At 60.2% G+C, this 56993-nt stretch carries 53 protein-coding genes and 1 pseudogene (1 of these 54 running past the window's edge); 40 read left to right on the top strand and 14 right to left on the bottom strand.

Annotated elements, in window-relative coordinates; genetic code table 11:
• The 6 genes from AC1DV6_RS17870 to AC1DV6_RS17845 form a co-directional block, all read right to left on the bottom strand.
• On the bottom strand, nt 1–193 hold the 5' portion of the coding sequence (locus AC1DV6_RS17870; RefSeq protein ID WP_477979852.1) for a response regulator transcription factor. Its footprint begins 449 nt before the window's first position; 193 of the gene's 642 nt are visible here — the first part of the coding sequence; it begins with the start codon at nt 191–193; its stop codon lies beyond the left edge, outside the window.
• Nucleotides 190–1602, bottom strand: coding sequence for an HlyD family type I secretion periplasmic adaptor subunit (locus tag AC1DV6_RS17865; protein ID WP_477979850.1), 1413 nt, complete (start codon nt 1600–1602; stop codon nt 190–192). Before AC1DV6_RS17865 ends, AC1DV6_RS17870 begins: the two co-directional genes overlap by 4 nt.
• Nucleotides 1602–3776, bottom strand: a complete 2175-nt coding sequence (locus AC1DV6_RS17860; protein WP_477979848.1) for a type I secretion system permease/ATPase — start codon at nt 3774–3776, stop codon at nt 1602–1604. The genes AC1DV6_RS17865 and AC1DV6_RS17860 overlap by 1 nt, the downstream gene beginning before the upstream one ends.
• Nucleotides 3777–3779: 3 nt before the next feature.
• Nucleotides 3780–4103 carry a hypothetical protein gene (locus AC1DV6_RS17855; protein WP_477979846.1) on the bottom strand — a complete coding sequence of 108 codons (324 nt, stop codon included), beginning with the start codon at nt 4101–4103 and terminating at the stop codon, nt 3780–3782.
• Nucleotides 4104–4120: 17 nt separating this feature from the next.
• A complete protein-coding gene (gene mnmA / locus AC1DV6_RS17850; RefSeq protein ID WP_477979844.1) occupies nt 4121–5248 on the bottom strand; it encodes a tRNA 2-thiouridine(34) synthase MnmA in 1128 nt (375 codons plus the stop codon).
• 107 nt (nt 5249–5355) lie between these two features.
• The gene (locus AC1DV6_RS17845) at nt 5356–6369 is read right to left on the bottom strand and encodes a hypothetical protein (protein WP_477979842.1); all 1014 of its coding nucleotides are present in this window, start codon (nt 6367–6369) and stop codon (nt 5356–5358) included.
• Nucleotides 6370–6558: 189 nt separating this feature from the next.
• On the opposite strand from AC1DV6_RS17845, the gene AC1DV6_RS17840 reads away from it, so the two are divergent.
• From AC1DV6_RS17840 to AC1DV6_RS17820, 5 genes are all read left to right on the top strand, one after another.
• On the top strand, nt 6559–7686 hold the full coding sequence (locus AC1DV6_RS17840; RefSeq protein WP_477979841.1) for a Re/Si-specific NAD(P)(+) transhydrogenase subunit alpha: 1128 nt from the start codon (nt 6559–6561) through the stop codon (nt 7684–7686).
• Nucleotides 7687–7713: 27 nt separating this feature from the next.
• Complete coding sequence (locus AC1DV6_RS17835; RefSeq protein WP_477979840.1) at nt 7714–8034, top strand: NAD(P) transhydrogenase subunit alpha part 2; 321 nt, start codon at nt 7714–7716, stop codon at nt 8032–8034.
• Nucleotides 8031–9467 (top strand): NAD(P)(+) transhydrogenase (Re/Si-specific) subunit beta, encoded by a 1437-nt coding sequence (locus AC1DV6_RS17830; RefSeq protein WP_477979839.1) that lies wholly within the window; start codon nt 8031–8033, stop codon nt 9465–9467. The genes AC1DV6_RS17835 and AC1DV6_RS17830 overlap by 4 nt, the downstream gene beginning before the upstream one ends.
• A gap of 102 nt (nt 9468–9569) precedes the next feature.
• A complete protein-coding gene (locus tag AC1DV6_RS17825; RefSeq protein WP_477979838.1) occupies nt 9570–11243 on the top strand; it encodes a long-chain-fatty-acid--CoA ligase in 1674 nt (557 codons plus the stop codon).
• Between the two features lie 164 nt (nt 11244–11407).
• The gene (locus AC1DV6_RS17820) at nt 11408–12151 is read left to right on the top strand and encodes a 5'-methylthioadenosine/adenosylhomocysteine nucleosidase (RefSeq protein ID WP_477979837.1); all 744 of its coding nucleotides are present in this window, start codon (nt 11408–11410) and stop codon (nt 12149–12151) included.
• A 50-nt stretch (nt 12152–12201) separates the two neighbouring features.
• Here AC1DV6_RS17820 and corA read toward each other — a convergent pair whose 3' ends face one another.
• On the bottom strand, nt 12202–13191 hold the full coding sequence (corA, locus tag AC1DV6_RS17815) for a magnesium/cobalt transporter CorA (RefSeq protein WP_477979836.1): 990 nt from the start codon (nt 13189–13191) through the stop codon (nt 12202–12204).
• A 387-nt stretch (nt 13192–13578) separates the two neighbouring features.
• On the opposite strand from corA, the gene hpf reads away from it, so the two are divergent.
• The 3 genes from hpf (at nt 13579) to hprK (ending at nt 15437) form a co-directional block, all read left to right on the top strand.
• Complete coding sequence (gene hpf, locus AC1DV6_RS17810; RefSeq protein ID WP_477979834.1) at nt 13579–13908, top strand: ribosome hibernation-promoting factor, HPF/YfiA family; 330 nt, start codon at nt 13579–13581, stop codon at nt 13906–13908.
• An 88-nt stretch (nt 13909–13996) separates the two neighbouring features.
• A complete protein-coding gene (locus AC1DV6_RS17805) occupies nt 13997–14464 on the top strand; it encodes a PTS sugar transporter subunit IIA (RefSeq protein WP_477979832.1) in 468 nt (155 codons plus the stop codon).
• Nucleotides 14465–14486: 22 nt separating this feature from the next.
• Nucleotides 14487–15437: an HPr(Ser) kinase/phosphatase gene (gene hprK / locus AC1DV6_RS17800; RefSeq protein ID WP_477979830.1), complete on the top strand. Its 951-nt coding sequence runs from the start codon at nt 14487–14489 to the stop codon at nt 15435–15437.
• 3 nt (nt 15438–15440) lie between these two features.
• On the opposite strand, the gene fur is transcribed toward hprK, so the two are convergent.
• The gene (fur, locus tag AC1DV6_RS17795; RefSeq protein ID WP_477979828.1) at nt 15441–15878 is read right to left on the bottom strand and encodes a ferric iron uptake transcriptional regulator; all 438 of its coding nucleotides are present in this window, start codon (nt 15876–15878) and stop codon (nt 15441–15443) included.
• 84 nt (nt 15879–15962) lie between these two features.
• On the opposite strand from fur, the gene AC1DV6_RS17790 reads away from it, so the two are divergent.
• The 7 genes from AC1DV6_RS17790 to AC1DV6_RS17760 all read left to right on the top strand — a co-directional run bounded on the left by AC1DV6_RS17790 (nt 15963) and on the right by AC1DV6_RS17760 (nt 22306).
• Nucleotides 15963–16523, top strand: coding sequence for an outer membrane protein assembly factor BamE (locus AC1DV6_RS17790; protein ID WP_477979826.1), 561 nt, complete (start codon nt 15963–15965; stop codon nt 16521–16523).
• 11 nt (nt 16524–16534) lie between these two features.
• A complete protein-coding gene (dapB, locus tag AC1DV6_RS17785) occupies nt 16535–17356 on the top strand; it encodes a 4-hydroxy-tetrahydrodipicolinate reductase (RefSeq protein ID WP_477979824.1) in 822 nt (273 codons plus the stop codon).
• Complete coding sequence (locus AC1DV6_RS17780) at nt 17353–17994, top strand: MotA/TolQ/ExbB proton channel family protein (protein WP_477979822.1); 642 nt, start codon at nt 17353–17355, stop codon at nt 17992–17994. The genes dapB and AC1DV6_RS17780 overlap by 4 nt, the downstream gene beginning before the upstream one ends.
• Nucleotides 17995–18013: 19 nt before the next feature.
• A complete protein-coding gene (locus tag AC1DV6_RS17775; protein ID WP_477979820.1) occupies nt 18014–18451 on the top strand; it encodes an ExbD/TolR family protein in 438 nt (145 codons plus the stop codon).
• Nucleotides 18452–18514: 63 nt separating this feature from the next.
• Nucleotides 18515–21208: a leucine--tRNA ligase gene (gene leuS, locus AC1DV6_RS17770; RefSeq protein WP_477979818.1), complete on the top strand. Its 2694-nt coding sequence runs from the start codon at nt 18515–18517 to the stop codon at nt 21206–21208.
• A 4-nt stretch (nt 21209–21212) separates the two neighbouring features.
• A complete protein-coding gene (locus AC1DV6_RS17765) occupies nt 21213–21728 on the top strand; it encodes an LPS-assembly lipoprotein LptE (RefSeq protein WP_477979816.1) in 516 nt (171 codons plus the stop codon).
• A 98-nt stretch (nt 21729–21826) separates the two neighbouring features.
• Entirely contained in the window at nt 21827–22306 is a 480-nt protein-coding gene (locus AC1DV6_RS17760) for an Lrp/AsnC family transcriptional regulator (RefSeq protein WP_477979814.1), read from the top strand.
• Here the strand turns inward: AC1DV6_RS17760 and AC1DV6_RS17755 are convergent.
• Together AC1DV6_RS17755 and AC1DV6_RS17750 are read right to left on the bottom strand one after the other, a co-directional pair.
• A complete protein-coding gene (locus AC1DV6_RS17755; protein WP_477979812.1) occupies nt 22290–23300 on the bottom strand; it encodes a MurR/RpiR family transcriptional regulator in 1011 nt (336 codons plus the stop codon). The genes AC1DV6_RS17760 and AC1DV6_RS17755 overlap by 17 nt on opposite strands.
• Before the next feature lie 2 nt (nt 23301–23302).
• On the bottom strand, nt 23303–25249 hold the full coding sequence (locus AC1DV6_RS17750) for a cyanophycinase (protein ID WP_477979810.1): 1947 nt from the start codon (nt 25247–25249) through the stop codon (nt 23303–23305).
• Nucleotides 25250–25411: 162 nt separating this feature from the next.
• On the opposite strand from AC1DV6_RS17750, the gene AC1DV6_RS17745 reads away from it, so the two are divergent.
• From AC1DV6_RS17745 to holA, 9 genes are all read left to right on the top strand, one after another.
• Nucleotides 25412–26230, top strand: coding sequence for a transporter substrate-binding domain-containing protein (locus AC1DV6_RS17745; RefSeq protein ID WP_477979808.1), 819 nt, complete (start codon nt 25412–25414; stop codon nt 26228–26230).
• A 58-nt stretch (nt 26231–26288) separates the two neighbouring features.
• The gene (locus tag AC1DV6_RS17740) at nt 26289–29036 is read left to right on the top strand and encodes a TonB-dependent receptor (RefSeq protein WP_477979807.1); all 2748 of its coding nucleotides are present in this window, start codon (nt 26289–26291) and stop codon (nt 29034–29036) included.
• A gap of 107 nt (nt 29037–29143) precedes the next feature.
• Nucleotides 29144–29830 (top strand): ABC transporter permease, encoded by a 687-nt coding sequence (locus AC1DV6_RS17735; protein ID WP_477979806.1) that lies wholly within the window; start codon nt 29144–29146, stop codon nt 29828–29830.
• Nucleotides 29830–30537, top strand: a complete 708-nt coding sequence (locus AC1DV6_RS17730) for an ABC transporter permease (RefSeq protein ID WP_477979804.1) — start codon at nt 29830–29832, stop codon at nt 30535–30537. Before AC1DV6_RS17735 ends, AC1DV6_RS17730 begins: the two co-directional genes overlap by 1 nt.
• A 9-nt stretch (nt 30538–30546) precedes the next feature.
• Nucleotides 30547–31662 carry a succinylglutamate desuccinylase/aspartoacylase family protein gene (locus AC1DV6_RS17725; protein ID WP_477979802.1) on the top strand — a complete coding sequence of 372 codons (1116 nt, stop codon included), beginning with the start codon at nt 30547–30549 and terminating at the stop codon, nt 31660–31662.
• A complete protein-coding gene (locus tag AC1DV6_RS17720; protein WP_477979800.1) occupies nt 31659–32441 on the top strand; it encodes an ABC transporter ATP-binding protein in 783 nt (260 codons plus the stop codon). The genes AC1DV6_RS17725 and AC1DV6_RS17720 overlap by 4 nt, the downstream gene beginning before the upstream one ends.
• 363 nt (nt 32442–32804) lie before the next feature.
• Nucleotides 32805–33860: an ornithine cyclodeaminase gene (locus AC1DV6_RS17715; protein WP_477979798.1), complete on the top strand. Its 1056-nt coding sequence runs from the start codon at nt 32805–32807 to the stop codon at nt 33858–33860.
• On the top strand, nt 33857–34765 hold the full coding sequence (locus AC1DV6_RS17710) for an arginase (protein ID WP_477979796.1): 909 nt from the start codon (nt 33857–33859) through the stop codon (nt 34763–34765). Before AC1DV6_RS17715 ends, AC1DV6_RS17710 begins: the two co-directional genes overlap by 4 nt.
• A gap of 15 nt (nt 34766–34780) precedes the next feature.
• On the top strand, nt 34781–35854 hold the full coding sequence (gene holA / locus AC1DV6_RS17705; protein ID WP_477979794.1) for a DNA polymerase III subunit delta: 1074 nt from the start codon (nt 34781–34783) through the stop codon (nt 35852–35854).
• Here the strand turns inward: holA and AC1DV6_RS17700 are convergent, their stop codons facing one another.
• Together AC1DV6_RS17700 and AC1DV6_RS17695 are read right to left on the bottom strand one after the other, a co-directional pair.
• Nucleotides 35855–36325 (bottom strand): glycine zipper 2TM domain-containing protein, encoded by a 471-nt coding sequence (locus AC1DV6_RS17700; RefSeq protein ID WP_477979792.1) that lies wholly within the window; start codon nt 36323–36325, stop codon nt 35855–35857. It abuts the gene before it with no gap.
• Nucleotides 36326–36453: 128 nt separating this feature from the next.
• Entirely contained in the window at nt 36454–36711 is a 258-nt protein-coding gene (locus AC1DV6_RS17695) for a hypothetical protein (protein ID WP_477979790.1), read from the bottom strand.
• 95 nt (nt 36712–36806) lie between these two features.
• Between AC1DV6_RS17695 and AC1DV6_RS17690 the strand changes: the two genes are divergently transcribed.
• From AC1DV6_RS17690 to AC1DV6_RS17670, 5 genes are read left to right on the top strand one after another with little or no spacing between them, the layout of a single operon-like run.
• On the top strand, nt 36807–37853 hold the full coding sequence (locus AC1DV6_RS17690; RefSeq protein WP_477979788.1) for an ABC transporter substrate-binding protein: 1047 nt from the start codon (nt 36807–36809) through the stop codon (nt 37851–37853).
• Nucleotides 37853–38446: an SCO family protein gene (locus AC1DV6_RS17685; RefSeq protein WP_477979786.1), complete on the top strand. Its 594-nt coding sequence runs from the start codon at nt 37853–37855 to the stop codon at nt 38444–38446. Before AC1DV6_RS17690 ends, AC1DV6_RS17685 begins: the two co-directional genes overlap by 1 nt.
• Nucleotides 38446–38895 (top strand): cupredoxin domain-containing protein, encoded by a 450-nt coding sequence (locus AC1DV6_RS17680; protein ID WP_477979784.1) that lies wholly within the window; start codon nt 38446–38448, stop codon nt 38893–38895. Before AC1DV6_RS17685 ends, AC1DV6_RS17680 begins: the two co-directional genes overlap by 1 nt.
• Nucleotides 38892–39668, top strand: coding sequence for an ABC transporter permease (locus tag AC1DV6_RS17675; protein ID WP_477979782.1), 777 nt, complete (start codon nt 38892–38894; stop codon nt 39666–39668). The genes AC1DV6_RS17680 and AC1DV6_RS17675 overlap by 4 nt, the downstream gene beginning before the upstream one ends.
• Nucleotides 39658–40422 carry an ABC transporter ATP-binding protein gene (locus AC1DV6_RS17670; protein WP_477979780.1) on the top strand — a complete coding sequence of 255 codons (765 nt, stop codon included), beginning with the start codon at nt 39658–39660 and terminating at the stop codon, nt 40420–40422. The genes AC1DV6_RS17675 and AC1DV6_RS17670 overlap by 11 nt, the downstream gene beginning before the upstream one ends.
• Nucleotides 40423–40438: 16 nt before the next feature.
• On the opposite strand, the gene AC1DV6_RS17665 is transcribed toward AC1DV6_RS17670, so the two are convergent.
• A complete protein-coding gene (locus AC1DV6_RS17665; protein ID WP_477979778.1) occupies nt 40439–42499 on the bottom strand; it encodes a gluconolaconase in 2061 nt (686 codons plus the stop codon).
• 48 nt (nt 42500–42547) lie between these two features.
• Between AC1DV6_RS17665 and AC1DV6_RS17660 the strand changes: the two genes are divergently transcribed.
• On the top strand, nt 42548–43840 hold the full coding sequence (locus AC1DV6_RS17660) for a glutamate-5-semialdehyde dehydrogenase (protein ID WP_477979776.1): 1293 nt from the start codon (nt 42548–42550) through the stop codon (nt 43838–43840).
• 25 nt (nt 43841–43865) lie between these two features.
• Here AC1DV6_RS17660 and AC1DV6_RS17655 read toward each other — a convergent pair whose 3' ends face one another.
• Nucleotides 43866–44705: a D-hexose-6-phosphate mutarotase gene (locus AC1DV6_RS17655; RefSeq protein WP_477979774.1), complete on the bottom strand. Its 840-nt coding sequence runs from the start codon at nt 44703–44705 to the stop codon at nt 43866–43868.
• 182 nt (nt 44706–44887) lie between these two features.
• On the opposite strand from AC1DV6_RS17655, the gene AC1DV6_RS17650 reads away from it, so the two are divergent.
• The 10 genes and pseudogenes from AC1DV6_RS17650 to AC1DV6_RS17605 all read left to right on the top strand — a co-directional run.
• Nucleotides 44888–45763, top strand: a complete 876-nt coding sequence (locus AC1DV6_RS17650) for a glucosamine kinase nucleotide-binding domain-containing protein (RefSeq protein ID WP_477979772.1) — start codon at nt 44888–44890, stop codon at nt 45761–45763.
• Nucleotides 45760–46503: a GntR family transcriptional regulator gene (locus AC1DV6_RS17645; protein WP_477979770.1), complete on the top strand. Its 744-nt coding sequence runs from the start codon at nt 45760–45762 to the stop codon at nt 46501–46503. Before AC1DV6_RS17650 ends, AC1DV6_RS17645 begins: the two co-directional genes overlap by 4 nt.
• Nucleotides 46500–47630 carry an N-acetylglucosamine-6-phosphate deacetylase gene (gene nagA / locus AC1DV6_RS17640; RefSeq protein ID WP_477979768.1) on the top strand — a complete coding sequence of 377 codons (1131 nt, stop codon included), beginning with the start codon at nt 46500–46502 and terminating at the stop codon, nt 47628–47630. Before AC1DV6_RS17645 ends, nagA begins: the two co-directional genes overlap by 4 nt.
• Nucleotides 47608–48630: an SIS domain-containing protein gene (locus AC1DV6_RS17635; RefSeq protein WP_477979766.1), complete on the top strand. Its 1023-nt coding sequence runs from the start codon at nt 47608–47610 to the stop codon at nt 48628–48630. The genes nagA and AC1DV6_RS17635 overlap by 23 nt, the downstream gene beginning before the upstream one ends.
• Nucleotides 48631–48653: 23 nt before the next feature.
• The gene (gene nagZ, locus AC1DV6_RS17630) at nt 48654–50147 is read left to right on the top strand and encodes a beta-N-acetylhexosaminidase (RefSeq protein WP_477979764.1); all 1494 of its coding nucleotides are present in this window, start codon (nt 48654–48656) and stop codon (nt 50145–50147) included.
• Nucleotides 50148–50181: 34 nt separating this feature from the next.
• Complete coding sequence (locus AC1DV6_RS17625; RefSeq protein WP_477979762.1) at nt 50182–51495, top strand: MFS transporter; 1314 nt, start codon at nt 50182–50184, stop codon at nt 51493–51495.
• Nucleotides 51496–51541: 46 nt separating this feature from the next.
• Entirely contained in the window at nt 51542–52516 is a 975-nt protein-coding gene (locus AC1DV6_RS17620) for a glycoside hydrolase family 16 protein (RefSeq protein ID WP_477979760.1), read from the top strand.
• A gap of 201 nt (nt 52517–52717) precedes the next feature.
• A complete protein-coding gene (locus tag AC1DV6_RS17615) occupies nt 52718–55474 on the top strand; it encodes a TonB-dependent receptor (protein ID WP_477979758.1) in 2757 nt (918 codons plus the stop codon).
• 157 nt (nt 55475–55631) lie between these two features.
• Nucleotides 55632–56657, top strand: a complete 1026-nt coding sequence (locus AC1DV6_RS17610; protein ID WP_477979756.1) for a glycoside hydrolase family 18 protein — start codon at nt 55632–55634, stop codon at nt 56655–56657.
• A gap of 82 nt (nt 56658–56739) precedes the next feature.
• Nucleotides 56740–56993: pseudogene (locus AC1DV6_RS17605) on the top strand (MotA/TolQ/ExbB proton channel family protein); the annotation flags it as partial.

The raw sequence follows: 56993 nt of genomic DNA, 5'->3' as shown, positions 1-56993 counted from the left end.
GCGGGTCGCTCCAGCCGGGCAGACCCCGCAGGGCAGTGTCGAGCCAGACGATGCCCGCGCCCGAGCGGACGCGTAGCAACAGGTCGGCAAAGCTGCCGACCACTTCAATGGGGTAGGTGTGCAGGGCTCTTTGCCAGTGGACCTGCAGACCGAAGTCCTGCGTGACCAGAATGCACGGCAGTGAGCCACTCATCGTTCGGTCAGTGCCTTCGCCTTGGCTCGCAAAATGGGTTTCATCAGATAGGACAACACCGATTTTTTCCCGGTCAGGATGTCCACTTCGGCGACCATGCCGGGGATGATGGGCAACTGTTGTGCACCGATGGTGCTGGACAGCGTGCGTACCCGCACAAGGAAGTAGGCGTTGCCCTTTTCGTCCACCACGCTGTCAGCGCCAATCTGCTCCAGCGTTGCTTCCAGCCCGCCGTAAACCGCAAAGTCGTACGCAGTGAATTTGACCAGCGCCTTTTGCCCGGGTCGCAAAAAGGCGATGTCACGCGGCAGCACCCGCGCCTCCAGCAGCAAGGCGTCATCCGACGGCACCAGCTCAATCACGTCTTTGCCCGGCTGCACTACGCCGCCTACGGTATTCACCTTGAGTTGTTTAACTGTGCCATTCACGGGCGAGCGGATTTCGGTCTGTTTGACCCGGTCTTCCAGCCCCGCGCTGCTCTCGGACAGCGAGTTCAGCTTGGCATTGGTTTCGCTCAGTTCGCTGCGCGCCAGGTTGCGGAATGTCAGTTCCACTTCCTGGATCTTGCGATTGGCTTCCAGAATGGCCGACTCCAGTCGAGGAATGTCCGAGCTGGCGCTGTCACGCTCGCCTCGGTAGCGCGCTACATCGCGCTCCAGGCGCAGCAGCTCTACGTCCGAGACTGCTCCGGACTTGGCCAATGGGCGCGTCATCTCCAGCTCGCGTGCTGTCAGCGTGAAGCTCTGGGCCGCTTGTTCGCGCTTGGCGCGCACCGATATCAACTCTTGCGAGCGCTGGGCCGATTGCTGGCGCGCTACGCCGACGGTGGCGTCCAGTTCGGCCCGCTTGGATTCGTACAAGGCGCGTTCGGCCTCAACAATTTCAGGCGACTGTTCCATCACCTCGGGCGGCGGCACAAAACGCGAGCCCTCGGCCAGGGCGCGCAGCCGTGCAGCTTTGGCCAGCAGTGACAGGTACTGTGACTGGTTTTCGCGCAACGAAGAGACCATGCGTGTCGGGTCCACCTTGAGCAGGAGCTCGCCCACTTTGACTATCTGGCCTTCGCGCACCAGGATTTCGGAGACGATGCCACCATCCAGGCTTTGCAAAATCTGGATTTGGCGGGAAGGAATCACCTTTCCTTCTCCGCGCGTTACTTCGTCCAATTGAGCTAGCGCGGCCCAGAGCAGCATGACCAGCGCCGCAACCAGACTCAGCCAAATCAGAACGCGTGCACCGCGGGGCGTTTGCTCGGCAATCGCCCAATCGGCATTGGTGTCGAAGTCGCCATCCTTGAGTTGTTCGCGCCCCAGCACGGCCAGCAGGCCGCGGTCTATCCAGCGTGAACAGAACGCGTAAAAGCGTTGCCACCGGGCCAGAACGCGGGCTTTGAACGCAGGGCGGTCCATCAGCTGGCCCTCCCAATGCGGCCGCTTTGCAGCGCCTCAACCACCTGGGTCTTGGGGCCGTCGGCCATGATCTGGCCGTTATCGATCACGATCAGTCGGTCAATCAATTCCAGCAGCGAAGTTCGGTGCGTGACGAGTACCACGGTCTTGCCAGCGGTGAAGCGACGCAGCCGGGCTTTGAGCGCATCTTCGCTCTGGTGGTCCATCGCGCTACTGGGCTCGTCCAGCAGCAGCATGGGCGCATCGCTCAGCACCGCACGGGCAATGCCTACCGCCTGGCGCTGGCCGCCGGATAGCGATTCGCCGCGCTCGCCGATGGGCATGTCAAAGCCGCGCGGGTGGCGGTTCGCAAATTCGGTGACGCCCGCAATCTCGGCGGCGGCGACGATGTCCTGGTCGGCCGCAAACGGTGCGCCCATCGCAATGTTTTCTTTCAGCGTGCCGTAGAACAGGCTGACGTCTTGCGATACGAAACCGGTGGCGCGGCGCATCTCGGCCGGGTCGATTTGGCGCAGGTCGATCCCGTCGATCAGGATCGCGCCTTCAGTGGGCTGGTGCAGGCCCAAAATCAGACGCTGAATGGTCGATTTGCCGGATCCAACTCGCCCAATGAAAGCCACTTTCTCGCCGGCGTTGATCTTGAACGAGACTTTGTTGAGCACGGTCTGTTGCTGGCCTGGGTAAGCAAAGCTGACGTTCTTGAATTCGATCGTGCCCTGGAAGCCATTGCGGTGCAGGAAGGGTGCGTCATCGCTGCGTTCAGGCGCCATGCGCATATAGGTGGCCACCGACTCCAGGCCGCTCTTGGCACTGTGGTACTGCAGCAGAAGACCTGCAACTTGGCCGAACGGCGCCATCGCGCGTCCGGCCAGCATGGAGGCGGCAATAATCGCGCCCATGCTGATCTGGTTGGCCATCAACAGGTAGACGCCAACGATCACGACCAGCACGCTGACCAGTTGCTGCAGCGACTGGGCAAAATTCATTGTGGCGCTGGAGAGCAGCTTGAGCTTGGAGTTGTGTTGCGCCAGAAACACTGTGGATTGTTCCCATTTTCGTTGGAACACACTCTCGGCCACCATGTACTTGATGGTTTCAATGCCGACCAGGCTTTCCACGAGGTTGGCGTTGCGCTGCGACGCAGCGCGCTGCGTCAGCTCGACCAGCTCCTGCATCTTGTGCTGCACCACCAGCGAGGCGATCAGCAAAATCACAATGCAGACCACAGGCGGCAACAGCAGCCACGGCGATATCCACAGAATGGCGATGAAGAAAACCAGTACAAACGGCAGATCGACCAGCGTGGTGATCGAGGCCGAGGCCACAAAGTCCCGCACCGACTCGAACGCGCGCAGATTGGCAGCGAAAGAACCGACCGATGCGGGCCGCTGTGCCATGCGCAGGCCCAGCACCCGCTCCATGATGCGCGACGACAGCGTGACATCGATGCGCTTGCCGGCCGTGTCCAGGATGTAGGCGCGCAGCACCCGCAGCACCAGATCAAAGCCCATCATCAGCAACACGCCGATGGAGAGGATCCAAAGGGTTTCTTCTGCCCGATTGGGCACCACGCGGTCATACACCGTCATCGAAAACATCGGCATCGCCAGCGCAAACAGATTCACCAGTAGCGCCGCGAGCAGACTGTCGCGGTACAAGCGCCAGTTTTGCAGCACTACGCTCCAGAACCAATGGCGTGAGGTCAACTGGCCCGTGTGCGGTGTGCGCTGATCAAATCGGAAAACCGGTTTGACAAAGAACACCACGCCCGAATACAGCGCCTGCAGCTCCTCCATTGGTAGCACGTCACCGGATTCACCACCCTCGGGGAAACGAACCCTGGCCGAGCCGTCATCCAGCCATTCCAGCAATACGCAGGCCTGCTTGTTTTCCAGAAGCAGAATGACCGGCAGGAGCCCGGGGCGCAATTCAGCCAGAGGCCTGCGCGCCAGCCGCGCAGTCAATCCGGCTCTGGCGGCAACGCGCGGTAGCAGCGCGGGCGTTACCAGGTTGCTTTCCAGCGGCAGGCCAGCGGAGAGGGCTTCCTGGGTCGTGGAGATACCGAATATTTTGGCAATCGCCACTACGGCGTCGAGCAGCGGGTCGAAGTGCACGCCGTGTTCACCCAATCGCCATTGAGCCGAACGTGGGGGATTGGGTGCGTCGGTGCTCATGCTTCAGAGAACGCCATGGTCGCCTTCCAGCAGATTCAGAGAACCATGCAGTCGGGTGCGCAGCCCTTTGCGCAAGGCCAGTTTCTTCTGTGCCGCCGCGGGCAGGTCCGTGTGGCGAATTACGTTTTTCATGATCAGCGTGTCGATCAAGTCTTCCAGCACCCGCACGAAGTCCGCATCGGCATCACCGAATTCGGGACGTGCGCCAGAGCGACCAAAAAACTGGACCAACTCGGGGTCCATTTCCTCGATCGGTTGGCTGCCCGGCATGGCCTGTCGGCTGACCGTGTCTATGGCGCCTTCCGTATTCCGGATCACGTGGTACATGGATGGAACGTCTCTCTTTATGCAGGAATAGTACCAGCATGGGCCGCGGCAATAACGCCACCACCAAGGCAAACTTCGCCCTGGTACAGCACGGCGGACTGACCTGGCGTGACCGCCCATTGCGGTTCGCAGAAAGTCAGTGCGAAATTGGCGTTGCCATCTGCCATAACAGCGCAGGCTGAGTCCTGTTGCCGGTAGCGTGTTTTAGCGGCCGCTTGTTCAGTGGCCGGTGGAGCGCCCGCGATCCAGGATGTGTCTTGCGCTTGCAGCGACAGCGATTGCAGCCAGGGATGGTCATGCCCCTGCACCACCCACAGCGTGTTGTTTTCCATGTCCTTGCGCGCTACAAACCAGGGCGCATGTTCGCCGCCGCCACGCTGTGCGCCTTTTGCCTTGAGCCCGCCAATGCCCAGACCCTGGCGCTGACCCAGTGTGTAAAACGACAGGCCGACGTGCTCGGCAATGGTCTGGCCCTTGGCATTCTTGATGGGGCCAGGTTCCTTGGAGATATAGCGATTCAAAAACTCCCGAAACGGACGCTCGCCGATGAAGCAGATGCCGGTGGAGTCCTTCTTGCGCGCATTGGGCAGGCCGATTTCCTCTGCAATGCGGCGTACTTCGGTTTTGTGCAGCTCGCCGACTGGGAACAGCGTCTTCGACAACTGGGCCTGATTCAGGCGATGCAGGAAGTAGCTCTGGTCTTTCGATGGGTCCAGTCCCTTCAGCAACTCATGCTTGCCAGTGGCGTCGTTCAACCGTACGCGGGCGTAATGCCCGGTGGCAATTTTCTCGGCGCCGACCGAGATGGCATGGTCCAGAAATGCCTTGAATTTGATCTCGGCATTGCACAGGATATCGGGGTTGGGCGTGCGCCCCGCCTGGTATTCACGCAGGAATTCGGCGAATACCCGGTCTTTGTAGTTGGCTGCAAAGTTGACGTGCTCGATCTCAATGCCCAGCACGTCCGCAACGGCAGCGGCATCGACGAAGTCGATGTTGGAGGAGCAGTATTCACTGTCGTCGTCATCTTCCCAATTTTTCATGAAGATGCCAACGACTTCGTGGCCTTGCTGCTTGAGCAGGTGGGCAGTCACGGCGGAGTCCACGCCGCCACTGAGGCCAACGACGATTCTTTGTTTGGGCATGGCGCCCATTTTACCGTTGGCGGCCCGTTCTGGTTGCAGATAAAAAATAGCCCTATGGCGCGTAGACTGTGCGTAGGCAGCTATGTATTTCGTAGCATTCCGCCTGCTCAGGGACCGCGGTGCACGGCCTTGGTGATGCTGTCACGCACCAACTCTATGCGCTCCTTCCAGGCGCGGCGTGCGTCCGGTGGCATGCCTTTGAAGATCCGGAAGTTACGCAGCGCCGGTTCGTCCTCGGTCCAGTAGTCATCGCGCAGGCCTATCTCCACTTCGCCACCCAGCGAAGCGACGGTGGCCCCCACCAGGTTGGCGTGGATGGTGCGTTTGTCGGCGTGCAAGGTGATGCGTCCGTCGTTCAGCATGTCGATGAACCAGCTGACCCTGCCCTCGGCATCGATGCTTACTTCGGTTGCGGTGCCGGTAAATCCGGCAGCCTGGCGCCATTTCGCGATTTGTAGCGCCGCAAGTTCTTCGCGGTCCTGATCCGTCAGTGGCCCGGTTTCTATTTTGCTGGCCTGCGCCTGGGCCAGTTCTCGTTCGATCTCGGCAGCCTGCGCGGTCTCGGCTTCTTTGCGCGCTTTGGCAATCCGCTCCGCTTCCAGTCTGTGCTCAATCTTTTCGATCCAGACGCGTACCCGCGCCGCAAAATTGTTGAAGCTGACGATGGCGATTTCGGGAACGCGTTCTATGACGAGTTCGGAGCTGTATCCGCCGGTTGCTCCGGGGGCCAGGGATGGCGCATCGGTGGCTCGCAGCCGGATGGTGCAAAACCCCGGGGGTATACGTGCGTCTTGCTCCGGATGGTCATGGGCGGTAGCTTTCAGCACGTCGATTTGCAGACCGGCAGCAAGCACAGATGATTTGAGTGGTGCCAACTGCGTTTGCGCTTCCCCGCCTTCGAGGGGCGTGCGCACCAATCGTCCGGTGCGGGTGGTTACCGCCAATTGCTTGCTGGCGCGCTGTACTTCTATGGAAAAACCGTGGGCCTCAAATCGGAGGCCCCCCGGAACGTCAACGATGCGTGTACGCAAAGTGCGCGCTTGGTACTCAAGATACAGGTAAAGGATGAGGCCGAGCGCCATCACGAGGCCAACGATCAGTACCAGATATTGGAGTTCCATTGATTTCAGCGTTTTCCAACGGCCTTGTTTTTCATACCGCAACCATACTCCAGTCGCTTTGCCAGCCCTGCATCACGGCGGATTATGTGCACTTCTGTCACGATTGTTAGGGGTTTTGGCGGGTCATAGAATGCAAAATGTCATGTAAGCTTGCTGACAGTTTCATAACAAAATTCGAAGGAGCGCCCCATGCTTATTGGCGTACCCACCGAGACGACGGTGGGCGAATCCCGCGTAGCGGCCACCCCGGAAACCGTAAAAAAACTGAAGACCCAGGGTCACAGTGTGCGAGTCCAGTCGGGTGCTGGCGTATCCGCCAGCGTGACTGACGAAGCCTATGTTGCCGCTGGCGCGGAAATCACCGATGCCGCCGGCGCGCTGGGTTGTGACTTGGTGCTCAAAGTGCGCACCCCGTTTGACAACGAAGCCGCGCTGATGAAGACTGGCGCAGCGCTGGTGGGCATGCTCAACCCGTTTGATGCAACGGGCCTGCAACGGTTGGCGAATGCCCAACTGACCTCGTTTGCATTGGAAGCGGCACCCCGAACGACACGTGCGCAGAGCATGGATGTGTTGTCCAGCCAGGCCAATATTGCTGGCTACAAGGCCGTGATGATGGCGGCCGACAAATACCAGCGCTTCTTCCCGATGCTGATGACCGCTGCAGGTACCGTGAAGGCGGCGCGTGTGGTCATCCTGGGTGTAGGCGTTGCGGGTTTGCAGGCGATTGCCACCGCCAAGCGACTCGGTGCCGTGATTGAGGCATCGGATGTACGCCCCAGCGTCAAAGAGCAAGTGGAATCGCTGGGCGGCAAGTTCATCGATGTGCCTTATGAGACCGACGAGGAAAAAGAAGCGGCTGTCGGCGTCGGCGGCTATGCCAAGCCCATGCCACAAAGTTGGCTGGACCGCCAGAAGGCCGAGGTCGCCAAGCGTGTCGCGCAAGCCGATGTGGTGATCAGCACCGCGCTGATCCCCGGCCGTGCCGCGCCCACGTTGATTACGGAAGAGATGGTGCGTTCTATGAAGCCGGGCTCGGTGATTGTGGACATTGCCGCCGGCAAAGGCCCGAATGGCGGCGGCAATTGCCCGTTGTCCGAGGCCGACAAGACCGTCGTCAAACATGGTGTCACCATCATTGGCGAAACCAATCTACCGGCGTTGGTAGCGGCCGATGCCTCTTCGCTCTACGCCCGCAATGTGCTCGATTTCCTGAAGCTGATCGTCAACAAGGAAGGCGCTTTGCACGTCGACCTGGAAGACGACATTGTGGCCGCCTGTCTGATGACGCAGGGCGGCGACGTCAAGCGCAAATAACTTTTCTACCCCATAAGGAGCGACACCATGGAAATGGTTTCCCCCACGATACTGAACCTGATCATCTTTGTACTGGCCATTTATGTGGGCTACCACGTGGTCTGGACAGTGACACCTGCGCTGCATACGCCGCTGATGGCGGTGACCAATGCCATCTCTGCCATTGTGATCGTAGGCGCCATGCTGGCCGCCGCGCTGACCGAAACAACGCTGGGCAAGTCCATGGGCGTGCTGGCCGTCGCGCTGGCTGCCGTCAATGTGTTCGGCGGGTTCATGGTGACGCGCCGCATGCTGGAGATGTTCAAGAAAAAAGAGAAGAAGGCACCTGCCGCAGGAGCTAAAGAATGAGCTTGAACCTCGTCACACTGCTGTACCTGTTTGCCAGCGTTTGCTTTATCCAGGCGCTCAAGGGTCTGTCGCATCCCACCACCTCCATTCGCGGCAATCTATTTGGCATGGTCGGCATGGGTGTTGCCGTGCTCACGACTGCGGCGCTGATCCTCAAGCTGGCGGATCAAATGGGCCAGGACGGCATTGCCGGTATGGGCTGGGTGTTGGGCGCCTTGCTGGTGGGCGGCACGGCGGGCACGCTGATGGCCAAGCGCGTGGAGATGACCAAGATGCCTGAGCTGGTGGCTTTCATGCACAGCATGATTGGCCTGGCCGCCGTATTCATCGCGGTTGCGGCAGTGGCAGAGCCCTGGGCTTTCAGCATCACGACCAAAGGCGGCGCCATCCCGGGCGGCAACCGTATCGAGCTGGCGCTGGGCGCATTTATTGGCGCCGTCACGTTCTCGGGTTCGGTGATTGCGTTTGGCAAGCTCAGCGGCAAATACAAGTTCCGTCTGTTCCAGGGTGCGCCAGTAACTTTCCCGGGTCAGCACAAGTTGAATCTGGTGTTAGGTCTGGCCTCGCTGTTTTTCCTGTTCGGCTTCTGGCATTCACAAAGCGCGATGGACTTCGGCCTGATCCTGGCGCTGGGCTTTGTGATGGGCGTGCTGATCATCATTCCGATCGGCGGTGCCGACATGCCGGTCGTGGTGTCCATGCTCAACAGCTATTCGGGTTGGGCGGCCGCGGGTATCGGCTTCAGCCTGAATAACAGCATGCTAATCATTGCCGGGTCGCTGGTCGGCTCCTCCGGTGCGATCCTCTCGTACATCATGTGCAAGGCGATGAACCGCTCGTTCTTCAATGTGATTCTGGGTGGCTTTGGAGGCGACGCCACGGCTGCGGTGGCCGGTGGCGCGGTGCAGCGCAGCGTCAAGAGCGGTAGCGCCGACGATGCGGCCTTTGTGCTGGGCAATGCCGAGACCGTGGTGATTGTTCCCGGCTATGGTTTGGCGGTCGCGCGTGCGCAGCATGCCGTGAAAGAACTGGCTGCCAAGCTCACCGAAAAAGGCATCACGGTTAAATACGCGATTCACCCGGTGGCTGGGCGCATGCCGGGACACATGAATGTGTTGCTGGCCGAAGCGGAAGTGCCGTATGACCAGGTGTTCGAGATGGAAGATATCAACGGCGAATTCGGCCAAGCCGATGTCGCCATCATTCTGGGTGCGAACGATGTGGTGAATCCTGCCGCACACATTAAAGGCAGCGCCATTTATGGCATGCCCATCTTGGAGGCCTACAAGGCCAAGACCATCATCGTCAACAAGCGTTCGATGGCAGCGGGCTATGCCGGGCTGGACAATGAACTGTTCTACATGGACAAGACCATGATGGTGTTTGGCGACGCTAAAAAGGTCGTGGAAGACATGGTCAAGGCCATCGAATAAAGGTTTTTCGTGGCGCACCCTAGGGAAAACAGGGTGCCCCTGAATCGCCGCAGAGCTGGAAAATAGCGGGTTTGAGAATAATTGGAATCTGGAGACATTGAAATGACTGATCGCGTTTGGCTCAAGAGCTATCCACAAGGCGTGCCTGCCGACATTGATGCGTCGGTGTACCCCTCGCTGGTAGGGCTGATGGAAGAAAGCTTCCAGAAATACGCCAACCGGGTTGCCTACAACTTCATGGGCAAGGACGTCACCTACCGTCAGACCGACAGTCTGAGCCAGGCGTTTGCGGCGTACTTGCAAGGCTTGGGTCTGGTCAAGGGTGACCGCGTCGCCATCATGATGCCCAATGTGCCGCAGTACCCGGTCGCCGTAGCGGCCATCCTGCGTGCCGGCTTTGTGGTGGTCAACGTCAATCCGCTGTACACCCCGCGCGAACTGGAACACCAGCTCAAGGACTCCGGCTCCAAGGCCATCGTGATCATCGAGAACTTTGCCGCCACACTGGAAAAGTGCATTGCCGCGACGCCGGTCAAGCATGTGGTGTTGTGCGCCATGGGCGACCAGTTGGGTTTGCTCAAGGGCACGCTGGTCAACTACGTGGTGCGCCATGTCAAGAAAATGGTGCCGGCCTTTTCCTTACCCGGCGCCGTGCGTTTCAATGCAGCGGTCGCCAAGGGCACGAAGGCGCCTTTCAACAAACCGGCGACCAAGTTCGATGATGTCGCTGTGCTGCAATACACGGGCGGCACGACCGGTGTGTCCAAGGGCGCCGTGCTGTTGCATAGAAACGTGATTGCCAATGTGCTGCAGTCCGAAGCGTGGAACGACCCGGTGATGAAGAAGGTTCCCGCGGGCGAACAACCTACCGGCGTTTGTGCGCTGCCGCTGTACCACATCTTCGCGTTCACGGTCGGCATGATGCTGTCGATGCGCACCGGCGGCAAGCTGATCCTGATCCCGAATCCACGCGATATTCCCGGCGTGTTGAAGGAACTGGCCAAGCACACGATCCACAGCTTTCCCGCAGTCAACACACTGTTCAACGGCCTCGCCAACCACCCTGATTTCAGCAAGGTGGATTGGAGCCATCTAAAGATTTCGGTGGGCGGTGGTACCGCGGTTCAAAGCGGTGTGGCCAAGCTTTGGTTTGACAAGACCGGCTGCCCGATTTGCGAAGGCTACGGCTTGAGCGAAACCTCTCCGTCGGCAAGCTGCAACCCCGTGACCGCAACCGAATACACCGGCACGATCGGCATTCCACTACCCAGCACTTACCTGAAACTGTTGGACGACGATGGCAATGAAGTAGCAATTGGCCAGCCCGGCGAAATCGCCATCAAGGGCCCGCAAGTGATGGCAGGTTACTGGCAGCGCCCCGACGAAACTGCCAAGGTCATGACCCCTGATGGCTTCTTCAAGTCCGGCGACATCGGCGTGGTCGATGAGCGCGGGTACTTCAAGATTGTGGACCGCAAGAAGGACATGATTTTGGTCAGTGGCTTCAACGTGTTCCCGACCGAACTTGAAGACGTGGTTGCACAAATGCCTGGCGTGATGGAATGCGCTTGCGTGGGCGTGCCCGATGCCAAGTCGGGTGAAGCGGTCAAGTTGGTGATCGTCAAGAAGGACCCTAACCTCAGTGAAGAAGATGTGCGCGCCTTCTGCAAGGAAAACTTGACCGGTTACAAGCAGCCCAAGGTGATCGAGTTCCGGGCTGATCTGCCGAAGACGCCAGTTGGCAAGATATTGCGTCGGGAACTTCGAGACAAGTAAGTCATTCTTGGCTTGATGGAAAGCGGTCTTCGGGCCGCTTTTTTATTGGCGGCATTTATCTTGTTGCGCTTGCTCTGGATCATGCGTGTCGGGTACTCTTTTCCGTACGTGTCCCCCGCGCCGTTAGCGGGCGACAGAAAATGAAGTCGCTACGATTACCTGCCATGACCACCCAAAACCCCATAGCCATCCTCAGCGCCCTCGCAGAAGAGCAACAAGGCCTGGTCGACCAACTGCAAACGCCCCGTTGTATTCAACATGCCGGCCGCGATTTCTGGGTAGGCGTTCTCCACAGCCAGCCCGTAGTTCTGGCACTGTCGCGCATTGGCAAGGTGGCAGCTGCAACGACCGCCTCTGCATTGATTTCACATTTTCAGGTTCGTGCCATCGTATTCACCGGAGTTGCTGGTGGTGTGGGTGCCAATGTCCACGTAGGCGATGTGGTCGTGGCCTCCGGGTTTGTGCAGCACGACATGGATGCCTCACCGCTGTTTCCCCGGTATGAGATTCCATTGACAGGGCAGTCAGTGTTTGCCACGGATACGGCCTGGACTGCGCGTTTGCATGCGGCCTGCACAACAAGTTTGGCAGGACTGTCACATGGTGGGCGCAAACCTGTGGCGCACCAAGGCTTGATTGCAACGGGTGATCAGTTTGTCAATGGCGCACAAGAGGTGGCTGGCTTGGTGGGCGACTTGCTTGCGCATGGCCATGCCGTCAGTGCCGTGGAGATGGAAGGGGCTGCCGTCGCACAGGTATGTTCTGACTATGGCATCCCGTTTGCAGCAGTGCGGACGATCTCCGACCGGGCCGATGACTCGGCCCACGTGGACTTCCCTGTGTTTGTGCGCGATGTAGCCAGCGTATATGCCCGCAATATTGTCATGGCGTTGTTGAGGCTGCTATAAATTCAATAGCTGCTCGCGCCAGTATTTCCGGCGCTGCAGCCATTTTCGTTTTAGCGAAGCCAGCCTCTGCGGTGAAAATACCACATTGGTACTACGGCGCTACAGAGCATTAATGCAACTGTGTAAGGATATCCCCAGCTGCCCAAAAACTCCAACTCCGGAAACTTCTGGTTCATGCCGTACACGCTGGCGATCAGGGTCGGCGGCAGCAGCGCAACGCTGGCAACCGAGAAGATCTTGATGATCTTGTTCTGGTTGATGTTGATGAAACCGACGGTTGCATCCATCAAGAAGTTGATCTTGTCGAACAGGAAAGCGGTGTGCGAGTCCAGCGAATCGATATCGCGCAGAATCTGCCGCGCTTCCTCGAACTGCTCGGAGTTCAGCATCTTGCTGCGCATCATGAAACTCACCGCGCGACGCGTGTCCATCACGTTGCGGCGAATGCGGCCGCTCAAATCTTCGTGCCGGGCAATCGCACCCAGCGCTTCACCAGCGATCGCATCGGTCACGTTGCCGGACAGCACTTTCTTGCTGACTTTTTCCAGCTCGTCATAAATGCCTTCCAGCGTATCGGCAGAATATTCGGCATCCGCATCAAACAGCTTCAGCAGCACTTCCTTGGCGTCTTCGATCAGTCCGGGTGCGCGGCGTGCGCGCATGCGCAGCAGGCGGAATACCGGCACGTCTTCGTCGTGGATGGAGAACAGCACGCCCTTGCTCTTAAGGCCATCATTGACCAGATTCAGGATGAACGCAGCGCGTACCGTGCGCGGCTCGTCTTCATCAGCGATCAAGAAGTCGCTGCGGATATGGACTTCGCCGTTGTCTTCGGCGTAGAAGCGCGCGGACTCTTCGATATCCTCATCCATCGCGTCTTCCGGGATAGATAGTCCGTAATACTGTTTGACCCAGCGTTTTTCCTCAACGGTGGGGGATTCCAGATCCACCCAGATGGGCTGGAACTTGGAAAGCTCTTCCAGCGACTCGATCTCTTCCTGGAAGAGACGTCCGTTGGCAAGGGTGAAGATGTTGAGCATGGGCTCACTCCCAAAAATAGGTTTCTGCTGTCGTGATGGTTTGCTTCCAACCCCGATGCAGTCGCTGGGAGTTGAAAGCTACCGACTGGGGTAGTTTTCCAAGGAGCCTTCTCCAAAAATTAAGATGGACGGATTATCGCATTGCGAAAGGACCCCAGTCCCCTATTTGGGGCACGATAAACCGGTAACAGGAGGTAGGAATCCACTTCGTGGAATGGCCGCAAGCAAGCCCCTTCATTTTTGCGGTGCATCACAGAAACCCATTGCAATTGAATTCGAACGGGCGCATAGTGAATTTGCCTGAAAGGTTTAAGACGTTTTTGGTTCCCGGGCCCGTTGCATACCGTGGCGGGCGTTTCTTCCCTTGTGAACAGCAGGAGGTTATCTATGAATTTGACGATCAGCGGTCATCACCTTGAAGTGACACCGGCCTTGCGCAGTTATGTGACAACTAAATTGGATCGCATCGTGCGCCATTTTGATCAGGTGGTGGATGTCAAGGTTCTATTGACCGTTGAAAAGCAGAAGGAAAAGGATCGAAGGCAGCGTGCTGAATGCAATATCCACGTCAAGGGCAGCGACATGTTCGCAGAAAGTGCCCACGAGGATTTGTACGCCGCTGTCGATGAACTGGTGGACAAGCTGGATCGGCAGGTGGTGCGCCACAAAGACAAAGTGCAGGACCACCAGCATGTAGCGCCAAAACGCCTGATGTGAAGGCTGATGTAGCCTTCTTGACTAGAGGCACATCCCCAAACCGCCCCGAGCTGGGCGGTTTTTTTATGTGCATAATCGGCCCCACACCATGAACCGACTCGCCAGCATACTGACCCCTGCGCACGTGCAAGCGCTAGTCGATGTCACCAGCAAGAAGCGCGCTTTTGAAGAAGCCGGCTTGCTGTTTGAGAACCTGCATGGCCTCAGCCGTGCACTGGTCACAGACAGTCTCTTTTCCCGCGAACGCCTGGGCTCCACCGGATTGGGCCATGGCGTAGCCATTCCCCATGGCCGCATCAAGGGACTCAAAGCGCCACTGGCTGCTGTGTTTGAGTTGGCCACGCCGATCGGCTTTGATGCCCCGGACGACCAAGCTGTCAACCTGCTGATTTTCTTATTGGTGCCCGAGGCAGCAACGCAAAGGCATCTGGAAATTCTTTCCGAGATTGCCGAGCTGTTGAGCGATGCTGCGCTGCGTGAGCAGCTCACCAGCACTACTGATTCCGCGCAATTGTTTGCTCTGATCAGCGGCTGGCAGTCAGCCCGTACCAGCTGATTTTCACCACGGCAGGCTCGCTGTGAAACCCACTGTAGTCAGCGCCGATGTCCTCTTTGAGGAATTTCGCGGGCGCCTGAAATGGGAATGGGTTGCCGGGCTGGGCGCCTCCGAGCGGCGCTTTGACGAAGTGGCAGTGCGCGCTGCCCGTTCGGGCGCCGATCTGGTCGGTTATCTCAATTACATCCATCCGTACCGCGTGCAGATTCTGGGCGAGCGCGAAGTTGCCTACATCACCAACGCGACCAGCGAAGATTGCGCCCGCCGTATTGCGCGCATCGTCACGCTGGAGCCGCCGGTGCTGGTGTTGGCCGATGGCCAGACCGCACCGCAGGCCTTGTTGTCGATGTGCGAGCGCGCGCAAATTCCGATGTTCTCGACCAAGGAGTCGTCGGCGTTTGTCATTGACGTGCTGCGCGCCTACCTGTCCAAGCATTTCGCCGACCGCATGTCCATGCACGGCGTGTTCATGGACATTCTGGGCCTGGGCGTGCTGATCACTGGTGAATCCGGTTTAGGCAAAAGCGAACTGGGTCTGGAGTTGATTTCGCGCGGCAATGGCCTAGTAGCCGATGACGCGGTGGACCTGTTCCGGATCAACCAGACCACCATCGAAGGGCGCTGCCCCGAGCTGCTGCAAAACCTTTTGGAGGTGCGCGGCATTGGCCTGCTGGATATCCGAGGCATCTTTGGTGAAACCGCGGTGCGCCGCAAGATGCGCCTCAAGCTCATAGTGCATCTGGTGCGCCGTGAAACCATGGAGCGCGAATACGAGCGCATCCCCTATGAACCGCTGACGCAGGACATTCTGGGAGTGCCCGTGCGCAAGGTGGTGATTCAGGTCGTGGCCGGACGCAATATCGCGGTGCTGGTCGAGGCCGCTGTGCGCAATACCATTTTGCAATTGCGCGGTATCGATACCTACCAGGAGTTTGTGGAGCGCCACCGGCGCGCCATGGAAAAGGGCGGCTGAGGCCTATGACCTGCCGGGTGGCCTATGTGGGCAATCAGTCTTGGTGCAACTGGCGTACAAACTCAAGGCATGGTCGGTGATGGTGAAGCCCTTGGCCTTGGCGACCGCGTGCTGGCGCTTCTCGATTTCGGCGTCGTAAAACTCTTCTACCCGACCGCAATCCAGGCACACCAGATGGTCATGGTGCTGGCCGCTGTTGAGCTCATAGACCGCCTTGCCGCTCTCGAAATGGCTACGGCTCAGGATTCCGGCCTGCTCGAATTGCGTCAATACCCGGTACACGGTGGCCAGGCCCACATCCGAGCGTTCCTGCAGCAACACGCGAAACACGTCCTCGGCGGTCATGTGCCGGTCGCTGCCCCGTTGAAACACCTCCAGGATTTTCAGGCGCGGTACCGTGGCTTTCAGACCGGTGCTCTTGAGTTCATCGATGTTGGTCATGGGTGGTGTCCAGCGGGTAAAGAGGGCGGCTGACAATACTCCAGCCGCTACAATCGCCCGATCATATCGTTCCCCCAAGCCCCCATGTCAGAACACTATCGCAGCCGCATCCATTTTTACTGCATCGCCGTGGCGTGCTGGGGTTTGTCTGCTTGCAGCAGTTTTTCGGGCGCTAGCGCACCCGGGCAGGATGTCACCACCCGCATGCTGAAGGTGATAACGCCTTACAAGATCGACATCGTGCAGGGCAACGTGGTGACCCGTGAGCAAGTGGCATTGCTGAAGCCTGGCATGGAACGCAACGCAGTACGCGAAGTCATTGGGACTCCGTTGTTGACCGATGTGTTCCATGCGGACCGTTGGGACTTTGTCTTCACTTTGCGCCGCCAGGGGTTCCCGTTCCAGTCGCGCAAGGTCACGGTGTATTTCAAGAACGATCTGTTGGATCGCGTTGAAGCGGATGAGCTGCCCAGCGAATCGGAATTTGTATCCACTCTGAAAACCGACTACCGCACGGGTACCGCGCCTGCGATGCAGGCCAGTGAAGAGGCTCTGAAGAAATTCCCGCTGCCCAAGCCGGTGCCGCCAGTCGCGGAAGCGCCGCCACCAGTGGACTATCCGCCGTTGGAGTCTTCCGCCAAGTAAGTGGTGGGCGTATGAGCAACTTGGTTACCTCCACCCATCGCATTGCCGTGGCCGGCGCGTCTGGCCGCATGGGGCATATGTTGATCGAAGCCGTTCGCGACGCAGATGATTGCGTTCTAGCGGGTGCGCTCGATATCGCATCCAGCCCAGCCATTGGGCAGGACGCAGGTGCTCACGCAGGCCAGACTACCGGCGTTCAGATTACCGCCAATCTGCGCCAAGGCTTGCAAGACTGCTCGGTGCTAATTGATTTCACACGCCCTGAAGGCACGCTGGCGCATTTGCAGGTGTGTCGCGAATTGGGCGTTGCCGCAGTCATTGGAACCACCGGTTTTACCGAAGAGCAAAAGCAAGAGATCGCGGCGATCGCGCGTGATATCCCGATCATGATGGCGCCCAACATGAGTGTGGGTGTCAACGTGACGCTCAAGCTGCTGGAAATGGCGGCCAAGGCGCTGAATACGGGTTATGACATTGAGATCGTTGAAGCGCACCATCGCCACAAAGTGGATGCCCCCTCCGGCACTGCTTTGAAGATGGGCGAGGTCATTGCCGATGCACTGGGCCGCGACTTGAAGGATTGCGCGGTCTATGCGCGCGAAGGCGTGACCGGCGAACGCGATCCCTCCAGCATTGGTTTTGCGACTATCCGTGGTGGCGACATCGTGGGCGACCACACGGTGCTGTTTGCGGGTACCGGTGAGCGCATCGAGATCTCCCACAAGTCTTCCAGCCGCGCGACCTATGCGCAGGGCAGCTTGCGCGCCGTGCGTTTCCTCGCGGGCAAAAAGGCGGGCCTGTACGACATGTTTGATGTGCTGGGACTGAAATGAACGCCTTTACAGCCCTGTTGCACGGCGATGCTGTCAGTGTGACGGTGGCCGTAGTACTACTTGCCATGTCGGTGGCCAGCTGGGTCGTGATTTTGTGGAAAGCGCGTTTGTTGAAGCGGGCATTGAGCGATGTGGCGCGCAGCACAGCCGCTTTCTGGCAAGCGCCGTCGATCAGTGAAGCGCTGACAACTTTGCCCGCGTTTGACCGTGAAGCCCTGGTACTGCCCTTGGTAGCGGCCACACAAATTCAAAGCTCCGGCACGCTGGCCTCGTCAGGAGACCGTTCCCAGCAACTCACCCGCGTACTGCGCGATGCGCTGCATTTGGTGATTCGCAAGCTGCAGGCTGGGCAGGTATTGCTGGCCAGCGTGGGTTCCACTGCACCCTTTGTCGGCTTGCTCGGCACCGTCTGGGGCATTTACCACGCGCTGATCGGTATTGCCGGGACCGGGCAGATCAGTATCGACAAGGTCGCAGGGCCTGTGGGCGAGGCCCTGGTCATGACTGCCGCCGGTCTGGCAGTCGCCATCCCTGCAGTTCTGGCCTACAACCTGTTGGGCCGCTACATTGGCCGCATCGAAGCCGATCTGGAAGGCTTTGCCCGCGATCTGCGGGAGTTGCTGGTCACTCAGCACTGAAGCCGGACAAGGGCCCCAGATGAGCTTCGGCAGGCTGGAACGCACACAAGGGCCTCAGCCCATGAGCGAGATCAACATGACGCCGCTGGTCGACGTGATGTTGGTGCTGGTGGTCATCTTCATCATTACCGCGCCGCTCTTGACCAGTGCGATCAAGGTGGATTTGCCCAAGGCCGAGGGCACGCAGAGTGCCAATACGCCCCGCTTTGTTGCGTTGACTATTGCACCTGATGGGAAGATTTATCTCAATGATCAGGCGATGGACGTTGCAGCGTTGGCCAGTGCTTTGGACCAGGCCGCGCAGCGCAACCGCGATACGGAAGTGCAGCTGCGCGCCGATGAAGCCGTGCCTTATGGTCGAGTCGTCGAAGTCATGGGCCTGGCCCAGAAAGCCGGGCTGAACCGCATCGGTTTCGTGGCCCAAGCACCCAGTCCCGGGGCTAGTGCTGCCCGTTGAGCGGCGCTGCACCTAAAATCCCTAGAAGCTTCTCCATAGACGGCCCCAGGCCGTCGTAATTCCATGCAAGACAAATACCAGCATCTCGACGTAGAAAAATCGGCCCACGCGCATTGGGCGCAGCCTTTGTGGAACGGCCGCACCGCTTACCGCGTGGTCGAAGATTCGTCCAAGAAAAAGTTCTACGCCTGCTCCATGCTGCCATATCCCAGCGGCAAGTTGCACATGGGCCATGTGCGCAACTACACCATCAACGACATGCTGACGCGCCAGCTGCGCATGCAGGGCTACAACGTGCTGATGCCCATGGGCTGGGACGCGTTTGGTCTGCCGGCAGAAAATGCGGCGTTGAAGAACAAGGTGCCGCCAGCAAAGTGGACCTACGACAACATCGCCTACATGAAGAGCCAGATGCAGTCCATGGGACTGGCGATTGACTGGAGCCGCGAGGTTGCCACCTGTGACCCGGAGTACTACAAATGGAACCAGTGGCTGTTCCTGAAAATGCTGGAGAAGGGCATTGCCTACCGCAAGACCCAGGTGGTCAATTGGGACCCGGTGGACCAGACCGTGCTGGCTAACGAACAGGTCATTGATGGCAAGGGCTGGCGCACCGGTGCGACCGTCGAGAAGCGAGAGATCCCCGGTTACTACCTGAAGATCACCGACTACGCACAGGAGCTGTTGACCCATGTGCAGGACGGCCTGCCAGGCTGGCCCGAGCGCGTCAAGCTGATGCAGGAGAACTGGATCGGAAAATCCGAAGGCGTGCGCTTCGCGTTCACCCACGATATCAAGGACGATACGGGTGCACTGATCGGCGATGGCCGCATGTACGTGTTCACCACGCGTGCCGACACCATCATGGGCGTGACCTTCTGCGCAGTCGCGCCGGAGCATCCGCTGGCGCTGCATGCTGCCAAATCGAATTTGCGTCTGGCCGCCTTCCTGGAGGAATGCAAGGCCGGGGGCACGACAGAAGCCGAACTGGCCGTCAAGGAAAAGCTGGGTATGCCAACCGGCTTGTCGGTCACGCATCCCTTAACAGGTCGCTTGGTCGATGTGTGGGTTGGCAATTATGTGCTGATGGGCTACGGCGATGGCGCTGTGATGGGTGTGCCTGCGCACGACGAGCGCGACTTCGCGTTTGCGAAGAAATACAACTTTGCGATCAATGATGTGGTGCATATCGATGGCCTGACCTACGACCACAGCCAGTGGCAGGACTGGTATGGCGACAAGCAGCGCGGTGTGACCGTCAACTCCGATGTGTTCAGCGGCCTGGCATATAAGGACGCGGTAGACGCCGTGGCAAAGGCCCTCGCGGCTTTAGGCTTGGGCGAGAAGAAAACGACTTGGCGCTTGCGCGACTGGGGTGTGAGCCGCCAGCGTTACTGGGGCACACCGATTCCGATCATCCATTGCGACGAGCACGGTGCAGTGCCCGTGCCCGAGAAGGATTTGCCAGTTATCTTGCCGCAGGACTGCGTGCCCGATGGCTCCGGCAACCCGCTGCACAAGCACGAAGGCTTCCATGCTGGCGTGGTTTGCCCGGTCTGTGGCAAGGCGGCACGGCGCGAGACCGACACGATGGACACCTTTGTGGACTCGTCCTGGTACTTCATGCGCTATTGCGATCCAAAGAACAGCGACGCCATGGTGGCCGGGGGCGCCGACTATTGGATGCCGATGGACCAGTACATCGGCGGCATCGAACACGCGATCCTGCACTTGCTGTACGCGCGCTTCTGGACCAAGGTGATGCGTGATTTGGGACTGGTCAAGGTCGACGAGCCCTTCACCAAGCTGCTGACGCAAGGCATGGTGCTGAACCACATCTACTCGCGCAAGGGCGACAAGGGGGGCAAGGAATACTTCTGGCCGCACGATGTGGAGAACGTGTTCGACGAAGCTGGCAAGATCACTGGCGCCAAGCTGAAGAACGCCGTCGGTGATTTGCCGGTCGGTACGGCCATTGAGTACGAGGGCGTGGGCACGATGTCCAAGTCCAAGAACAACGGTGTCGATCCGCAAGACCTGATCGAAAAGTACGGCGCAGACACCGCGCGTCTGTACACCATGTTCACCGCGCCACCCGAGGCGACGCTGGAGTGGAACGATGCGGCGGTGGAAGGCAGTTACCGCTTCCTGCGCCGCGTCTGGAACTTTGGCTACAAACTGTCTGCTATGGATTCAGGAGCTGCTCACGCAAGCGTGGCGGGCGCTACAGCCCTAAAAGATGTTGAGTTTGGCAAGGAGGCGAAAGCCCTGCGTCTGGAAATCCACACCGTGCTGAAGCAGGTGGACTACGACTACCAGCGTATGCAGTACAACACCGTGGTCTCCGGTGCGATGAAGATGATCAACGCCTTGGAAGACTTCAAGGCGCTGGACTCCGCTGGCGCGCAGGTCGCGCTGATCGAAAGCTTTGGCATTCTGCTGCGCTGTCTGTACCCCGCTACACCGCACATCGCGCACACGCTGTGGGCCGAGTTGGGTTACGCCGGCACGCTCGGTGACATCCTCGATGCGCCGTGGCCGAAGGTTGATGAAGCTGCGCTGACGCAGGATGAGATTGAGCTGATGCTGCAAATCAACGGCAAGCTGCGTGGCTCGGTGGTGGTTCCTGCGGGCGCTTCGAAAGAGGTTATTGAGGCCGCCGCGCTGGCGACAGATGCGTTCAGCAGCCATGCGGCGGGAGCGCCGGCCAAGAAGGTCATCGTTGTGCCCGGCCGCTTGGTCAATGTGGTGGTCTGAGCCAATGCGCACCCCACACTCCCTGGCCCGACGCACTGCTTTGTCTGTGGCGGGTGTGCTGTGCGCTGGACTGCTGACCGGCTGCGGTTTTCAGTTGCGCAACAGCCAGACCTACGGCTTCCAGTCGATTGCCGTGACGCCCTCGCGCGGCAGCCCGGTGGCGCTGGATGTAGCACGCTACTTGGCCAGCGGTGTGCGGGTGGTCTCTGCACCCGATGTACAGCCGCCACCCGATGTGATTCTGGACATCCTGCAGGAGCAGCGCGACAAGACTGTCGTGGGTGTTAACGCATCTGGCCAGGTACGCGAGTTTCAATTGCGCCTGACTGTCAAGTTCCGCTTGCGCACGCCGCAGGGCGCGGAACCCATTGCGACGACTGAAATCGTGCAGCAGCGCGACATCAGCTTCAGCGAAACCGCCGTACTGGCGAAAGAAGCCGAAGAGGCTTTGCTGTACAAGGACATGCAGGCCGACGTCGTGCAGCAGTTGCTGCGCCGACTCGGTGCGGCAAAAATATGACGCCCCCACGCTCTGCCGCTGTCGCGGGTCGCTGCCCCCACTGGGGGCTAACCTGCCTAGGGACGGCCCGGCGGCAGGTTGTCACTCTAAGGTGCTGAATGGAACTGGACCGCGTCGACCGCACCCTGCTGGAGCTGTTACAACACGATGGCCGCATGAGTGCGCAGGCGATGTCGGAGGCGGTGAACCTGTCGGCGCGGGCCACGCTGAACCGCGTGCGCCGGCTCGAAGAAGAGGGCCTGATCGAGGGCTACCGCGCCATGCTACACCGCACCGCTTTGGGCGAGCATGTCTCTGTGTTTGCCGAGATCGCGCTCAAAGACCAGCGCCAGGCCACGGTGCAGCGCTTTGAGCAGGGCATGATTGCCTGCCCGGAAGTGATTGCATGTTACCTGGTCAGCGGCCGTTACGACTACCTGGTACGTCTCGCTTGCCGCGACCTCGCGCACTACCGCGATCTGACCAGCGCGTGGCTGGACGATGTGGCGCTGGGGATCGACAAGATCGTCACCAGCACCGAGCTGCAAACCGTCAAGGAATTTGCGGGTTTCCCGCTGTCGGTCAGAAACCCCGACTGATACGCCGCGTGCCCTTGTCGGGCGCGCTGTCACCACTGCCCTTGTCGGTGCCTGGCTTGTCCTTGTACAGATAGGCCGAGATTGCGTCGGTCAGCTTTTCGGCCTGGTGCACCTGGTTCTCCCCACTGACCATCAGGCTCGTCACCAAAGCTTCAATCACCAGAAGCGCCGCGCTGTAGCTGCTGGACAGCACCGGGTGGCTGGCCGGCGCAATCAACACATCGTGCGCCCAGGTCGTCAACGGCGATGCCATCGAATCGGTCAGCGCAATGACATGGGCGCAGCGGTCGCGCGCATAGCGGGTCAGCATCACCGCATCGCTGGCATAGCGTGGGAACGAAATCGAAATCAGCAAGTCCTTCGGGCCGATATTCATCAGGCGCCCGGCCGCCACTTCGGTGCCACCAAATTCCACGACGTTGATCGCCTGGCGGCAAAACGGTTGCAGGTCCAGCGCCAGCATGGCCGACAGGTGCGCGCTGATGCCAAAGCCCAGGATGTAGACCGTCTCAGCGGCGAGTATCTTGTGCGCGGTGGAGACCAGCAGCGACGGGTTCAGGCCCAATGCCGCCGCTTGCAGGTTGCTGAGACTGGCTTCCAGACTTTCCGCCACGATGGGGTTGATCTGGTTGCCCTTGTCGGCATTGCGTTGCAATGCATTGCGCAATTTGTCGACCGGCTGGAACACCGGCTGCAACGCGTTTTGCAAAGTCTCCGCCATGCCGCTGCGCAGCGCAGCAAAGCCGCTGAAGCCCACAGTGCGGGCAAAGCGGCTCAGTGTGGCGGTGGAGGTTTGCGTGTTGCTGGCAAGCTCTTCAATGCCCCAGGCAGTGGCGCGCACCGGGTTGCGCAACAGGAAGTCGGCGATCACCGCATTGGAACCACGGCCCTCATTCAGCACCTCGCGCAACTTCAGGCCCAGCGGAGATTGCGCGAACGCAGTGTCGACGGAGGGGCTGGTGAATGCGGCGGTGGAAGGTGCGTCTGTGGCCATGGTCAGGGTGCAGCGCAGGTGCCGCAAGGGGCAAACTTTAACAGCAGCTGTGTATAGGACAGGCGCGGGCCGCCCGCATCCGTGCGTGCCGGGTCACCGCGGAATTCGGTGTCTGGTGCGCGGCTCAGTGTCGCGTTGTAGAAGGGCCGGTCCTGGCGCGGCGTGCGCCGGTCCTGGCTGCGCTCGGTAGTACCCAGGCCTAACGGAGCGCCGCCAAAGCCCATGGCCTGCGCCAGCTTCAGGAAGTTGCCTGTGCCGTAGTCCTGCACACCATCCTGTTTCGCTGGGGCTGCGCCGGCTTGCAACGGCAGCAGCGGTTGTGATGCGTCGAGGCGAACTTGCAAATTGCCTTTGGCGTCGACAGTGGCCGTATCGCCCGCGCTCAGGTAATGCAGGCGCACGCCGTCGATGGCGTATTCGCCCGCGGTGCTTTGTCCAGTTGCCGTGGCCTGGCGCACATCGACGATCAGCACACCGGCCGCGCCTGTTACCGACAGATGCGTGGCGCCCCGCGCGTCTGGCCGCGACACAACCAGCGCCGTGTTCTCGTCGACGCCAAAGCCATAGTCCATGCCACTTTGCTGCGTCAGCCGCACCAGCCGCCCCTCACGCGTGCGGATCGAGAAATGCGAATCCAGTAGGCCGAGTTGAAAAAAGCCCAGGCCACCCAGTTCGTAGCTGCTGGCCGGGTACTTGCCTTCGCCGCCGTCGGGTGATGCGGTGCCCAGCGTCGGACCGTTGCCGCGGATGTAGCCCGCTCGCAGCGCTTCGTAGGAGTCGCCACCGCCCAACATCGGCACCGGTTTGCCGTGCCATGTGCCACCGCCCTGGATGTGGTTGCCCGCGCTGGTGCCGGCCACGACCAGCTTGCCCTGGGCATGCCGCGCACGCAGGATGGAAAGCTGCGCGCTGATGACGGTGTACTGCCCCTTCGAATCCTTGCTGACAAAGCTCTCCAGATGGCGCGCCTGGTCACCGCCCGAGAAGTAGATGCCGCTGAGTTGCTTCAACGTGGCATTCAGCAGCGCGCCATGCTTGTCGCAAAAGCGGTGCTGCTGCGCCGCGAGATCGGGGTAGACCAAAGCGCTGTGAAAATAGCTGCGCGCGCTGCGGGTGTTGGCGTAGCTGTCGTAGTACAGATCGAGCGCCTTGCAGTCGTCGCGATCCAGCGCCTGGCGCATGCCGCCGTCGATGGGGATGTAGACCACGTCGGCACCGGCCGAGCGCAGCGCATCCAGGTTGATATCGGCGTCAGAAAACGGGTGCGCATCGGCGGAAGCGGTGACCACGCCAATCTTCGGCGTCTTGCCACCATTGGCTGCGCGCGCTGCGGCAACAAACTGCTGGAACGTGGAGCGCACATGCGGGTTGCTAGCGAACAGCACGGAGCGCGCCTCGTGTTTGCGTGGTGACGGTGGGATGGCGTCGACCAGCGTGGCGCGCAGTACCGCGACTTCCGGGCGCGTCAGATCGGCGGTGAGTGCGGGTGCTTCCGCACCACGCGCCTTGTCCAGCGCCGCAAACGCCACGTGCTCCAGTGGGCTGGTGTTGGCCAGCGCTTCCAGGGCTGCAAGCAGTGCGGCTTTGCGATGCGCGTCCATCAGTGGTGGGGGAATAGCGCGCACGCGTTGCAATGTTGCCGGGGTCAGGCTGTAGGTGAAGGTGGGCAGCGCGTAGTTCGCGTCGAAGCTGATGTCGGTGAGTGCCTGGCCCGCAAAGACCGGGTCGTGCGCAAGGATGGTGGGCCAGCCGGTGATGCAGCCGCGGCCCGCCGCTTCGCCGTTGAAGCTGGAGCAATGCCGGTCGCCGCCGCCGAGGATGAAGTTGGCGATTGCTGGAGCGGGGGATGGCGCAGTGGTGGTGCGCGTTTGTGCCGACGCAATGCCGCAAACCAGCAGGCCGATGGCCAGAAATTTCAAGGCGCGAAGTGCCGGATTTAGTGGGCGCATGAGAGGTAATTAATTTTCATTTAGTCTGATTATGAAATTAATTTCAGTTAAATGCGCGGGCATCTAGCTATGGAATGACGGAATTTTGCGCAAAAGGAGGGCAGGGTTTGCACTAGTATTTTCTTATTACTTAATTATGAAAATAAATGTACACTTCGCCCAATGTTGAAAATAACCGCCCTTTTGAAGATGCAAGCCCGTTGCATTGTGCCTGCCGTATGTGTCATGGCTGTGCAGGTGTTCACGCCTACGCTGGTTCATGCGCAAGCGCCTGGCTGGGCCAAGATCCGTATCGGGGTGGAGGCCAACTACCCACCGTTTTCGCAAATGGGCACGGATGGCAAGTTCTCCGGTTTTGATATCGATATTGCCCGCGCGCTGTGCGCCGAGATGAGGGCCGAGTGCACCATGGTGTCGCAGGAGTGGGACGGCATGATGCCCGCGCTCAACGCTCGCAAGTTCGACATGGTGGTGGCGTCCATGACGATTTCCGACGAGCGCCTGAAGGTTGCCGATTTCAGCGACTCCTACTACGACATCCCATCCACTTTCATCGCCAAGACGGGTAGCGTCAAGGACATCAGCCCCGCTGCGCTGAAGGGCAAGACCATCATCGTCACCCGTAACACGCCGCGCGCGCGCTACATCGCTGCCCACTACAAAGACAGCCAGCTGCTGCAAGTGGCGAAAGAGGCCGACGTGACGATGGAGCTTGCGGCAGGGCGTGGTGATCTGGGCTTCGGCTCGGCACTGGCCTCTACCGTGGCATTTCTGAAATCGCCCGAAGGCAAAAGTTTCAGCAAGGTTGGCCCAGCCATCAACCCCAGCGGCAACAAGGACGGCGGCACCGGCATTGCCTTTCGCAAGGGCGAAACCAGCCTGAAAGACAAAGTGAACGCCGCGCTCAAGGCGATCACGGCCAACGGTGCCTACAAGCAGATCAACGACCGGTATTTCGACGTCAGCATCCGCGGCCAGTGAACGGCCGCACTTTCCCATTCCCTAAACCCCTCTCCACCAACCACAATCAAGGCCTTCCATGACCCGCTCCATGAAAACCTACCGCGCCCGCGCCGCGTTTGTGCTGCGCCCCAGTGCCTACGCTACGACCCTCTCGCTCGCCCTGTTGGCGGGCCAGTCAGCATTCGCCCAGTCCGAACCCGTGCAGACACTGCAGCGCGTGGAAGTGACCGGCTCGTCCATCAAGCGCCTGAGTGATGAAAATGCGCTGCCTGTGCAAACCATCACCCGTGAGGAAATCCTCAAGAGTGGTGCGACCACCGCGGCAGAAATCGTCAAAAGCATCAGCGCAGCCAGCGCGCCTCTGTCAGACGGCGCCAGCATCACCGACGGCACCTCGGGCCAGCGCGGTTTCAACGGTGTCAATCTGCGCGGCATTGGCGTGTCGTCCACGCTGGTCTTGCTGAACGGTCGCCGCCTGGCGAACTTCGCAACGCCCGGTGACAACGCAGGCGTGGATTTGAACAACATTCCAGCGGGCGCGATCCAGCGCGTGGAAGTGTTGAAAGACGGCGCATCTGCCATTTACGGCACCGACGCCATCGGCGGCGTGATCAACTTCATCACCCGCAAGGACTACCAGGGCTTTGACGCCAGCGCTTCGGTGGCAGACACCCAAAAGGGCGGCGCCAGCAAGCGCACCGCATCAATCAGTGCCGGCTACGGCGATCTGTCGACCGACGGCTTCAACGTTTTCGGTGTTGTGGATGTGCAAAAGCTCGGTGCACTGCGCTCCACCCAGCGCGATTGGATTGCCGAGCGTGCGCTGGCAACCACATTGCCTGCGCTGATGTCGTCCAACACCTACCCGGCCAACGTAGACATCAATTCGAGCCAGCGCGCCAAGCTGATTGCTGCAGGCTTGTTGCCTGCAGGTTCCACTGCGAGCCGTGTCAACCCCAGCGCGCCAGGTTGCAACCCGCCTGCAACGGTCTACGCACCAGCAGGCCCTGGCGGCAAGGCCGGTTGCAGCTACGACTACATGCAGGACACGGAAATTTACCCTGCTTCTGACAAGGTCGGCTTCCTGGGCCGCGCCACCGTGCAACTCAACGCCGACCACCAGCTGTATCTGGAGCTGATGCAATCCAAGGCCGAGACCGAATACGTATTGAGCCCCAACCCCCTGCGGGTGCGCAACCTGCCCACCAGCGTGTTGCCCACCGCCTATGCCAATGCCCTGGGTGCCGGCACCTTTGCTGGTATCCGCTGGCGCATGACAGAAGCCGGCAACCGCACCAATGAGGTCACCAGCCTGGGCCAACGTGTGGTGGCAGGTGCAACCGGGGCTTTGGGCAGCTGGGAGTACGACGTTGCCTTGACCCGCGCAGAGAACACGACGACAGACAAGTACGTCAATGGCTACACACTGTTTGACAAGATTGATGCTGGTATTCGCAGCGGCATCATCAACCCTTTCGGAGCCAGCTCGCAAGCCGGCAAGGACTACATCAATGCCGCAAAAATCAACGATGAGGCACGCAAGTCCAAAGGCGTGACCGAAGGTATAGACGGCAAGTTCACCACCACCATCGGCAAGCTGGCCGGCGGCGACGTGGCCCTGGCCATCGGCGGAGAAACCCGCCGTGAGACGACCAGCTTCACGCCTTCGGCGCTGCTGTTGTCCAACAATATTGCGGGTGACCGTGACAGCTCGGGCACCTTCGGCGGCTTGACTGCGAGCAGTGACTCACGCACCGTCACGGGCGTGTTCGCCGAAGTGGTTGCGCCCGTGACCCAGGAACTGGAACTGCAATTTGCAGTGCGCAGCGATGACTACAGCGGTGTCGGAACCACGACCAACCCCAAGATCGGTGCCAAATGGCAGCCCAACAAAACCGTGCTGTTCCGCGGCTCTGCTGGCACGGGCTTTCGCGCACCTTCGCTGTATGACCTCAAGGGCGCTACCACCTACGGTACGGCTTCGAGCTTCATTACTGATGCTTACTGCGTCAACAACAACATCGACACCATTGATTTCTGTACAGACCAATGGCCCGTTGAGCGCCGCAGCAACCCCAACCTGAAACCTGAAAAGTCGAAGCAGTTCTCGTTGGGTACCGTGCTCGAAGTCAGCAAGAACTTCACGTTCGGTGTGGACTACTGGAACATCGAGAAGACCGATGTGATCAGCACAGTTGGCGAGCAGCTCATCACCGACAACTATGCCAAGTACAACGGCACGCTGATTCAACGTGATGCCGACGGCTTCATCACCAACATCATCCTGCAGAAAGACAACCAGGGCAGCCTGAAGACTTCGGGGCTGGACCTGAACTTTGACTGGCGCGGCGACGCGTCGGCGAACGGCCGCTTCACGGCCAGCCTGAATGGCACGCTGATCTTCAATTACGACCGCCAGTTCGGTAAGGACACGGCGTACGTCAGCAATCTGGGAGCCTTCGTGAACGACCAGGTGATCCAGAAATGGCGCCACAAACTCTCGCTCGGCTGGGATATCGGTGACCTGGGGTTGACGCTGTCCAACACCTACCTGTCGGGCTATCGTGACCAGAATACGACCTACGACCCGGTTGCCAACAAACTGCTGCAGGCACGCGATGTGGAGGCCTACTCCCTGTGGGATCTGACCGGCAGCTACGCGCTGAGCAAGAGCCTGAAGTTGCGCGCCGGCATTCTGAACGTGCTGGACACTGCTCCACCATTCTCCAACCAGGCGTACTACTTCCTGGCCGGCTTTGATCCGACCTACTCTGACCCACGCGGCCGCAGCGGCTACGTGAGCGTGAACTACTCGTTCAAGTAATCGGCACTGCCCACCGGCTTGTGTTTTGCAAGCCAAATCGGCTGCTCATGCCCGCAGAATATGCGTGAGCAGCTCCTGATTCCATAGCAATCCACCGGAAAGAACCTGTGCTCTACGGCTATTTGCCAGCCATTCTGGAAGGGCTGGGCCTGACATTGCGTGTGTCGGCCCTGTCCTTGACCATTGCCTGCGTCTTCGGCCTGATCGGCGCGACAGCCAAGCTGTCGGGCTCGCGCGCCGCGCGCTGGAGTGCCGAGGTCTACACCACGCTGATCCGTGGCATGCCCGAGCTTGTGCTGATGCTGCTGATCTTTTATGGCGGACAGATAGCCGTCAACAAGCTGGCGGAAGCCCAAGGCTGGGATTACATCGACATTCCGCCGCTGTTGGCCGGTGTGCTGACCATCGGCTTCATCTTCGGTGCCTACCTCACCGAAACATTTCGCGGTGCCATCCTGGCCGTGCCGAAAGGCCAAGGGGAGGCCGGGATGGCATTTGCGATGACGCGCCTGCAAGTGATGCAGCGCATCGTGTTTCCGCAGATGGTGCGCCACGCGATTCCCGGCTTTGCCAACAACTGGCTAATCATGATCAAGGCCTCGGCCCTCGTGTCCATCATTGGGCTGGATGACATGGTGCACCGCGCAGGCCTGGCCGCTGCCAGCACGCGCGCTCCGTTCACGTTTTATGTCGCGGTGGCCCTGATTTATCTCACGCTGACCAGTGTCTCCATCTTCCTGCTGTCGCGCCTGGAGCTGCGCTTCAGCATCGGGGTGCGCAAGGTGCAGTTCTGATGGATTGGAACGTCATTCTCGAAAGCCTGCCGCAGTATGCGGAAGGGCTGCGCACCACGCTGGTCCTGTTGGTTATCAGCCTGGCGGCGTCGTTTGTGTTGGCGATTCCACTGGCGGTTGCGCGCGTGTCGCCGACGCAGTGGCTCGCGAAACCGGTCTGGTTTGCGACCTATGTGCTGCGTGGCACGCCGCTGCTGGTACAGCTCTTCATCCTGTACCACGGGCTGGCGCAGTTTGAGGCGGTGCGCGAGAGCGCTGTCTGGTTCCTGCTGCGCAACCCGTGGTTTTGCGCGTGGCTGGCTTTCACGCTGAATTCCACCGCCTACACAACCGAGATTTTTGCGGGCGCTCTGAAAGCCACTACGGTGGGCGAGATCGAAGCGGCGCGCAGTTACGGCCTGTCTGCCTTCACGATGTACCGCCGCATCCTGCTGCCCAGCGCGCTGCGACGTGCCTTGCCGCAATACAGCAATGAAGTGGTGGGCCTGATGCACGCCACCGCGATTGCCAGCACCGTCACGCTGGTCGACATCACCCGCGTGGCGCGCGACGTCTATGCCAACACGCTGATGGTCAGCGAGTCCTTCGGCGTCGCCGCCAGCCTGTACTTCGTGCTGACCTTCACCCTCGTCGGAATTTTCAAACTGCTGGAGCGCCGCTACCTGCGCCATCTGCGTCCGCAGGTGAGCGTCGGCGCGCCCGCGTAAGCGATCCCTATGCAACACCAAACCATTGAACTTCAACACTGCACGCCGGGCACGCAGCAAAGCCTGCAGGTACTGCGCTTTGGCAAGCCGGGTAGCGGCCCCAAGGTATACATCCAGGCCGCACTGCATGCGGACGAAGTGCCCGCCATCCTGGTGGCGCACCAACTGGCCACGCTGTTAGAGAATTTTGAATCGCAAGACGCGATCCGCGGTGAAATCGTACTGTTGCCGTTTGCCAATCCGATTGGCATGGCGCAGACCGTCTACGGCCAACACCAGGGGCGTTTTGACATCCGCGATGGCGGCAATTTCAACCGTGGTTATGCAGATCTTGCGAGCAAGGTGGCTGACAAGCTGCGCACCGTGTTGACGCAGGATGAAGCGAAAAATACGGCTCTGATCCGCTCAGGACTTGCGCAAACAGCTACTGAATTGATAGCGGTCACGCCTGCGCAGGATCTGAAAAACCAGCTGCTGCGTCTGGCAGTGGATGCCGACATCGTGCTGGACCTGCATTGCGACACCGATGCGGTGATGCACGTCTATGCGTTGACGCCGCAGTCCGCTTGGGCTGAAGAGTTGAGTGCATCTATAGGCGCACGTGCGCTATTGCTGGCCACCGAGTCCGGAGACTCGCCGTTTGACGAGGCCTGCACCCGCACCTGGTTGCAGCTGCAAGCCATGCTGCCCGAGTTTCCGATTGCACTGGCCTGCTTTGGTGCCACGGTGGAGCTGCGTGGCGAAGCGGATACGCAGCACACACTGGCTGCGCAAGACGCGCGGGGCCTGTGCGATTTTCTGGCGCGTCGCGGCGTGATCGATAACCCTGTGCCCAACCTGCCCACGCCGCAGTGCAAGCCCACGCCGCTGTCCGGGTCCGAGCCCATCACTGCGCCACACGCTGGTGTCGTGGTGTTCCATCGCGCACCTGGCGAAACGGTTGTCGCGGGTGATGTGATCGCCGACATCGTCGATGCGCTGACCGGTCAGGTCACGCAATTGCGTTGCAAATCGGGTGGTGTGCTGTACGCACGCTGCGGCTCGCGCTGGGCGACTGCGGGCAAGCGTCTCGCCAAGATCGCTGGTACCTCGTTGGCACGCACCGGAAAGTTGTTGAGCCCATGAGCGCACATTCCGAAACTGCCGTCCTGCAAGGGCTGGACATCCACAAGCGCTTTGGCAGCAATGAGGTGCTGAAGGGCGTCAGCGTCACCGCGCACCAAGGCAACGTCATCGCGATGATTGGTTCCAGCGGCTCGGGCAAAAGCACTTTCCTGCGCTGCCTGAACCTGCTGGAACAGCCCAACGCCGGGCGCATCATCCTGGCCGGCGATGAGCTGCAGATGGTGATGGGCAAGCAAGGCACGCTTGAGGTGGAGCGGGCAGGCCAGCTGCGCCGCCTGCGCGCGCAGGTGTCCATGGTGTTTCAGCATTTCAATCTGTGGGCCCACATGACGGCGCTGGAGAACGTCATGGAAGCGCCTATCCACGCACTGAAGCTCAGTCGCGCCGAAGCACTGGAGCGTGCCGAGAAGTATTTGCAAAAGGTGGGCGTCTACCACCGCAAGGATGCGTTCCCCGCGCACATGTCCGGTGGCGAACAGCAGCGCGTGGCGATTGCCCGTGCGCTGGCAATGGAACCCAAAGTCATGCTGTTTGACGAGCCCACTTCTGCGCTGGACCCGGAGCTGGTGGGCGAAGTGCTGCGCGTGATGCGCGCGGTGGCCGAAGAGGGCCGCACGATGATTGTGGTCACCCACGAAATGGGCTTTGCGCGCGAGGTCAGCAACCGTTTGGTGTTCCTGCATAAGGGTCGCATCGAAGAGCAGGGCGATCCGCGAGAGGTGTTGGCCAATCCGCAGTCGGAGCGGTTGCAGGCGTTTCTGTCCAACAGCTTGAAATAGCGATCATCCTTAGAGTCTTTTGCTGAGCATGCGTTGTGTCCTGCCGGGGTGGGGAATGCCCGGGGGGCTCCCGAGTGCCAAACGCGCACATATCGCCCCCCGAGCACTCCCCACCCCAGCGAGAAGGAGCCGGTAACGCACACCACGGTGGTTACAACCCAACGCAAACATCAACTCAAATCGCAAAAAACACAACTTCCGATTCGGAAGTAATGTGGTGAATTTACAGCGGTTAAAGCAGAAAGCATTAGCGATATCGTCGTTTACTGCAGAGTAGATAAGCCTAAACTTTGTAGCGAAGTGATGTATTTCCAATCCGGAAGCATGTCACCGCTTTGACATAAAAACTTCAGGAGATTGGGCATGACCCGCTATATCGACGTTACCGACATGCAGCAAATGGTTTTGCAACACAGTTCTGCACGCATGATGGCTGAAATGGCTGACTTCATCCGCGAGGATTTTGTTCGTTGGGAAGACTTTGACAAGTCCCCGCGCACGGCTAACCATTCGCGTGATGGTGTGATCGAGCTGATGCCGGTATCCGACGATGCGCTGTACGCGTTCAAGTACGTCAATGGTCACCCCAAGAACCCGCTGCAAGGCTACTCCACTGTCATGGCCTTCGGTGTGCTGGCCGAAGTTTCCAGTGGCTATCCGCTATTGCTCTCCGAGCTGACCATCACCACCGCCATGCGCACCGCCGCAACGTCTGCTGTCGCCGCCAAGGCCCTCGCGCGACCCGACAGCCGCTCTATGGCGCTAATCGGCAACGGTTGCCAGAGCGAGTTCCAGGCGATCGCCTTCATCACGCAACTGGGCATCAAAGAGATTCGCGTGTTCGACGTGGACAGCAAGGCTACCGACAAGTTTGTTGCCAACATGCGTCCGTTCACTGAGTCCGGCGCCGTCACCATCATCCGCGCTGCGTCCACACGCGAAGCCGTCAAGGGCGCGGACATCGTCACTACAGTCACCGCCGACAAAACCAACGCCACCATCCTGTCTGCCGACATGATCGAGCCCGGCATGCACATCAACGGCGTCGGTGGCGATTGCCCTGGCAAGACCGAGATGGAAGCTGACGTGCTGCACGCCTCCAAGGTGTTTGTCGAATACGAACAGCAAACGCGCATTGAAGGCGAGCTGCAACAGATGCCCGCCAACTTTGAAACCTACCCGCTGTGGAAAGTGCTGGCAGGCAACGCTGCGGGCCGCGACAGCGCAGAGCAAGTCACGCTGTTCGACTCGGTCGGCTTTGCGCTGGAAGATCTGTCTTCGCTGCGCTACCTGCAACAGCTCTCGCAAAAGCTGGGCATTGGCAGCACCGTCGATTTGGTGCCCGACATGACTGACCCCAAAGACCTGTTTGGAAGCGCTACGGCCGCCGCACGGCCCACATTGCTGCGCGCAGCATGAGCACATCCGTCCTGCACATCGTCGGCGCCGAAGTTGGCGAAGGCGCCAGCGACGGCGGTTGCAAATGGGGCGCTGCCGCATTGCGTGAGCACGGCATCCAGCAAGCGCTGGCGGCTACCGGCCGCATCGTGACCTGGGGTGACAACGTCACCGCAATGCCCACGGCGTCCACCAGCCGCCTCAACGCAATTGAAAACTTTTCTGCGCGCCTCTCCACCAGCGTGGAACGCGCGTTGCGCCAGGGCCACCAGCCCTTGGTGATCGGCGGCGACCACTCCTGTGCCGTCGGCACCTGGAGCGCTGTCGCCAACCATTTGCAACCCCAAGGCCGCGTGGGCCTGATCTGGATTGACGCCCACCTCGACGCGCACACGCCTGAAACATCGGACAGCCAGGCCCCGCATGGTATGCCGCTGGCCGCATTGCTGGGTCATGGCTCGGACGGCATGACCAGTCTTTACGGCTGGAAGGGCAAGCTGCAGGCTTCGGACGTGGTCGTCATCGGCGCGCGCAGCTACGAGCCCGCCGAAGTGGCTTTGCTGACGAAACTCAACGTGCGCGTGATGTTCATGGAAGAAGTGCTGGAGCGCGGCTTTGAAACCTGTTTTGCCGAAGCCCGCGAGATCGTGCAACGCAACACGGTGGGCTGGGGCATCAGCTTCGATCTGGACGGCCTGGACCCCTTGGACGCGCCGGGCACCGGCACGCCGGTGGAGACCGGCATCCGCCTAGCCGACGCGCTGCAAGTGCTGGACGGCATTAGCCAAGACTCGCGCTTTGTCGCGATGGAACTGACTGAATACAACCCGCTCAAGGATTTCGGTGGTCGCACTGCGCAGGCTGCTACGCAATTGGTGTGCGCCACGCTGGCACCCAACCGGATCGTCTTGGAGCAAGCGGCATAACGATAAACTCTGCGCATGCAAATCAGCGCAGGCCAACTCTCCAACCATCTCCAGCGCGGGCTCAAGAGCCTGTACACGCTGCACGGTGACGAGCCGTTGCTGCAACAGGAGGCTCTGGACGCGATCCGTGCCGCCGCCCGCACCCAAGGCTATACCGAGCGCACGTCGCACACCGTAGCCGGTGCCCACTTTGACTGGAGCGAAGTGTTGGCTTCCGGCGGAAGCTTGAGCCTATTCGCCGACAAGCAGATCGTCGAGATTCGCATCCCCAGCGGCAAGCCGGGCAAGGACGGCAGCGTCGCGTTGCAGCAGCTGGCTGAAAGTGCACAGGGCAATGACGACACCCTGACCATCGTGATGCTGCCACGCCTGGACAAGGCGACCAAAACCGGCGCCTGGTTTGGCGCGTTGGAAAGCTTTGGCATCACGCTCGAAGTGCAACCCGTAGAGCGCAACGCATTGCCGCAATGGATTGCGCAACGTCTGGCGGCGCAGGGTCAGCGCGTGCAGGCTGGCGAAGAAGGCCAGCGCACGCTGCAGTTCTTTGCCGACCGCGTCGAAGGCAACTTGCTCGCTGCACACCAAGAGATTCAAAAGCTCGGTTTGCTATTTCCTGCCGATGCGGGCGGCGCCGAGCTGAGCTTTGAACAGGTCGAAAGCGCCGTGCTGAATGTCGCGCGCTACGACGTGTTCAAGCTATCCGAAGCTGTGCTGGCCGGGCAAGCCGTGCGCGTGCAGCGCATGCTCGACGGCTTGCAGGCAGAAGGCGAGGCCGAAGTGCTGGTGCACTACACGCTCGCAGAAGACATCCGCGCCCTGAAGCGCGTCAAGGACGCGATGGGCCAAGGCCGCCCGCTACCTATGGCTTTGCGCGAAAACCGGATATGGGGCGCGAAAGAGCGCCTATTTGAGCGCGTGCTGCCGCGTATCAGCGAGACAGCGCTATCGCAGTTGCTGCAATCCGCACACACCGTCGATGGAATTGTCAAAGGCTTGAAGCAGCCGGATTGGCCGACCTCGGGCTGGCAGGCATTGCACCGGTTGGCGCTGCAGCTGTGTGGCATGTGTGCAGCGCCCCGTTCGAAGTAGTTACTTCTGGTTCTTCTTGGCGACTTCGTTGCCAATGTAACCACCGCCTACGGCGCCCGCAATAGTTGCCAGGGTCTTGCCGTCGCCACTGCCAACCTGGCTACCCAGGGCGCCGCCAATCAGGGCGCCCACACCGATGCCCACCGCGCTGTTGCGTTCAGCCGGCTTCTGCGCCGTCTGCACGGGTGCAGGGGGTGCGGTCTGCTGTGCTGTGTTTGTAGCCTTGTTGGAGTCGGAGCGCGCAGTTTGTTTGGCAGGGGAGGCCTCCTGCGAGCCGTTCTGAGGCGAAGCGTTTTCCTTGGACGACATATTCGCCAGGCTCGCGTTGTGCGCTGAATCTGATGTCAGCCCGTGCGAGGTGGGCAGCACACCGGTGATGGCTGCAATGCCGAGCAAACTGACCAGCGTGACGCAGACGGCTGCTACGGCCACCAGGGGGTGAATGCGAGGGGTTGTCCGGATCACGTTCATCAACTTTCTCCTTGTCAAAGCGTGCACACAAAACGGTGCCTGCCCAAATCTAACGGCCAAGAGGTCCGGTTGACCACATCGAAAGTGTTACGGCTGTAAGAAAGCGTAAAGCGGCGCCTCGGGTCGCTTCAATGCGGAGGCGCGGCGGTGGCGTCTGGCGGCGCATCGGAATCCGCGTCGGCCTGAACCTGAAACGGCAGCCACGCCGAATCGCTGTTGAGCTCCACGACGTCCGGTTTGGGCAACTCGCGCGGAAACCTGCGGCGTTCCACAATGACCGAGGCGCGAATGCTTTCCGGCGTCGCCTCGGGCGGTGGCTGCTGCGGTGTCGCGTGCGGTGGATGCGGCGTATGGGGCATATAACCGGTCACTCTAGCCCCGGCCAAGACAAACTGCCATCCCCAATATGGGGGATATCAAGGAGCGGGAGTTTGCTGTAAAAGGTGGAAAATGGGCCTTCTGACACGCACTAAGCCCATCCATGACCCACGACGCTGCTGAACCCATTTCTGGCCTGGACCGCAGGCAATTGCTTGGCAGCGCTCTGGCGATGGCGTTGCCCGCGGTCTCATTGTCCGCGGCGGCAGCAAGTTACAAGCCGCTGGTCGTGGGTGGTTTGCCGGTGACCTGCAATTTGACGTTGCCGGTGGCCTGCGTGGCGAAGGCAGCGGCCAACAGCGCCGACAAGAGCGGCAAGCCGCAATTCGAGTTTGAATACAGCAAGTACAACGGCTGGCCCGAGATCAAGGAGTCGTTGATGACAGGCCGCATTCAGGCGGCCTATATGCTGGCGCCGCTGGTGATGGATCTGGCGGATAAGAAGATCCCGGTCAAGATCGTGTCGCTGGGGCACCGCTCTGGCGCGGTCATCATGGTGCGCAATGATTCGCCGCACCAGAAGTTCAAAGACCTGGCAGGCAAGCGCATTGCGATACCCAGCCGTTTCGCCGTGGACTTCCTGTTCCTGCGCAAGATGCTGGCGAAGGAGGGCATGGCGCCGAAAGACATCCAGATCGTCGAGATGCCGCCGCCGGACATGCCAGCCGCGCTGTATGCGAAAGCGGTCGATGCGTATTGCACTGGCGAGCCGTTTGGCGCCGCCGCGCAGCGCGCAGGTTATGCGCGCCCACTGCGCATGACGCGCGACGAATGGCGCAACTACATCTGCTGTGTGCTGACCGTGCGCGAAGAACTGATCCAGGAAAACCGCCCGCTGGTGCAGGACCTGGTGAACCACGTGATGGGCGCAGGCCAATGGCTGGACCAAAAGCAAGACAACCGCAACAAGGCCGTGGCCATTGCGGCAGGCCGCAAGTTCTTCAACCAGGACCCCAACATCATCAAGTTCGTGATGGAGAACCCGACCGACCGCGTGACCTATGGCGACCTGCGCATGATCCGCACCGAGTTTGAAGAGCTGATGCAGCTCTCGATGGAGGCGGGAACGATCAAGAGCCCGGTGCCTTACGAGAAATACATGGACGAAAGCTTTGCGAAGGCCGCTCGCGCAGCCACGATCACGCTGTGATGAAGCGCCTTCTGACACTGTTGTTCGCCCTGATGTTGCCCGCTGCGGTGTTCGCAGCAGGCAGCACGCCGGATGTCAAACTCAAGGCGGGTGTGTTTGAGCCTCCCCATATGGCGCCCGAGTTCACATTGCGCGGCTCGGACGGTGCAGAGCTGAAACTCAGCCGCTACCGCGGCAAGCTGGTGCTGCTGGTGTTTGGATTTACGCATTGCCCCGAGGTGTGCCCGACCACGCTGGCCACGCTCGCGCAGGCGCGCAAGGCGCTGGGCAAGCAGGCGGATGCGGTGCAAGTGGTGTACGTGACCGTAGACCCGGAGCGCGATGACGCGGCGACTATTAAGAAGTACCTGGCTGTTTTCGACACCAGCTTCGTCGGCGGCACCGGCAAGCCAGACGTGTTGGCCGCGATGCGCCAGAACTATGGCGTGGTGGCTTCCAAGCTAGGCGCACCCAAGGACAGTGGCTACGGCATGAACCACTCCACGTCGGTCTACCTGATCGACCGCGCAGGCCGCCTGCGCGCGATGATGCCGTATGGCCATGCGGCGCAGGATTTCGTGCACGACGTCCGTCTGCTGCTGGCGACTCAGTGATGGCCTTGCCGTACCTTGCCCGCCGTGTCGGGCTGGCCTCTGCATCGCTCGCACTATTGGGCAGCCTGGCGTGGGCCGCACTTGCGCCTATCACTACCGATTCACGCGACGAGCTGTTTGAAATTCCTCCCGGCACCTATGCGCGGCGCATGGCGGGTGACAAGGTCGAAATCCTGCCTGATACGATCCGGCTGACTTTGGGTTTGAACGACACCTTGCTGTTGAGCAACCGCGACGAGGTGCCACAAATCTTTGGTCCGACACTGATCATGCCGGGGCAGAGTTTTCGGCTGCCGTTTGAGGTCGCCTCCACCTACAGCTTTGCGTGTACCGCGCATGCCAGTGGCGAGATGAGCGTGATCGTGGAGCCGCGGCCGGAACCGGGCTGGGCGAGCCTGAGTTGGCGCATGCGCGCCTGGATCAAAAATGCAAGGAAGGCGATAGCGTGATAGCAGAGACGTTCGGCCAACGGCTGAAGAAAATCATTCCACCGCTGATCGTGATCGCGTTGATCATCGCGGTCTGGTGGATCGTGGTCGTGCAAACCGAAAGCGCAATTTTTCCGACACCGTGGCAGGTGGTGACCGGCACGCTGGAGCTTGCCGAAGATGGCACGCTGTGGGAGCACATCGGCGCTTCGCTGTTTCGCGTTGGCATTGGTTTTGGCCTGGCGGTACTGGTGGCGGCTCCGCTGGGGCTGTGGATGGGCTGGGTGGGCGGTGCCTACCGCACCTTCAACCCCATCTTCCAGATGCTGCGCCCGATTTCACCGATCGCCTGGATACCGCTGGCCATCCTGTGGTTTGGCGTGGGCGATGTGTCGCCCATCTTCCTGATCTTCATTTCTTCGGTGTTCCCGATGATTGTGCAAACCACCTCGGGCGTGCACACCATCGAGCGGCGCTATTTGCGCGCGGCTGCCAACTTCGGTGTGTCGCGCGCCGTTTTGTTCCGCCGCGTGGTGATTCCAGCCGTTTTGCCCGAAATCATCGTGGGTATGCGCATCGGCATCGGTGTAGCCTGGCTGGTGGTGGTGGCGGCGGAAATGATCGCGCTGCGCTCGGGGCTGGGTTACCTGATCATGGACTCGCGCAACGCAGGCAACCGCTATGACCTGGTGATTGCCAGCATGATCATCATTGGCGTCATTGGGCTGCTGCTTGATGGCATTACCCGCCTGCTGGAACGGCTCAAGACAGTGAAGTGGCGCTATGTCCGATAAGAAAAACAAGATCGCCGTCAAGGACGTTCGCAAGAGCTTTGCCGCCGCCAAGGGTGCTGAGTTGCCCGTAGTGGGCGGTATCAACTTCACGGTGGCGGATGGCGAGTTTGTCGCCATCGTTGGGCCATCCGGCTGCGGCAAGTCCACGTTGATGAACATCATTGCGGGGTTTGAGCGCGCGGACAGTGGCTCGGTCGAGGTAGACGGCGCGCCGCTGAATGGCCCCAGCCCGAAAGGCATCGTGATCTCGCAGCATGGCTCGGTATTCCCGTGGCTGACCGTGCGGCAAAACCTGATGTTTGGCCTCAATGGCGATGACCATGGCGCGCAGCACAGCGAGCGCGCCGCGCTGGCCGACCACTACGCCGCGATGGTGGGGCTGAAAGGTTTTGAAGGCAGCTACCCGCATGAGTTGTCGGGTGGCATGCTCAAGCGTGCGGAGCTGGCGCGCGCCTTTGTGGTCAAGCCCGAAATTCTGTACATGGACGAACCGTTCTCGGCGCTGGACGCGCTGATGAACATGAAGATGCGCACTGAGCTACTGCGCATTCTGGAAGAAGAGCGCCACACGGTGCTGCTGATCACCCACGACGTGGAAGAAGCGATCTACATGGCCGACCGCATCATGGTGCTGTCACCGCGGCCGACGACGATTCAAGCGAGCTTTCAGGTGGATATGCCGCATCCGCGCAAGTTGTCCAGCCCTCAGGCGCAAGCCTTGCGCGAGGCGATCCTGAAAGAGCTGGGGCTGTAGCCGCAGGCCTCGCGGGTTACTTCAAGGTCAAGGCCAAGGCGCGCGTAGTCTGGTTGCCTGCGAAGTCGGATGCGGTCACGCGCAGTTGATAGTCCCCCGGCTGCAGACTGGTCGGGTTCCAGCTGCCTTGTTTCGCCACACCATCACGCACCCGGTTGGTCGCCACATACAGAAACCGCGTGCTCGCGCTACCGTGCACGGTGATGCCGCTGTCCGGCCAATAGGCGATCTTGACGGCCTCGTTGTCGTCGGGCAAACGGTCGAAGCGGATATTTTCCAGCGGCTGCTCGAATCCGGGGACTGGCGAGCCATCCGCATGCAGGACCTGGTAGCGCAACGCATAGATGCCCAAGCGCCGACGTGCCTGGTTGCCATCCGCCTGGTCAAACGCATCGACTACGACGGCCAGATCACCGACACCACGCGCAATGGTGGCGCGCCCGCGCTGCGGGGCCAGTAGTTGCCCGTTGGAGTCGTACAGGGTGACGCTGTTGATTTGCGGCGCAATGTGGTCCGCCTGCCCGGGAAAGGCCAGCACCAACGGATTGTCTTGCAGACCGGTGGGGCGGTACTCCAAATGCACATGCGCCATGCGGTTCACGCTGCCCAGCGCATCTCCAACGGCAAAGCGCGTGCCACGCTGAACGCGCACACGCGCAAGCTTGTCCGTCTCGTCTTTCACCAATCCAAAGCGACTCGAATCGAGCGAGGCGCCACGCGGCGTGCGTCCCACCAGCATGTGGATATAGCTGATGGGGCCGATGTTGATGCCTTCGCTGAGTTTGCCGAAACCCCAGTTGGAAACGGGCTGCGTGACCTTGCCATTTGCGATGGCCACTACCGTGTCGCCCACGCCCGCCTGCACATCCAGGCCTGCGTGGAAATGGTCGCGGCTCTCACCTTCAAAATTGCCACGCACTTCGCCCATGGTGCCCACCACTTCGTGCCAACTGTTCTGTGGGGCTACCGGCCAGAGCACGGTGGGCGCTTTGACCGCGCCCAGTGGATTTGCGGTGGGCGTTGCGCTGGACGCAATGGCTTTAACAGTCAGTTGGTGCACGCTGTGGTGCGCCTGGTCTGCCACGTAGACCGCGCCATCTTGGCCAAGCGCAATGCCTGCGGGGCGGAAAAACTCCAGCGCTGTGGTTTGCGCAGCGCGGGCATTGGGCAGCGCGCGCAGCGTGCCGTCCGGCGCGATCTGGACGATGCGGCCACGAGAGCCTTCGCTGGCATACAGAAAGCCGTCGTGCGTGCGCGCCAGACCCACAGGTTTCTTCAAAACGGTATGCGGATCTTGTGGGTCGCCGCGAACGATGGTGCTGACCTCTCCGTTGGGGCTCAGCTTGCGTATCGCGTCGTTGCGGGTGTCGGCAATGAACGCATTGCCCAGCGCGTCCAGCACCAGCGCGCAAGGTGTATCGAAGCGCGCATTCAATGCAGAACCATCCACAAAGCCGGGCAGGTCGCCACCCCCGACTGTGCTGACCTGGCCATCTGGCGTGATCACGCGAATGCGGTCGTTGTAGGTGTCTGCCACCCAGACCTTGCCAAGCGCATCGACCGCAATGCCGATAGGCCCGTTGAACTGCGCCTGCAGCGCTGCACCATCGCGAAAGCCCGGCTTGCCGGTGCCCGCCAGGGTGGTCACGACGCCTTCAGGTGTGATCTTGCGAATCGCATGGTTGCCGGTGTCGGCGACGAAGAGATTGCCTTGGGCATCGATTGCCAAGGCAGAAGGTGTGTGGAATGCGGCGTTGCCGGCCATGCCATTGGCGAAACCCTCCACCGAACCTGCGAGCAGCGACACGGAGCCCTCGGGTGTGATCCTCTGGATGCGGTTGCGGTCTCCACCATCGCTGACGTAGAGATTGCCCTTGGCATCGATGGCGATGCCAAAAGGATCGTCCCAGTCACCGTTGTCTGCGACCGTGCGGCTGTGGGCCTGCCATTCCATCGTAGTCGGTGCGGGGCGTGCGGCGTACCGATAGCCAAGCACACACGCTGCGATCAGCAGTAGCAATGCGAGCCCGCGGCCCAGAACAGTGAAAAGAGTGGTGGAGCCGGGCCTGTTTGACATGCCGGGAGCTTAAATGAGAAGTTTCTCCAACTCTGCCAAAATCCAGCCATGAACGCCACCAACCTTACCGAATACGCCAATGCCTTGGGTTCACAGGCAAAAGTGGCCTCCGCGCTCATGGCGCGTGCGCAAGCAGCTACTAAAAACATAGCGCTTCGGCGCCTGGCCAGCCTGTTGCGCGAGAACACCGCAGCGCTGCAGGTGGACAACGCCAAGGATATTGAGCGCGCCGTGGCTGCCGGATTGGCGGAGCCGATGGTCGATCGCCTGAAGCTGACGCCCAAGGTGCTGGAGACGTGCGCTCAAGGGTGTGAGCAGCTGGCGGCGATGGCAGATGTGATTGGCGAAATCATTGGCATGAAGCAGCAACCCAGCGGCATCCGTGTCGGCCAGATGCGCGTGCCGATTGGTGTGTTCGGCATGATTTTCGAGAGCCGCCCGAACGTGACGATCGAAGCGGCCAGCCTGTCGATCAAGAGCGGCAACGCCTGCATCCTGCGCGGCGGCTCCGAGGCGATTGAGTCCAACAAGGCGCTGGCCAAACTGGTGCAGCAGGCGCTGGTGGAAAGTGGTTTACCGGCCGACGCAGTTCAACTGGTGCAAACCACCGACCGCGATTTGGTGAGCCAGTTGATCGCGATGCCGCAGTATGTGGACGTGGTCATTCCGCGCGGCGGCAAAGGCCTGATTGAGCGCATTAGCCGCGATGCCAAGGTGCCGGTCATCAAGCACCTCGATGGCAACTGCCATGTCTATGTGGACGACCCTTGCGACATCGCGATGGCCGTCAAGGTAGCGGACAACGCCAAGACCAACAAGTACAGCCCGTGCAACGCGGCTGAGGGCCTGTTGGTGGCGCGCGGTGTGGCTGAGCAATTCCTGCCGTTGATCGGCAAGGTGTATGCCGACAAGGGTGTAGAAATGCGGTGCGATCCGGCTGCAGAGCGCATATTGCGTGCGCAACCAGCTATCGAATCGATAGCAAATCTGACGCCTGCTACCGAGCAGGACTGGTACGAGGAATACCTGGCGCCCGTGATCAGCATCAAGGTGGTCGAAGGGTTGGACGAAGCCATTGCCCACATCAACCGCTATTCATCACACCACACCGACGCCATCATCACGCGCGACCACATGCATGCACAGCGCTTCCTGCGCGAAGTGGATTCGGCCAGCGTGATGGTCAATACCAGCACACGTTTCGCCGATGGCTTTGAGTTCGGGCTGGGTGCTGAGATCGGCATTAGCACCGACAAGTTCCACGCCCGTGGCCCGGTGGGGATCGAAGGGCTGACGTCGCTGAAATACGTCGTATTGGGAGACGGGGAAGTACGCGCCTGAGGGCGCGTGTGGGAGAAGTTCGAACCTAATTCGGCTGTTTGCGCAGCGTTTGTGAACCTGTCCAGGTGGCCCCAGCCGCCAGTTCTACAGGCTTGACGACCAAGGCCGCTTCCACGCACAGGAAGTGTATGTAGGCATCCGATTCCAAATCCGGAAGTGCCTCTGAACCGGCAGGGCCCGGATTCCAGACCACACTGTCGGGAAAACCCTGGCTTTGCAGGGCAAGCGTTCCAAGCGCTGAACGCAGCTGCAGCGCGGCAGGCGTTTGCAGGTAAATCCGGTCCAGCGCGTCTTTCGGCGCCAGGGTGGCTGCGTCATCGGTCTTCAGAACCCCGCCGGCCATCGAGTCTTCATATTGACAGCCCTGCAAACCAGTGAGTTCCACCGAATTCAGCGCTCCTACTTGCAAATAGGTGTGCAGCGCGGCGGTGAAGTGGAAGGCTTGGGCGCCAGTGTTGTGCACCGTCAATTGCATGGACAACCCATCCGGCTCCAGGCGAAACGCCATTTCACAGGCGTAGTCGTGCGGCCAGTTCCATGCCGCGCCGCTGCCGCGCAAACCCATAGTCACACGCGAGGCGTCGGTACCGAGCGGCACAACCTCCCAGTTGCTGACCCGGGCAAAGCCATGGCGCAGCGACTGCCCGCGCGTTGTGAACTGCGGAAAGATCACTGGCACGCCCCCGCGGATCGCTTGCCCCTGCTCCATCGCGGAGTTCGGGCTCATATAGATGCGCTCCACACCATCTGCAGTGACCCATGAGACCAGATGCGCGCCCGCCAGCGTGATGGTGGCGTGGCTCCCATCGTCAAGTTGGAGTCGGACGGCGTCGAGGCCACGAAATTGGATGAGTTCAGGTTGCATGACGCCCATTATGCAAAAGGAGTATGTGAGAGTCATTCGTAATAGCCGGAATTGGCCGAAAAACCATACCAGTTGTAATTTGGTATTAATACTAGCTCTGGTATTTAATTGGTATGCTATGATTTCAAAAACATAGGGACTGGGTGTCTAAAGGCGTTCCCGTACCCCGATTGAGGAGCAGCATGGTCGAGTTTTTGTTGGGCGTAGATGGTGGCGGCACCGGAACCCGGGTCATAGTGGCCCGCCCGGACGGTCGCGTTGTCGCGCGCGGCGAAGCCGGCCCCAGTGCGCTGGGGCAAGGCATATCTGCCGCCTGGGTACAGGTACAAAAAGCCATTGAGGCAGCTTTCGTGCAGTCGAATCTTGCGCGACCGGATTGGCAGCGTTGCGCAATGGCCGCCGGCCTGTCAGGCGTGCACAACATCCAACAACGCGACGCATTCCAGGCAGAGTTGCCGCCTCTGGCAAAAGTCATTCTGAAAACCGATGGCTACACCATGTTGGTGGGTGCGCATACCGGCAAGCCCGGTTTGATCGTGGCCGCTGGAACCGGTAGCGTGGGTGAAGTTCTGCGCGCTGATGGCAGCCACGCTGTCGTGGGCGGCTGGGGTTTTCCGGTGGGTGACGAAGGCAGTGGTTCCTGGCTGGGCATCCATGCGGTGCGCATCGCGCAGGTGGCGATGGACGGGCGTGCGGCCGCAGGCCCGTTGGCCCAAAAAGTCTGGGACTTTTGTGGCTCCAACCGGCAAGACATGGCGGCCTGGAGTGCGCAGGCGGCGCAGTTTGCCTATGCACAGGTGGCGCCGCTGGTATTTGAATGTGAAGACAGCGATCCGGCTGCCGATTCCCTGTTGGCGCAAGCGGCGCGCGATCTGGAAGCGGTGGCGTACGCACTCGATCCAGAGCGCAGCCTACCGGTGGCGATCTGCGGCAGCATTGGCAACAAACTGAAGGGTCGTATGGCACCTGAACTGCGCAGTCGCTGCGTCGAAGCCGCGATGGGGCCTGCAGAGGGCGCTTTGTGGCTGTTGCAACAATCCTTGGGAGGCAAGTCATGAGTGGCGCAGACAAGCTTGAATTTCGCCAGAACGAACAGGACAGTTCGCCGCTGTACTTGCAACTGGCCAAGACCATAGAGCTGGCCATCGCCGAAGGCCGCTTCCAGCCCGACGAAGCGCTGCCCTCCGAGCGCACATTGGCTGAATCGCTGAATGTGTCACGTGTGACCGCGCGGGCTGCGATTGACCAGTTGGTGGAGCAGGGCCTGATCGTTCGCAAGCGCGGTTCGGGAAACTACATCGCGCCACGTATCGAGCAGCCGCTCAGCCATCTGTCCAGCTTCTCTGAAGAATTGCGCAAGCGCGGCTACACACCCTCATCACGCTGGCTGGAACGCACCGTGTCGGTGGCGATGATTGATGAGCAGCTGACGCTCGGCCTGTCGCCCGGCGCGCGCGTGGCGCGGCTGGAGCGCTTGCGTCTGGCCGACGATGTAGTGATGGCCTATGAAGTCAGTGTGATCCCGTTGACCATACTGCCAGACCCCATGGCGGTTGAGGGTTCCTTGTACGAACACTTGCAGAAATCGCAGAACGCACCCGTGCGTGCTCTACAGCACATCCGCGCGCTGAACGCGCAACCGCGTCTGGCAGAGCAGTTGGGTGTGCCCGATCGTCAGGCGGTGCTTTTCATCACCCGTATTGGGTACCTGGCGTCGGGGCAGGCGGTGGAGTTGACGCATTCATACTGCCGCAGTGATTACTACGACTTCGTCGCCGAAATGAGGCGCGAAGGATGACCGTTATCAAAGGCCATATCCTGACCCCCACCGGCTTTGTGCTCGGTGAGTTGACGACGGATGATGCAGGGCGTGTGGCGCAGGTCACCGGGCAACCGGTCAGTGAAGCGCGCGTGTTTGATGGGACTCTTCCTATCGTGATCCCTGGCTTCATTGACCTGCATGTGCACGGCGGCGGTGGCAAAGATGTGATGGACGGCGGTAACGCGATGGCGACCGTGGCCAGCCAGCATGCGCAGCATGGAACCACGTCGATGCTGGGCACGACCATGACCGCCCCGATGGAAGATCTGGAACTGGCATTTGCGGGACTTGCGGGTGCCTGCAATGCACGTGCTTCGCGCAGCGCGCGCGTGCTGGGCGTGCACTTGGAAGGCCCGTATATCAATGACGAAAAGTTGGGCGCCCAGCCTGACTTTGCGCGCCCCGTCAAAGCCACCGAACTCAAACACCTGAACGATCTGGCGCCCATTCGCCTGATCACACTGGCGCCCGAAGTGCCAGGCAATATGGACGTGATCGAGTCGCTGGTGAAAGCCGGCTACCGCGTGCAAATCGGCCATACGCTGGCCAGCTACGACGAAGCCGTGCAAGCCATGGGCAAAGGTGCCAACGGCTTCACCCACTTGTTCAACGCCATGACCGGCCTGCACCATCGCAAGCCGGGCGCTGTGGGCGCGGCGCTGGCGCATGCGCAATATGCAGAAATCATTCCGGATCTGGTGCATGTGCACCCAGGCGCCATCCGCGTTGCGCTGCGCGCCATTCCGCACCTGTATTGCGTGACCGATTCCACTGCTGCTGCCGGCATGCCGGATGGCGAATACCAGTTGGGCCGCCAGACCGTGACCAAGTGCATGGGCGGTGTGCGCCTCGCGGACGGCACGCTGGCCGGCTCCACGCTGACGATGGACCAGGCATTGCGCAACCTGGTGCACAGCATGGGTCTGGGTTTGATCGATGCCTCGCGCCGTGTGTCGACCAATGCCGCCAATTTTGTCGGGGCCACAGACCGCGGGCGTTTGCAAGCGGGCGCCTGGGCCGATCTGGTGCTGCTGGACCGCGACCTGAAACTCACTGATGTCTATATCGAAGGAAAGTCCATTGAACACGCACATGCTGGCTGAGGCCCGCGAAGCTCCTGAATCGGTTGCCACACAGCTTGCCCACGACGACGCGCTGTACAGCGCCTTTGGCGCGCAATTGCGCAAGCAACCGCCGTCCTCGGTATTGACCATTGCACGCGGCAGCTCCGACCATGCCGCGCATTTCATGGCCTACCTGATCATGGCGCGCATGGGGCGTCTGGTGACGTCGCTGCCAATGTCATTGATCACGCTGTACCAGTCGCAAATGAAGTGCGATGGTCTGGTGTCGATGGCGTTCTCGCAATCCGGTCAGAGCCCGGATCTGGTCGCGCCCACCCGTTTCTTCCGCGAAGGCGGTGCCTGCACCGCGGCTTTCGTCAATGCATCGCCCTCGCCGCTGGCCGAGGCTGCACAGTGGGTGTTCCCGTTGCATGCTGGCGCCGAAAACAGCGTTGCTGCGACCAAGAGTTTTATTGCGCAACTGGTAGCGGGCGCGCGTACCGTGGCGGCCTGGCAGGATGACCTGGTGTTGCAGTCAGCGCTGTCGGGTTTGCCTGGCATCCTGCACCGCGCGGCCAACCAGGACTGGTCGGCTGGCGTCGAGTTGCTGCAAGGTTCAGACCGTCTGTTCGTGATTGGCCGTGGCACGGGCCAGGCGATTGCGATGGAAGCGGCGCTGAAGTTCAAGGAAACCTGCGGCATTCAGGCTGAGGCGTTTTCCGGTGCCGAGGTCAAACACGGCCCGATGGCACTGATCGATGAAGGCTACCCGTTGCTGATTTTTGCACCGCGCGGTCCTGCGCAAGCGGGGCTGGTGGCGCTGGCCGAAGAAATGCGGGGCCGCGGCGCCAAGATCCTGCTGGCTGCACCTCCCGGTACGCCCGGCGCCAACTTGCCCGTGGTGGACACCGGCTCGATTGATCTGGACCCGATCTCGGTGATCCAGAGCTTCTATCCGATGGTCGAAGCATTGGCCCGTTCGCGTGGCCTGAACCCGGATGAGCCCCGCCATCTGAACAAAGTCACCCGAACCCACTGACCTCAGCGCATTCGATCCTGCCCATGAACCCAACTCCTTTTAGCGCGGGCCATGTTGTCATGGTCGATATCGAAGGCACAGTGCTGGACGCTGATACCGCGGCCTTTCTGCGCAGCAATGCAATCCGTGGTGTCTGCCTGTTTCGCAAGAACCTGGTGGACGCGACGCAGTTGCGCAAACTTACTGCGGATTTGCGCGAGGCCATGGGGCCACACGCGTTGATTGGTATTGACCAGGAAGGTGGCTCGGTCGCCCGCATCACCTTTTTGCCGCAAGCCCCGTCCGCGATGGCGATGGGCGCGATTGGTGACGAGGCAGTGGCTACCCAAGTGGGCGCTGCCGTGTCACGCGGTCTGCGCAGCATGGGCATCAACTGGAACTTCGCGCCGGTGATTGACGTCAACAACAACCCGGCCAATCCGGTGATAGCCGAGCGCAGCTTTGGCGCCGACCCGGACCATGTGTCACGGATGGCTGGTGCCTGGATGCGTGGTGCACTGGCAGAGGGCGTGGCCTGTTGCGTCAAGCATTTCCCGGGTCACGGCGATACGCACATGGACTCACACCATGCGCTGCCCACCGTGGACAAGACGTTGGCCGAACTGGAGTCGCTGGAGTTGCGCCCATTCCGTGCGTTGGCGGATGTAGCGCCTTCGATGATGACGGCACACATCGTCTACCCACAGATTGATCCCGAGCATCCGGCCACTTTGTCTGCCAAGGTGCTGGACGGCATCTTGCGTCAGTCGATTGGCTACCGCGGCGTGGTGATTACCGATGCGCTGATGATGAAGGCGGTCTATGACCGTTATGGCCATGCCAAGTCATCCGTAATGGCACTGCAAGCCGGCGCGGACATGGTGCTCGCGCAGGGCGCACGGCACGAGCAAGTTGCCGCGCTGCAAGCCATCGACGCTGCGCAACAAGCGGGCACGGTGTCTGCCGAGCGTCTGCAGGAAGCACGTGCGCGCCTTGAAGCACTGGCAGAGCGTTTTCCGGCAATTGCCACGAACTATTCCGCCGAACAACAGGCGCAAGATGAAGCCTTGATGCGCCGCACTTGGATACAGGGGCTGTGCGTGGTGGGCGCGGCCAAGGTGCCTGGGCAGGGCGCGCCCATTCGTGTGCTGACGCAGGCCAGCGTGATCAGCGATGGCGTATCGGAAGCGGGTCTTCCATCGGAAGCCGTGCGTGCACTGTTCGAAGGCTTTACGGATGTGCAGTTTGTGACGGTGCCCAGTCTGCTGGCGGTCACGCCACAGGACTTGCCGCAGGACGGCCGTTTCAACATCCTGGTTTCCAACCACCGCAAACGCTACGGCGCGCCCGCGCGTGCCGTGCAACCTGATTTGCATGTCGTGTTGTGGAACCCGTTCCAGGTGATGGACCTGGACGCGCCCGCCGTCGTGACCTGGGGTTACGCCGAAGGCGCACTGGCCGCCGCGCGCGAATGGCTGCTGGGCCACACGAGCGCCAGTGCGAAGGCCCCAGTTTCCCTGTCATCCGCTGTCGCCTGATTCCGCCGCTTAACTTTCTGAAAGAGCGCCTGCCATGAGCACTTCCATCTCTGCCACCCCAACGGCTTCGAAAGCTGAGCGCTCCCCGATCTCCTGGGTGGCGAGCCTGTACTTTGTGCAGGGCATGCAGTTCTTCGTGGTGATGTTGATCGCCGGGTTGATGTTCAAGAACATGGGCGTTGAGAATGACCAGATCGCGCGCTGGACCGGCGTGCTGGGGCTGGCCTGGGCGATCAAGCCCTTGTGGAGTCCGTTCCTGGAAATGGCGCGCAGCAAGAAGCTGATCGTCGTGGCCATGCAGTACACCGGCGCCGTGGGCCTCGCACTGTTGGCGCTGGCCTTGCAGTTGCCGATGTACTTTGCCGCGGCGATCGCCGTGTTGTTTGTGCTGGCCTATGCATCGGCGACGCATGACATCGCCTGCGACGGCCTCTATATGCAGGCGCTGGATGCCAAACAACAAGCGGCCTATGCCGGTTGGCAGGGCGCCTTTTTCAACGCCTCCAAATTTTTGACGCTGGGTGGCCTATTGGTACTGGCCGGTTTTCTGGAAAAGCAAATGGGCGTGTTCAACGCCTGGTCGGTGATTTTTGTGTTGCTGGCGGCCTTACTTGCGCTGCTTGCCACCTATAACGCCTGGGCTTTGCCTGGCACGCTGAATACAGAACATGCCGACATCAGCGTGGCCGGCGTTACCAAAACCCTGAGCGAGGTGATCAGCGACTTTCTGAAGAAGCCCGGCATCTGGGTGGCCATCTTGTTCATCGTGTTGTTTCGCTTCGCCGAAGGGCAAGTGCAAACCATTGGCCCGCTGTTTCTGATTGAACACCGCGACAAGGGCGGCCTGGGCCTGACGACCGAGCAGGTCGGCGGCATTTACGGCACCGTCGGCACGCTGGCCTTTCTGGTGGGCAGCATTCTGGGCGGCTACTTCACGTCCTGGCTGAGCCTGAAGCGCGCGATGCCTATCCTGATCATTGCAATGGCCGTACCCAATGCCGTGTTCTATTACCTGAGCGTTGCACTGCCTATGGACATGCTGCACATCGGCACGGCAGTGGCTGTGGAGATGTTTGGTTATGGCTTCGGTTTTGTCGGCATGATTTTGTACATCATGCAGGCCGTGGCTCCGGGCAAGTTCCAAACCGCGCACTACGCGCTGGGCTCGGGCGTGATGCAACTGGGTTTCATCCTGTCCAAATCCATCAGCGGCGACATCCAAGTGAGCCTGGGTTACCAGCAATTCTTTCTGTGGACGATTGCCTGCGGCGCGCCCGCGCTGATCGCACTGTTCTTCGTCAAAATTCCTGACGCTTCCAAGCAAAATAGTGCTGTAACGCCCGAATAACGTGCGTAAGCAGCTACTAAAACTGTAGCAAACCCCGGAGCATCCCATGCAGCCATTCCTGTCTTTCACTGCTGGATGGCTCGCCACCGGTCTTGCGCTGGCCTGCAGCGTGGCGGGCGCCGTGCAGCCCGTGCCAGCCAAAGCCGCTTCTACTGCGGCGACACCGCAAATCTTTTTCGACGACTTCAATTACGCCGATGCCGACGCGTTGGCGGGCGGCGGCTGGACCGTGCGAACAGAGGCCGGTCACCCGGGTATTGCGGGTGCACAGTGGGGCAAGGAAGCCTTTCGCGTTGTGACTGACCCCAAGCGTCCTGCCAACAAGATGCTGCGCCTGGAGGCCCGCACCGATGGCACCAGTGCAGGCACGCGCCAGGCGCAAATCTGCCATGCCCGCAAATACCTGGAAGGCACCTTTGCCGCGCGGGTGCGCTTTTCGGACGAGCCGACGCAGGGGCCTGACGGCGATGTCGTGATCCAGTCCTTTTATCTGGTGAGCCCACTGCGGTTTGCGTTTGACCCGGAGTTCAGCGAAGTGGACTGGGAATACCTGCCCAACGGCGGCTGGGGCGATACGCGCACGCGCCTGTATGGCATTACCTGGCAAACCGTGCAGATCGAGCCCTGGAAGTCCTACAACAAGGCGCACGAAGAGTTTCGCGCTTTGGGTGGCGTGAATGGTTCAGGTGGCTGGCACACATTGGTGATGCAGATTGGCAAGGGAAAGACGCGCCACTACCTGGACGGCAAGCTGCTGGCCGAGCACGGCGGGCGCAATTACCCGGTCGTGCCCATGTCGCTGAACTTCAACCTGTGGTTTGCGCCCGGCGGCGAGTTGGCGGGTGAAAGCGCCTTGCGCGTGTACCAGCAGGATGTGGACTGGGTGTATCACGTCAAAGACCAATTGCAGACCCCTGATCAAATCGAGCGCGCTGTCAGGCAAATGCGAAATAAAGGCGTCTCAGCGACGGACACCGTGCCGCCGCTGGCACAGGCATTGCCCAATCAATGCAACTTTTAAGCGACTGGTATGGGATTTTCATACTGGATGTAATTTGTTGATAACAAAAAAGCAACAACACGGGGAAACACTCTAGACAGCCCCTTTAATTGGTAGCATAGTGGCATGCATATTAGTTAATTGGTACGCAAACAGTAAATATCGCCGATTAATTGGTATTGCCAAACAAACAATTGAACCCAACCCACCGTAAAGGAAGACATGAAGCTAAATCGCACCCCCATCGCCTCGGCGGTCGCACTCGCCCTCGTGGGCGTGGTGGCGTCTGCCCAGGCGCAAACCGCACCCGCCAAGTCCGAATTGGGCACAGTGACCGTGACGGGTATTCGTGCTGCGTTGGAGCAATCTCTGAGCGCCAAGCGCAATGCAGATTCCAACGTTGAAGTCATTACGGCTGAAGATATCGGCAAGATGCCAGACAAGAACGTGGCTGACTCGCTGCAACGCGTGCCAGGCGTCAACATCAGCGCTTCTGCTTCCGGTTCCGGTGGCTTTGACGAAAACGACCGCGTGGCATTGCGCGGCAGCAGCCCCAACCTGACGCAAACAACCATCAATGGCCATGCCATGTCTTCCGGTGACTGGTTCGTTCTGGATCAAGTGGGTGGTGCAGTGGGCCGTAGCGCCAGCTACTCGCTGCTGCCTTCCGAAATCGTGGGCCAGATCGTTGTGAACAAATCCGGCAAGGCTGAATTGCCAGAAGGCGGCGCAGCCGGTACCGTGGACATTCGTACCCGCCACCCGCTGGACGCGACCAAGCAGTTCTCGGTGCTGGGTTCCATCGATGCAGTGCACTCCACTCTGGCTGCCAAGACTGATCCGCAAGCCAGCGTGATGTTCAACTGGAAGAATGACAGCAACACCTTCGGTTTCATGGTGCACGGCTTCTCCGAAAAGCGCTCGCTGCGTCGCGATGGCCAGGAACTGCTGGACTGGCGCCAAGTGGAAGCCGGCAACCCGGTGGTTGCTCTGGACCCCAAGCTGGCTGGTGTCTGGTTCCCTCGCCTGATCGGTTCTTCGCTGTTTGAGCAAGAGCGCAAGCGCGAAGGCGGATTGATCGACCTGCAATTCAAGCCATCCAAGGACGTCGAACTCGAAGCCACTTTCTTCAGCTCGAAGATGGACGCATCGAACTACAACCGCAACTTCATGGCCTACATGGGCGGTTCCGGTACGCTGATCGGTGGCAAGCTGCCTGACAGCTACACCATCCAGAATGGCACGCTGACTTCGGCCACCTATTCCAACAAGGGCACAGCTGCCGCTCCGTTGCAATACGCGATTGTCGACAATATCGTGCGCGAAGGCGCTCGTTCTTCCACTGAATTCTTTGACCTGGCAGGCAAGTTCCGCATCAACGACGCACTGGTTCTGAAGGGCAAGGTCGGCAGCACCAAGGGCGTGGGCGAAACGCCTAGCCAAGGCGTGTACGAAGGCGATGTGTTCAACACCGGCCTGAGCTACACCCTGAATGGTCTGGGCAACCCCGCAACCGTGAAGTTCCCGGCCGGCAACCAAGCCAGCTTCGCTGGCACCAAGCTGGACTGGATCTTCGGCTACAGCCCATCGACGACAGAAGACAAGGAAGCCTATGCCCAATTGGACGCGGCCTACTCCGTGAACTCTGGTGCTCTGACTGAAGTCAAGTTTGGTGTGCGTACGACCAAGCACGATCGCAGCAACTTTGCTGTGGCCCAAGGCCCGAACTGGGGTGCGGATCCCTTCGCTGATGCCAATGCGCCTGCATGGAATGGCCAAACCTATCCTTCCAACTTCGGTTCGGATCTGGGTGGCGATTTCCCCAAGAACGTTTGGCAAATCGACCGCAGCGTGCTGAACGCATGGGGTGACAAGTACTCCAACCGTTCGACCGACCGTACCTACTACCCTGACATGTTTGCGCTGACAGAAAACACCTCGGCGGTTTACCTGTCGGGTGATCTCGAAGGCGACAGCTGGAGCGGTAATGTGGGCGTGCGCGTTGTCAACACCAAGGGCGTGGTTCACAACTACCAGATCCTCCCTGCCAATGCGACAGGCAAGCTGCCCGCATTCCCATGGGGTGGTTTTGTCAGCCAGGTCGACATCGAAAACAACTACACCAACATCCTGCCTTCGGTTAACCTGAAGCTGGACCTGAACAAGGACCTGGTTGCACGTCTGTCTGCTACGACGACGATGACCCGCCCTGACTTCGGCGCGCTGGCTGGCACGGTGAGCCTGACCGATCCAGTCGCTGCTGGTGACATCGGCCGCGGCAACGGTGGCAATCCGTACCTGAAGCCCATCACCTCCAATACCTATGACGCATCGCTGCAGTGGTATTTCGGTGGCAACAACAAGTCGTTGGTGTCTGCGGGTGTGTTCTACATGGATCTGCGCAACTACGTCGGTTACGGCAAGTACAACGCCCAGTTCATCAACGCGACCAAGTCTGAAAAAGCCGGCACTGCGGTATTCGACAACTATGAAATCACTGCACCGATCAACGTCGGCGCATCGATCAAGGGTGCCGAATTTGCTTTGACCACCCCTGTGGGCGGCGGTTTCGGTGTGGATGCCAATCTGACATTGGCGGATGGTTCGCAAAACTTCGGTAGCTGCGCTGCGATCACGACCATTACCTCTTCCAGCCCTTGTGATCTGTTGGGTACTTCCAAGGTCACGACCAATATGGGCGTGTACTTCGAAAACAGCAGCTTCAATGCGCGTATCGGTTACTCGTGGAGGTCTTCGTACCTGGCCGCTCTGGACCGCGGTACTCCGCTGTACCAGGATTCCGTGGGCAGCCTGTCGGTGTCCGCGAACTACGCCATCAGCAAGAACCTGATCCTGGCTTACTCTGGACAGAATCTGAACAACCCGATCCTGAAGAACTACGTGTTCAACCCGGATCAGCCTGGTCGTTTCTATTCCAACGGTTCGCAACACTACGTGGGTCTGCGCTTCAACTTCTAAGTTGAACAGGTCTATTTGAAAATGTATTGAGGGACGTCTGAATCGCACGCGGGGAAAACGTGCGACGGCAGGCAAATTAAGGCGGAGCAGTCAAACGCTCCGCCTCTTTTTTTGTAATTTTCACCAACCAACATTGATCGTAAGGGGTTGACCCGTGATGAAGTATTTGCTCCGGGCGAGTCTGCTCGGCATCGCTCTGGCTGTCCTGCAGGGATGCACAGTGCCTGTTGCCACGAGCGGCAGCGCGGTATTTTTTAGCCCCTACAAGCACATCAATATGGCTGTGGACCCGGCAAGCCCGGTCGCGCGCTCCCTGGTGCATGGCAAGCTGACGCCATTGCTGGAACTGGTCGGTGCCAAGTCGATGACCCCCTTGCCTGCTGTGAGCCTGGCGTTCGCATCCGGTGAATGTGGGCAGGAGCACTGGGGTACGCTGGATGCCGACAAAGTGGCGCAAGCTAATGTGGCCGCCATGGCCGCGCACGGCCTGAAATACGTGGTGTCTACTGGCGGGGATGGCAATGTGTTTACTTGCCATACCGACGCTGGCATGGAGAAATTCATCAATCGCTACGCCTCACCCGCATTGCTGGGTGTGGACTTTGACATCGAATCCACACAAACTGACGCCAATATCCGCGAACTGGTGCAGCGCATGAAAGTTGCTCAGGGTAAATGGCCCCACCTGCGGTTCAGCTTCACGCTGGCGACGCTGGCCGCCAGTGACGGCACAGGTGCCAGCCTGAATGCAACCGGCACCTCCGTAATGCGGGCGCTGAAAGACGCGGATGCCCGTGGCTACTTCATCAATCTGATGGTGATGGACTTTGGGCCTGCCAAAGCGGCCAATTGTGTGGTGAGAGAGGGGCGCTGCGACATGGCAGCTTCTGCCCGGCAGGCTGTGATGAATCTGCACAGCAACTTTGACATCCCGCTGTCACAAATCGAGGTGACGGCGATGATTGGCGTCAATGACGTCGAGGAAAATGTGTTTACGCCAGAGGACGCCACGGCGTTGGCACAGTTCGTGCAATCCAGCAAACTGGCCGGATTGCACTATTGGTCGCTGGACAGGGATAAGCCCTGCGCGGGCGGTGCAGCTGCCGTATCGCCTGAGTGCAGCAGCCTGAATAAGGTTCCTGAGCTGGCATATTTACAATCCTTTTCACACGGACTGCGCTAACTTGGGGTTTGTGCTGTTCAAATTGGGGCATTCGGTGCACGTGCCGCAGGGCCCCGCATTCTTTTAGTTCACAAGGAATTTCATGCAAGTCAAATTTGCCCGTTTCATCGCCTCCTGCGCACTGGCGCTGGGAGCCCTGCTGCCCGTAGTGCCTGGTATGGCTCCAGTGGCCCAAGCGCAAACCGCTGCACCTGCGACCGCTGCGGTAGCCGCACCTGCTGCTAAAGAAGCTGCAGAAAACCCCTACGGCATTGAAGCCCTGTGGAAGACCTCCGACGTCGTGGCCAAGACCGTTCTGATCATGCTGCTGATCATGAGCGTCTCCAGCTGGTTGGT

Source organism: Rhodoferax sp. P2_H8_2, from assembly GCF_056403235.1.
The sequence above is the reverse complement of the archived record's forward strand: the minus strand, read 5'-3'. Positions and strand labels throughout refer to the sequence as shown.

Coding starts and splice junctions, on each gene's coding strand:
- AC1DV6_RS17865 (WP_477979850.1), bottom strand. CDS start 1,602: ATGGACCGCCCTGCGTTCAAAGCCCGCGTTCTGGCCCGGTGGCAACGC.
- AC1DV6_RS17860 (WP_477979848.1), bottom strand. CDS start 3,776: ATGAGCACCGACGCACCCAATCCCCCACGTTCGGCTCAATGGCGATTG.
- AC1DV6_RS17855 (WP_477979846.1), bottom strand. CDS start 4,103: ATGTACCACGTGATCCGGAATACGGAAGGCGCCATAGACACGGTCAGC.
- mnmA (WP_477979844.1), bottom strand. CDS start 5,248: ATGCCCAAACAAAGAATCGTCGTTGGCCTCAGTGGCGGCGTGGACTCC.
- AC1DV6_RS17845 (WP_477979842.1), bottom strand. CDS start 6,369: ATGGAACTCCAATATCTGGTACTGATCGTTGGCCTCGTGATGGCGCTC.
- AC1DV6_RS17840 (WP_477979841.1), top strand. CDS start 6,559: ATGCTTATTGGCGTACCCACCGAGACGACGGTGGGCGAATCCCGCGTA.
- AC1DV6_RS17835 (WP_477979840.1), top strand. CDS start 7,714: ATGGAAATGGTTTCCCCCACGATACTGAACCTGATCATCTTTGTACTG.
- AC1DV6_RS17830 (WP_477979839.1), top strand. CDS start 8,031: ATGAGCTTGAACCTCGTCACACTGCTGTACCTGTTTGCCAGCGTTTGC.
- AC1DV6_RS17825 (WP_477979838.1), top strand. CDS start 9,570: ATGACTGATCGCGTTTGGCTCAAGAGCTATCCACAAGGCGTGCCTGCC.
- AC1DV6_RS17820 (WP_477979837.1), top strand. CDS start 11,408: ATGACCACCCAAAACCCCATAGCCATCCTCAGCGCCCTCGCAGAAGAG.
- corA (WP_477979836.1), bottom strand. CDS start 13,191: ATGCTCAACATCTTCACCCTTGCCAACGGACGTCTCTTCCAGGAAGAG.
- hpf (WP_477979834.1), top strand. CDS start 13,579: ATGAATTTGACGATCAGCGGTCATCACCTTGAAGTGACACCGGCCTTG.
- AC1DV6_RS17805 (WP_477979832.1), top strand. CDS start 13,997: ATGAACCGACTCGCCAGCATACTGACCCCTGCGCACGTGCAAGCGCTA.
- fur (WP_477979828.1), bottom strand. CDS start 15,878: ATGACCAACATCGATGAACTCAAGAGCACCGGTCTGAAAGCCACGGTA.
- AC1DV6_RS17790 (WP_477979826.1), top strand. CDS start 15,963: ATGTCAGAACACTATCGCAGCCGCATCCATTTTTACTGCATCGCCGTG.
- dapB (WP_477979824.1), top strand. CDS start 16,535: ATGAGCAACTTGGTTACCTCCACCCATCGCATTGCCGTGGCCGGCGCG.
- AC1DV6_RS17780 (WP_477979822.1), top strand. CDS start 17,353: ATGAACGCCTTTACAGCCCTGTTGCACGGCGATGCTGTCAGTGTGACG.
- AC1DV6_RS17775 (WP_477979820.1), top strand. CDS start 18,014: ATGAGCTTCGGCAGGCTGGAACGCACACAAGGGCCTCAGCCCATGAGC.
- leuS (WP_477979818.1), top strand. CDS start 18,515: ATGCAAGACAAATACCAGCATCTCGACGTAGAAAAATCGGCCCACGCG.
- AC1DV6_RS17765 (WP_477979816.1), top strand. CDS start 21,213: ATGCGCACCCCACACTCCCTGGCCCGACGCACTGCTTTGTCTGTGGCG.
- AC1DV6_RS17760 (WP_477979814.1), top strand. CDS start 21,827: ATGGAACTGGACCGCGTCGACCGCACCCTGCTGGAGCTGTTACAACAC.
- AC1DV6_RS17755 (WP_477979812.1), bottom strand. CDS start 23,300: ATGGCCACAGACGCACCTTCCACCGCCGCATTCACCAGCCCCTCCGTC.
- AC1DV6_RS17750 (WP_477979810.1), bottom strand. CDS start 25,249: ATGCGCCCACTAAATCCGGCACTTCGCGCCTTGAAATTTCTGGCCATC.
- AC1DV6_RS17745 (WP_477979808.1), top strand. CDS start 25,412: ATGTTGAAAATAACCGCCCTTTTGAAGATGCAAGCCCGTTGCATTGTG.
- AC1DV6_RS17740 (WP_477979807.1), top strand. CDS start 26,289: ATGACCCGCTCCATGAAAACCTACCGCGCCCGCGCCGCGTTTGTGCTG.
- AC1DV6_RS17730 (WP_477979804.1), top strand. CDS start 29,830: ATGGATTGGAACGTCATTCTCGAAAGCCTGCCGCAGTATGCGGAAGGG.
- AC1DV6_RS17725 (WP_477979802.1), top strand. CDS start 30,547: ATGCAACACCAAACCATTGAACTTCAACACTGCACGCCGGGCACGCAG.
- AC1DV6_RS17720 (WP_477979800.1), top strand. CDS start 31,659: ATGAGCGCACATTCCGAAACTGCCGTCCTGCAAGGGCTGGACATCCAC.
- AC1DV6_RS17715 (WP_477979798.1), top strand. CDS start 32,805: ATGACCCGCTATATCGACGTTACCGACATGCAGCAAATGGTTTTGCAA.
- AC1DV6_RS17710 (WP_477979796.1), top strand. CDS start 33,857: ATGAGCACATCCGTCCTGCACATCGTCGGCGCCGAAGTTGGCGAAGGC.
- holA (WP_477979794.1), top strand. CDS start 34,781: ATGCAAATCAGCGCAGGCCAACTCTCCAACCATCTCCAGCGCGGGCTC.
- AC1DV6_RS17700 (WP_477979792.1), bottom strand. CDS start 36,325: ATGAACGTGATCCGGACAACCCCTCGCATTCACCCCCTGGTGGCCGTA.
- AC1DV6_RS17690 (WP_477979788.1), top strand. CDS start 36,807: ATGACCCACGACGCTGCTGAACCCATTTCTGGCCTGGACCGCAGGCAA.
- AC1DV6_RS17685 (WP_477979786.1), top strand. CDS start 37,853: ATGAAGCGCCTTCTGACACTGTTGTTCGCCCTGATGTTGCCCGCTGCG.
- AC1DV6_RS17680 (WP_477979784.1), top strand. CDS start 38,446: ATGGCCTTGCCGTACCTTGCCCGCCGTGTCGGGCTGGCCTCTGCATCG.
- AC1DV6_RS17670 (WP_477979780.1), top strand. CDS start 39,658: ATGTCCGATAAGAAAAACAAGATCGCCGTCAAGGACGTTCGCAAGAGC.
- AC1DV6_RS17665 (WP_477979778.1), bottom strand. CDS start 42,499: ATGTCAAACAGGCCCGGCTCCACCACTCTTTTCACTGTTCTGGGCCGC.
- AC1DV6_RS17660 (WP_477979776.1), top strand. CDS start 42,548: ATGAACGCCACCAACCTTACCGAATACGCCAATGCCTTGGGTTCACAG.
- AC1DV6_RS17655 (WP_477979774.1), bottom strand. CDS start 44,705: ATGCAACCTGAACTCATCCAATTTCGTGGCCTCGACGCCGTCCGACTC.
- AC1DV6_RS17650 (WP_477979772.1), top strand. CDS start 44,888: ATGGTCGAGTTTTTGTTGGGCGTAGATGGTGGCGGCACCGGAACCCGG.
- AC1DV6_RS17645 (WP_477979770.1), top strand. CDS start 45,760: ATGAGTGGCGCAGACAAGCTTGAATTTCGCCAGAACGAACAGGACAGT.
- nagA (WP_477979768.1), top strand. CDS start 46,500: ATGACCGTTATCAAAGGCCATATCCTGACCCCCACCGGCTTTGTGCTC.
- nagZ (WP_477979764.1), top strand. CDS start 48,654: ATGAACCCAACTCCTTTTAGCGCGGGCCATGTTGTCATGGTCGATATC.
- AC1DV6_RS17625 (WP_477979762.1), top strand. CDS start 50,182: ATGAGCACTTCCATCTCTGCCACCCCAACGGCTTCGAAAGCTGAGCGC.
- AC1DV6_RS17620 (WP_477979760.1), top strand. CDS start 51,542: ATGCAGCCATTCCTGTCTTTCACTGCTGGATGGCTCGCCACCGGTCTT.
- AC1DV6_RS17615 (WP_477979758.1), top strand. CDS start 52,718: ATGAAGCTAAATCGCACCCCCATCGCCTCGGCGGTCGCACTCGCCCTC.
- AC1DV6_RS17610 (WP_477979756.1), top strand. CDS start 55,632: ATGAAGTATTTGCTCCGGGCGAGTCTGCTCGGCATCGCTCTGGCTGTC.